The following is a 55,870-nucleotide window of genomic DNA, read 5'->3' on the forward strand; positions in this document are numbered from 1 at the left end:
AACCAGCTGGCGGGCCAGACCGCCGAGGGGCGCATTTTCGTTCATCGGGTGAGTTCTGTCGTAGGCGGAAGGACCGCCGCCTTATAACGCAGTTTCCGCACCAAGCCAAACCGGGACGAACGAGGTGGCATTTTTTGTCACATGAGGACGGAAAGGGCACTAGCCCCTCGGCGCAAACCAATCCACCCGAATGACCTGGGTTATATAAAAAGGGAAAACCTTTAAAGCACAGCCCAAAATCGCTCCACGCCACACAGCGTCAGGCCTCGACTACCAATGGAGCTTTCGAAAGGACCAATAATAAGGTGAGCCATATCACAACCCACAGCACAGCGCAGGTCTACCCTCATCAGCTGGCACAAAAGGTGCTGCTACCTCACCAGGTCCAACGACCTCACCAACAAAGGAGCTTTTCCATGAAGTCCATCAAAAAGCAAAAAGGTTTCACGCTGATCGAACTCATGATCGTGGTAGCGATCATCGGTATTCTAGCCGCTATCGCCATCCCACAATTCAACGAATATCGTGCCAAATCGAACGATACTGTCGCCACAGCTGACGCTAAAAACTCGATCAGCGTACTGGCAGCTGCCCAGCTTTAATTTGGAGCCTAAGAAATGAAAAAAATTCTGACCTGCTTGGCCCTAGCATCCACTCTTTTTGCCGCAAATAGTTACGCTGCAGAGATCAAATCCGGGACCCCAATTACTGCAGACGCTGCCGGGTGCGAACTCCTAGCCCAAGACGTAACCATCAATCTTTCCAGCAATGTTTTTGGCGCTTACTCATGCCAAAAAGCCAACAATGTAATCAAGGTAGCCACCTGCCATAAAGCAGGCAGCCGAAAGATAGAAACTATAAAATGCGCCGTCGTAGACAAAGACGAAGACGGAAATTCTGTATGGAACGACTCGAGCTGTAAAGACACCGATAGCACTTTCGAGTCTCAAAACTTTGGCAAGGCGGCATTCGCAACAACCGGCGGTGGCAGTGTCGCCGCAAAAAGCCTCGCAGCCTACTGCGATAGTGCAAGCCCTCTCGAAGCTGCGGTAAAGTAACTCGTATAGCTGCAAGAGCTTAAGGAACATTCCTATGGCTGCCTTTCGCTCTTCTTTAAGCGCACGACCGGAAAAGGGGGCTTACCCCTTTTCCCGTCAAATACATAAAACACATAGAACTTCTTATACACCGGGATTCACCTTAATAGAAACACTCATTGTCACAGGCATACTTTCCCTTCTCTTAAGCATCGCCATTCCAAAATACTATGACTTCAAAATCAGAGCCAATGATGCAACGGCGCTCGCGGATGCACGAAATGCGATAAACTTAATAGCATCCAGCAAAGGCAGATAGTTTGTTTTCTTATCTAGCTAAATTCCCTCCGACGGCATATTTGTCTTAACCCGAAAAAGCTAATGCAAATATTCTCTATCGCCCTAACGGGTCTCCGCCTCGCTTTTCGCTCCCACGTTATTTTGCTGGCAGCCTGTTGCTTGCTGATACTGGCCTTATCCGTGCTACTCTCCGCGCAATTCAGCGGCCGACAACCCTCCACAGTTGCAATGGATATTGGGCTATCGGTAATTCGCTTGCTGTTGCCATTAGCGCTCGCGCTGATCACTCAAGAGCTTCTTTCAAAAGAGTTTGAACGTCGCTATTTTCTCAACACCCTTTCTTACCCACACACACGGCACAAAATTTTGTTAGGTCGCTTACTCGCAGCAGCCCTACTTCTCCTCGTACTTCTGCTGGTGCTTGCCGGGACGCTGGCATTGTTGACCTGGCTAATCGAAAAAAGCTACTCGCAAGGCACGCCGGTTTTGCTAGGCGCCCCCTTTATAATAACTATCGGCTTTATTGGCCTTGACCTGCTAGTACTAACGGCCGTCGCAGCGCTGCTTGCTGTAGTTGCAACCACGTCAAGTTTCGTTTTGATTGGCACCTTCGGTTTCACACTCGTAGCCCGCTCGTTCGGCACAATCTTAGAACTTCTGACCCGTAATTCCGCTGTAGTAAGCGATGCCGAAAACTATCGCTCCAGCCTCGGCCTCCTTAGCTATCTGTTGCCGGATTTGAGCGTACTTGATGTGCGCATGATTGCGCTCTACGGTAGAATGGAATTCCTGCCAGCAGATTGGCCGTGGCTTGTGCTGGCGAACCTAACCTACACAGCTGGTTTTTTAGGTATCGCGGTTTGGGCCCTGCAACGCAAGCGTTTTTCATAATTATGTGCACGCGTCTCGCTCTACCGTTCGCCCTGCTGTGTTTTGTTCTTTTCGCTGCTATCGTCGCATGGCGCGCCCAGCAGCCGGTGCGGTTGATGTCACATGCCGTCGCCGATCGCGTAGTAATTCCCGCACCGCTGCTGGTCGCGCTGAGCGGCGGCGATCGCTACCTCGCCGCCGACTTGGAAACGATGCGTCTATCCGCCACAGGCATGGATGATCGTGGCGTGGACACCGATTACTTGGTTCGCGCCCAGCGCGAGGTGGCGCGTCTCAACCCCTGCCATGAAGACAATTACTATCTGGCCAACGGCCTCCTCACTTGGGGCGGCGCTGTGCAGCAGGGTAATGCGGTGCTGCGCGCGGCCGTCAAATGCCGATTCTGGGATGAATTCCCGCCGTTCTTTTATGGCATCAATCTCTCTTTTTTCCAGCACGACAATGAAGAGGCCGCGCGAGTGCTGGAGATTGGCGCCCAACGCTCGACACAGAACGCCGCCGCTATGCGGAAACTGGCGGTAATGCTGCGCGCCGAACAATTTGCCGACGAACGCTTGGCTTTGAATTACCTTGTCCAGCAGCGCGACAGCGCTACCGATCCGAAATTGCGCGACATGCTGGACAAGCGCGTCATCCGTTTGCAGGGTTTGATCTATCTACGCGAGGCGCAACGCCGATATGAGGCCGAGCAAGGCCCTCTGACCGACCTGCAGCAGTTGATCAGCCAGGGCATTATCACCGATCTGCCCATCGACCCTTTGCGACTCGGCTACGAGGTGCGCAATGGTCGCATCGAGTTGAAGAAACTGAAGATTGCCGGACTGGAGGAACAGCCTTGAGCGCTGCCGTTGAGTTTAAGGGTGTCAGCCATACCTTCAGGACGAAAGGCAAACAGGTACAGGCCGTTCGCGACGTGAGCTTTAGCTTGTGCGAAGGCGAAGTGTTCGGTTTTGTGGGCCCCAATGGTGCAGGCAAATCCACCACGATCAAGATCATGCTGGACATCATCAACGACTATCAGGGCCAGGTGAGGCTGTACGGGATCGACGCTCATCGTGCTGAAGCACGTCAGGGCTTGGCGTACGTACCCGAAGCACCAGCCCTGTACGATCAGTTCACCCCATTGGAAATTCTGCGCATGGGCTTGTCCATGTACGGCATCAAGCGCAGTGACGCCGATGCCTGGTGCATCCAATGGCTCGAGCGATTCTCCATTGCAGAGTACGCGAAGCGACGGATTCGCCAGCTCTCCAAAGGCAACGTACAGCGGACTGCCCTGGCCCACGCGATGGCTGTGGAGCCGCGACTGTTGATTCTCGACGAGCCACTGTCGGGATTGGATCCCGTGGGTCGCAAAGATGTGGTCGACATTCTCAACGAGTACAAAAAACAGGGCGGCGCGATTTTCTTTACGTCGCATGTACTGCACGACGTCGAGCGAATCGCTGATCGCTTCGGTTTCATAAATAAAGGCCAGTTACTGACGGTCCGCTCTCCTCGAGAGCTTGCTGCGGAGCGGGCTGGTCATTTCATCATCCGGTATCAAGCTGACCTCCCGCTCACTGCAGGCTGTACCGTTTTGCGCCCCGGGGAGTACGAATGCGAGATGGAGCAGTCCAGGCTGCCTGAATTTATCGCTCAGCTGAATAACACCAGCGGGCATTTGCTCGCCCTTCAGCCGGCCGTCTCCTTGGAAACGGTATTCTTCCGAATTCTCGAAGACGCTAACTAACCGCTCTGCAGCAAGCAGGTTTCTCTCGAACAAAAAGCCCCGCATCTGCGGGGCTTTCGCATCACCAAGCTAGCTTTAGATAACGCCTCGATCGCGCAACAGACCCATCACCTGCCTAACGCCCTCTTCCAGGGCCGTCATTTCGCTATCAACCACCAAGTCAGCACACAGCGGCACATCGTACGGGAACGACTCGCCCGGAATATTATCCCCACCGGCCGCATACAATCCCTGCGGATCGCGCTGGCGGCAGGCTTGCGGGGAGGCCTGGACGTAGACGGTGATCAGACGCTCAGCGCCGATCAATGCCTTGGCCTGTTCGCGACCCTCCGCGTCTGGTGCAACGAACGCGGCCAGGGTGATCAGCCCCGCCTCGTTGAACTGACGTGCGACGTGGGCGGCGCGGCGCCAGTTTTCGGTGCGGCCGGCGCGGTCCTGCGGTAGACCCTTGTTGAGGTCGTGGCGCAGGTTCTGGCCGTCGAGGACATAGACCGCACGCCCCATATCGAACAGCTTGCGCTCCACAGCATAGGCCAGGGTGCTCTTGCCAGCGCCGGACAGGCCGGTGAACAACACGGTCGCCGGCTGCTGGCCGAAGCGTGTGGCTCGCTCGTCGGTAGAGACGTGGGCCAGCGCGCCATGATGACCACCCGAACCATGGGTAACCGGGTCGGCGATGATCATGCCGGCGCCAACGGTGCCATTGGTGAGGCGGTCGATGACGATAAAGGCGCCAGTGGTGCGGTTCTGCTCGTAGCCATCCAGAGCGATCGGCGCGTCCAGGCTGACCTTGACCTTGCCGATCTCGTTGAGCTGCAGGCTGCTCGCCGCGCCCTTCTCCAGCGTGTTCACATCTACCGTGTGAGTGATGCTGGCAATCGAGCCCGGCACATAGCTGGTGGCGCGCTTGATGTCGTACTTCTTGCCCGGCAGCATCGGCTCTTCGCCCATCCACACCAGCATTGCCTCGAAACCATCGGCGATACGCGGGCGGCTGTCGGCATGTACCAGCATGTCACCGCGTGACACGTCGATCTCGTCTTCCAGAGTCAGAGTAATGGCTTCGCCTGGCGTGGCCTGCTCCAGCTCGCCGTCGAAGGTGACGATGGATTTCACTCGACTGGTCTTGCCGGACGGCAGCACGGCGATCTCGTCGCCCTTGCGCACGATGCCGCTGGCCAGGGTGCCGGCGAAACCACGGAAGTTCAGGTTCGGGCGGTTGACGTACTGCACAGGGAAACGCAGATCGTCGAAGTTACGGTCGCCGGCAATCTCGACGCTCTCGAGAATCTCCATCAGCGATTGCCCCAGGTACCAGGGTGCGCGCTCGCTGCGATTGACCACGTTGTCGCCCTTGAGCGCGGACATCGGCACGAAGTGCAGCGACGACGGCTTGAGCTCGATGCGCTCGGCAAACGCCAGGTAGTCGGCCTTGATCTTCTCGAAGACGTCCTGATCGAAGTTCATCAGGTCCATCTTGTTGATGGCAACGACGATATGCTTGATGCCCAGCAACGAGGTGATGAAGCTGTGGCGCTTGGTCTGGGTCTGCACCCCGTAGCGGGCATCGACCAGAATGATCGCCAGGTCGCAGGTGGACGCCCCGGTGGCCATGTTGCGGGTGTACTGCTCGTGGCCGGGGGTATCGGCAATGATGAACTTACGCTTCGCCGTGGAGAAATAACGGTAGGCCACATCGATGGTGATGCCCTGCTCACGCTCGGCCTGCAGGCCATCGACCAGCAACGCCAGATCGACGTCCTCGCCAGTGGTACCGACCTTCTTCGAATCGCGAGTAATGGCCTCCAGATGATCCTCATAGATCATCTTCGAGTCATGCAGCAGGCGGCCGATCAACGTGCTCTTGCCGTCGTCGACGTTGCCGCAGGTGAGGAAACGCAGGAGCTCCTTGCGCTCGTGCTGCGCCAGGTACGCGAGGATGTCCTGGCCGATCAAATCTGACTGATGAGACATGGTGCGCGATCCTTAGAAGTAACCCTGGCGTTTCTTTTCTTCCATCGACCCGGTGGCATCGTGGTCAATGACGCGGCCCTGACGCTCGGATGTCCGGGTCAGCAGCATTTCCTGAATGATCTCCGGCAAGGTGGTGGCGGTGGATTCCACCGCGCCGGTCAGCGGATAGCAACCGAGGGTACGGAAGCGCACCATCTTCTTGTGGATACCGGCCTTCTGCTCGGGTGTCAGGTGGTCGAGGATGCGCTCATCGTCGATCATCACCAGCGTGCCGTTAAGCTCCACCACTTCCCGCTCGGCCGCGAAATACAGCGGCACGATCGGGATCTGCTCCAAGTAGATGTACTGCCAGATATCCAGCTCGGTCCAGTTCGAGAGCGGGAACACGCGGATCGACTCGCCTTTCTTGACCTTGCCGTTATAGAGGTTCCATAGCTCGGGACGCTGGTTCTTCGGATCCCAGCGGTGCTTGCTGTCTCGGAAGGAATAGACGCGCTCCTTGGCCCGGGACTTCTCTTCGTCGCGGCGGGCGCCACCGAAGGCCGCATCGAAGCCGTACTTGTCCAGCGCCTGCTTGAGTCCTTCGGTTTTCATCACGTCGGTGTGCTTCGCACTGCCGTAGGTGAAGGGATTCATGTCCTGCGCCACACCCTCGGGGTTAATGTGGGTGATCAATTCAAGGCCCATTTCCTCGACCATCCGGGAGCGGAAGGCGTACATCTCCTGGAATTTCCAGCGTGTATCGACGTGCAGCACCGGAAATGGCAGCTTGCCCGGAAAGAAGGCTTTGCGCGCCAGATGCAGCATCACGGCCGAATCCTTGCCGATGGAATAGAGCATCACCGGGTTACCGAACTCGGCGGCGACCTCGCGGATGATATGGATGCTTTCCGCCTCCAGCTGTTTCAGATGCGTCAGTTTGTCGACCATGGCTACTCACGATTTGGCAGGTGGACGGCCGGCCGGCCGTTGATTGGGCGCAACTCTAACACGGCCTTAAATTCTAATCAGGCCGCGTTTTAGATCTAAAAGCTATAGATTTATATCGAGCAGGAGTACGAAGCGGCCGCATCAGGCCGCCGATTCGACGAGCGCCAACAAGACCTCGTCAGCCAGATAAGCTCACGCCGGATTGGGGCAGTCGATGAAGCGATGCTCGATTCCGAACTGCCGCGCCAGGTAATCGCCGAGCGCCTGGACCCCGTACCGCTCGGTGGCATGGTGCCCCGCCGCGAAGAAGCTCAAACCGTTTTCCCGGGCGATGTGCGCGGTAGGCTCGGAGATTTCGCCCGTGATGTAGGCGTCCACGCCGGCGGCGACGGCCTTGTCGATATAACCCTGGGCACCACCGGTGCACCAGGCGACGCGACGGATCGGACCCCGGCCTTCGACCATCAATGGCTGGCGCCCGAGCGCTTGCTGTATGCCGTGCATGAACTCGGCCGGCGCCAGCGGCTGCTCCAGCGACCCGACCAACCCGACCGAACGCGGATTCTCCGGCTCCAGTCCACCTTCGATGCATAGCCCCAGCAACCTGCCCAGCTGGACGTTATTGCCAACCTCGGGGTGCACATCGAGTGGCAGATGATAGGCGAGCAAGGAAATGTCGTGGCCCAGCAATGTCTTCAAACGACGCTGCTTCATTCCGACGATGCGTGCATCCTCGTTCTTCCAGAAGTAGCCGTGGTGCACCAGCACCACGTCGGCATCAGCCTCGACCGCAGCATCGAGCAGTGCCTGGCTGGCCGTCACACCACTGACGATACGGGCGACCCGAGGACGCCCTTCGACCTGAAGACCGTTGGGACAGTAATCGGCAATCCTGCCGGCCTCCAGATAGCGGTCCGCCTCCTGGACCAGCGTGGTAAGCGAAACAGTCACATCGACCTCTCCTTCGCTGCAGCGAGCCCGCGGCAATGACCAGTGCGCTGCTGCAAATCATGAATGCGAAGCTGCATTTCAGTTCGAGCTTCGTATAATGCCGCCACCTTAAGGCGCACTCCCCGCGCCCGCAACTCTGTCCGGATTCCCGCGCGATGTTCAATGCCCTGCGTTTCCTAGGCTGGCCGCTGCTGGTCGGCATACTCGTAGCACTGCTGATCATCCAGCGCTACCCGCAGCTGGTGGGGATCACCGAACCGGATATCGGTCTTCAGCAGGCGCCCCTAATAGCCGCCGGCTCCCAGCAGGGACCCTATTCGTATGCCAATGCCGTGGCTTCGGCGGCACCAGCCGTTGCCAATCTCTATACCACCAAGGTCATCGAGAAGACGGAGCAGCAACCGCCTTTGGCCAAAGACCCGCTGTTCCAGCGCTTTTTCAACGACAACCTGCCACGGCAGCGGCGCATGGAGTCGAGCCTCGGCTCGGCAGTCATCATGAGCCCCGAGGGCTACCTGCTGACCAACAATCACGTTACAGCCAATGCCGAGCAGATCGTCGTGGCGCTCAAGGATGGCCGCGAGACCCTGGCCAGGGTGATCGGCAGTGATCCGGAAACCGACCTCGCGGTCCTCAAGATCGACCTGGCTGAGCTTCCGGCGATAACCCTTGGCCACTCCGATCGCATCCGCGTCGGTGACGTCACGCTGGCAATCGGCAACCCATTCGGGGTCGGCCAGACCGTGACCATGGGCATCATCAGCGCCACCGGACGCAACCAGCTGGGCCTCAATACCTACGAAGACTTCATCCAGACCGACGCCGCGATCAATCGTGGCAACTCGGGCGGCGCACTGGTCGATGCCGGCGGCAACCTCATCGGTATCAACACCGCGATCATTTCCGAGTCCGGCGGCTCACAGGGCATCGGCTTCGCCATCCCGGTGAAGCTTGCGCTGGAGGTGATGAAATCGATCATCGAGCATGGTCAGGTGATTCGCGGCTGGCTCGGAGTGGAGGTGCAATCGCTGACCCAGGAGCTGGCCGAGTCTTTCGGCCAGGAGGGCCGCCCGGGCATCGTCGTAGCCGGCGTCTACCGCGACGGCCCTGCCGAACGAGCCGGCCTGCAGCCTGGCGATCTGATTCTCAGCATCGATGGTGTGCAGTCGGCCGACGGTCGCAGTTCGATGAATCAGGTTGCCCGCGCGCGGCCGGGCGAGAAGATCGACATCGATATCCTACGCAACGGCAAACCATTGACCCTCACCGCGGAAGTGGGCGTCCGCCCACCGGTGAACGCCGCCCCTCGGTAGCAACGCACTCAGCGAACCCGCCCGGGTTCGCTAGGCCTGCACTCTTAGCCGAGCGCCCCTAGCCGAGCGCCTCGAGTAACGCCTGATTCTGCTCGGGCGTGCCGATGGTAATGCGCAGAAACTGCTCGATACGAAGCTGCTTGAAGTGACGCACGATCACGCCCTGCTCGCGCAGTCCGGCGGCGATGCTCGCTGCATCGCGTTGCGGGTGGCGCGCAAAAATGAAGTTCGCCGCCGAAGGCAGAACCTCGAAGCCGCGCGCCTGCAACGCCGCGGTCACCTTTTCCCGGCTGTCGATAACCTGCCGGCAGGTCCGCTCGAAGTATTCGCGATCCTCGAAGGCAGCGGCCGCTCCGGCAATAGCGATGCGATCCAGTGGATAAGAGTTGAAGCTGTTCTTGATGCGTTCCAGCGCCTCGATCAGCTCCGGATGGCCGACCGCCAGACCAACCCGCAACCCGGCCAACGAGCGCGACTTGGAGAGCGTCTGGGTCACCAGCAGGTTCGGGTAACGATCGACCAGGGCAATTGCCGACTCGCCGCCAAAATCGACATAGGCCTCGTCGACCAACACGACGGACTCGGTATTGGCCTGCAACAGCCGCTCGATCGCGTCGAGCGGCAACAGGCAGCCGGTCGGCGCGTTCGGGTTGGGGAAGATGATGCCGCCGTTCGGTCGCTGGTAATCGGCGACGTCGATCTGGAATTGCTGGTTCAACGCGATAGTTTCGTAGGCGATGCCGTACAGCCCGCAGTAGACCGGATAGAAGCTGTAGCTGATATCAGGAAACAGCAACGGACGGCCATGCTGGAGCAGCCCATGAAACGCGTGCGCCAGCACTTCGTCGGAACCATTACCGACGAATACCTGGGTCGGCTGCACATTGTAGTAGTCGGCTACAGCCTGCTTGAGGCGCTCACCATTGGGGTCCGGATACAGGCGCAGGCCATCGTTGATTTCCGCCTGCATCGCAGCGATCGCCCGCGGCGACGGGCCGTAGGGGTTCTCGTTGGTGTTGAGCTTGACCAGCTTGTTCAGCTTGGGTTGCTCGCCTGGCACATAGGGCACCAGGTCCTTGACGAAGGGGCTCCAGAACTTGCTCATCCGCCCTTCTCTCCTCGAATGTGGTCGGTTTGCCGTAGGGTGGAAAACCGCGAAGCGTTTCCCACTTGCCACGTTGGCCAGCGGTGGGCAAGCAAAGCGTTGTCCACCCTACGATCTGACTTGTCGCTTGCAGCTTGAAGCTTGCCGCTAGCCTTTGATCCGGTACTCGGCGCTGCGCGCATGCGCAGTCAGCGATTCGCCGCGCGCCAGGACCGACGCCACCTTGCCCAAGGTCGAGGCCCCCTCGGCCGAGCAGTTGATGATCGACGAGCGTTTCTGGAAGTCGTATACGCCCAGCGGCGAAGAGAAACGTGCAGTCCCGGAGGTCGGCAGCACGTGGTTGGGGCCGGCGCAATAGTCGCCCAGCGCCTCGGCGGTGTAGCGCCCCATGAAGATCGCTCCGGCATGGCGAATCTGCGGCAGCCACTGCTCCGGATCGGCGACCGAAAGCTCCAGATGTTCAGGGGCGATGCGGTTGGCCACCTCGATGGCCTGCTGCATGTCGGCCACCTGGATCAGCGCGCCGCGACCTTCGATGGAGGTGCGGGCGATGTCGGCACGCTCCAGCGTCGGCAGCAGGCGGGCGATGCTCTCGGCGACGCGATCGAGGAACGCGGCATCCGGGCTGACCAGGATCGATTGCGCATCCTCATCGTGCTCGGCCTGGGAGAACAGATCCATGGCGATCCAGTCCGGATCGGTCTGGCCATCACAGACCACGAGGATTTCCGATGGCCCGGCAATCATGTCGATGCCAACCTTGCCGAACACGTGACGCTTAGCGGTAGCGACGTAGATGTTGCCCGGCCCAACGATCTTGTCCACCGGCGGCACGCTCTCGGTGCCGTAGGCCAACGCCGCGACGGCTTGCGCCCCGCCGATGGTGAAGACCCGGTCGACACCGGCAATGCAGGCCGCAGCCAACACCAGCTCGTTGACCTCGCCACGCGGCGTCGGCACCACCATGACCACCTCCGGCACGCCGGCGACCTTGGCCGGAATGGCGTTCATCAGCACCGAAGACGGATAGGAAGCCTTGCCGCCCGGCACGTAGAGGCCGGCGCGATCCAGCGGCGTGACCTTCTGACCGAGCACAGTGCCGTCGGCCTCGGTGTAGGTCCAGGAGTCCTGTTTCTGCCGCTCGTGATAGCTGCGCACGCGCTCGGCAGCGATTTCCAGCGCCTCGCGCTGCTCCCGGGTGATGCGCTCGAGCGCCTGTTCCAGACGCGCGCGCGGCAGGATCAGATCGGCCATGGAGGCGACTTCCAGCGCGTCGAAACGCTGGGTCAGCTCGACGACCGCTGCATCGCCGCGCTCGCGCACGGCCTTGATGATCTCCAGCACCCGCGCGTTAACGCCGTCGTCGGAGACGCTTTCCCAGCTCAGCAGATGGTCCAGATGACGAGCGAAGTCGGCATCGGCAGCGTTGAGTCGGCGAATGGCGGAGGGAGCGGTCATAGCGGGCCTCTTGGTTGGCTAGGCATCGGAAGCAGCCGGCTTCGTTGCAACCGCACGAAGCGCAGGCCGGGCTCTCAGGCGCCGCTAGAATATCAAGCCCACCGTGCGGGCACCTGAGAATTTCAGCTATGGCACGAATAGGCAGGCGCGGCCGCAGCCGCGTGAGATATCAATGCTGATGTTGCTCAACGGCCGCGTGCAGCGTATCGATCAGCGCCTGGATGCGCGCGTGCTGCATCTTCATCGAAGCCTTGTTCACCACCAGACGCGAGCTGATGGTGGCGATCAGTTCCTGGGGCTCCAGGCCATTGGCACGCAGCGTGTTGCCGGTGTCGACCACGTCGATGATCTTGTCGGCCAGCCCCACCAGTGGCGCGAGCTCCATGGAGCCGTACAGCTTGATGATGTCGACCTGACGACCCTGTTCGGCGTAATAGCGCTTGGCCACGTTGACGAACTTGGTCGCCACACGCAGACGCCCCTTTGGCTCCGGCGCGCCGACCTTGCCGGCGGTCATCAACTTGCAGTTGGCGATCTTCAGGTCGAGCGGCTCGTACAGCCCCTGGCCACCGTACTCCATCAGCACGTCCTTGCCGGCGACGCCAAGGTCGGCCGCACCATGCTCGACATAGGTCGGCACGTCGGTGGCACGGACGATGAGCAGACGCACGTCATCCTGGGTGGTCGGGATGATCAGCTTGCGGCTCTTGTCCGGATTCTCGGTAGGCTCGATGCCCGCGGCAGCGAGCAGTGGCAGCGTGTCATCGAGAATGCGGCCTTTGGACAGGGCGATGGTGAGCATGGAGCGTTTTCCTTGAACGGCAACGGCCAACCTTGAGCGGCGACCATGTGACCAACTGCGATCTCGCGTAGCAGATCGCTATCAGCCGGGAACGCGGCGAATCTTCGCCCCGAGCAACTGCAGCTTCTCCTCGATGCACTCGTAGCCACGGTCGATGTGGTAGATGCGATCGATCAGCGTATCGCCTTCGGCCACCAGACCGGCGATCACCAGGCTCGCCGAAGCGCGCAGGTCGGTCGCCATGACCGGAGCACCCTTGAGATGATCGACGCCGGTGACGATGGCAGTGTTGCCCTCGACGAGGATCTGCGCACCCATGCGATTCATCTCGTAGACGTGCATGAAGCGGTTCTCGAAGACCGTTTCGATGACCGTACCGGTGCCCTCGGCGATGGCATTGAGCGCGATGAACTGCGCCTGCATGTCGGTGGGAAACGCCGGGTACGGCGCGGTGCGGACGTTGACCGCCTTCGGCCGCTTGCCCTTCATGTCCAGTTCGATCCAGTCGCTGCCGGTATCGATGTGCGCGCCCGCCTCGACCAGCTTGTGCAGCACGGCTTCGAGCAGCGTCGCGTCGGTATCCTTCAGGCGCACGCGACCGCCAGTGGCTGCAGCGGCGACCAGATAGGTGCCGGTCTCGATACGGTCGGGCATCACGCTGTAACGACCACCACCGAGGCGCTTGACGCCGTCGATGGTGATGGTGTCGGTGCCGGCACCGGAGACCTTGGCGCCCATGGCATTGAGGAAGTTGGCCAAATCGACCACCTCCGGCTCACGCGCGGCGTTTTCCAGCACGCTGCGACCGTTGGCCAGCGCCGCGGCCATCATGATGTTCTCGGTACCGGTCACACTGACCGTATCGAAGAAGAAGTGTGCGCCGCGCAGGCCACCGGCCGGGGCCTTGGCCTTGATGTAGCCGCCTTCGACGTCGATCTGCGCGCCCATGGCCTCGAGACCGCGGATGTGCAGGTCGACTGGCCGCGAACCGATGGCACAACCACCGGGCAGCGCGACCTCAGCCTCGCCGAAACGCGCGACCATGGGGCCGAGCACGAGGATCGAGGCGCGCATGGTCTTCACCAGCTCGTACGGCGCGACCAGGGTCTTGATGCTGCTGGCGTCGACTTCGACACTGAGCTTTTCGTCGATGACAGGCTGCACGCCCATACGACCGAACAGCTCGATCATCGTGGTGATGTCGTGCAGGTGCGGGAGGTTGCACACCGTAACCGGAGTATCGGCCAGCAAGGTGGCGGCCAGAATCGGCAGAGCGGAGTTCTTTGCACCGGAAATGCGAATCTCGCCATCGAGGCGAATGCCGCCGGTAATGATCAGTTTGTCCATGGAGATTCCCGTAAGCCGCAGGCTCGAAGCACTGTCGAAGGGGGCGGCGCGGTCATCGAGACGCGCTCTGCCTGGAATGATTGGTTGCGCGGGCCTAAGCCGATCAGGCGCGCGCGGCCCAGTCTGTGCGACTGAAGAACTTCATGGTGACGGCGTGGATGCTGCCGTCGGCGATCCATGGGTTGAGGTGAGCGTAGATCTGTTGCTGACGCTTCACCGGGCTCAGGGCGGCCAGCTCATCACTGATCACGTTGAGCTGGAAGTTGCAGCCTTCGCCTTCCACTTCCACCTGGGCTCCTGGAATCTTCGCTTCCAGGAAATTCTTCACTTCTAGGGCCTGCATGTTCTACCTCAATCGGGCGCAGGACGCGCACGGGCCGGCCATCATACAAAAAAGCCCGAAGGCTGCGAACCCCGAACCTCGCGCGCAGATCTCAATCCAGCGTTTCGGCCCCCTGATCGCGCTCGCGCCGCTGCCGCGACAGCCCGCTGTCGCTCTGCACGGCCGGGAAGCGCGAGGAGGCAAAGCGCACCACCAGGATCGCCAGCGCCAGCAGCAGGATCGCGCCGGACACATAGACCACGCCCATGTCTGGACGGTGGTGATGGGAAATATCGGAAATCAGCAGGCGGGTCAGTGCGGTGATCGCCACATAGATAAGGAAGCGCACCGGCATGTGGTTGGTCTTGAAATAGATCCCGACCATCGCGCCCAGCTCGAGATAGATGAACAGCAGCAGGATGTCATCTATCGATATGTGGCCCTTCTCGACCATGCCGAGAAAGGCCATGACCGCAGCCCAAGCCGTCACTGCGCCGATGGCAAACAGCGCCAGGTAGTGGAAGCTCTCGACCAGCAAATTGCCAAGCGATTCAGCGAGCCCATGCACGCCATCGCGCAGGTTTTCCGCCCAGCGCAGTTTCATACGGCTGTCTCCTTGTCAGACCGGGGAAGCGTCCAGCGGCAGGATATCCATAAGGCCGGACACCCTGGCGATCTTCTGCATGTCGTCCGGCAAACCAGTGACACGCAGCTCGACGCCAGCCGCCCTGGCATCGCGCATGAAAGCCAGAAGCAGCGACAGCCCGACACTACTGGAGCGCTCCACGGCGGAGCAATCGAGCGTCAGCGGCGAGCGGCCGCCAGCGATCAGCGACCGGCCGGCTTCACGCAAGGCCGGTCCACTGCGGTAATCCAACACGCCGCGCAGGCGCAGTTCGGCCTCGCCAGAGCGCTCGATCTGCGCCTCACTCATCACCAGCCGCCTGCTGCCCGGCTTCGGTTCCCTTCGCCCGCGCCACCACTTCGGCCCAGCCATCGATGGTCTTGTCCAGATCGCCGCCGTTCTTCTGCATCGAGTCGGCGAACTGGTCACGGAACAGCTTGCCTATGTTGATGCCATTGATGATCACGTTGCGCACGCGCCACTCGCCATCGTTGACCATGGTGTAGGACACCGGATAGATCTCGCCCTGCCGCCCCACCACTTCCATGCCGACACTGGTGCGCTTGGGGTCCTGCTTGCCGCTGGGCGGCAGCACGCGAATCTGCTGGTTGTTGTACTCGAGCAAGGCATTGCCATAGAACTGCATCAGGCTGCGCTTGAAGTTTTCCTGAAAACGCTTCATTTGCTCGGGCGAGGCATTGCGCGAGTACTTGACGGTCATGATGCTGCGAGAGATGCCGTCCGCATCGACTACCGGACCGAGAATCTCATTGAGCGAATCGTAGAACGCCGACGGATCGTTACGGTACTGCTCCTTGTTGGCCTTCAGGTCGGCCAGCAGTTCGTCGGTGGTCTTCTGGATCACCTGATGCGCGCTCAGCGCGGCATGGGAGAACATGGGCAATACGGCCAGCAGAACCAGCAGGCCGCAACGCAGGGCAGTCATCATTCGCTTCTCCTTTACTCTTTATTAACCGAATTGAGCAGGAACTTGCCGATCAGGTCCTCGAGCACCAGCGACGACTGGGTGTCCTGGATGGTATCTCCGTCCTTCAGCACCTCTTCCTCCCCGCCCACGCTGATGCCGACATACTTCTCTCCGAGCAGGCCGGCCGTCAGGATCGAGGCCGTGGAATCGGCCGGCAGGATGTTCACATCCTCCTGGATTTCCAGGGTCACCCGTCCGGTGTAGCTGTCGCGGTCCAGATCGATCGCAGTGACCTTGCCGATGGTTACGCCAGCCATGGTCACCTTTGATCGGACCGTCAATCCGGCGATATTGTCGAAATAGGCATACAGCTTGTAGGTATCGGTGTCGGCCACGCTCAGTCCGCTGACTCGCAGCGACAGCAGCAGCAGGGCCAGCAGGCCGGCGAGCAGGAACAGGCCGACGCCCAACTCCAGAGTGCGGATACGCATCAGAAATCTCCAAACATCAATGCGGTCAAAATGAAATCGAGCCCAAGCACCGCCAGCGAGGCGTAGACCACGGTTCGGGTCGTGGCACGGCTGATCCCTTCGGAAGTCGGCTCGCAGTCGTAGCCCTGGAAGACAGCGATCCAGGTCACGACGAAGGCGAATACGACGCTCTTGATCACGCCGTTGAGCACATCCGAATGAAAGTCGACACTGTTCTGCATGTTGGCCCAGAACGAGCCTTCGTATACGCCGAGCCAGTCAACGGCGACCATCGCTCCGCCCCAGATGCCGACCACATTGAAGATCAGCGTCAGCAACGGCAGGGAAATGAAACCCGCCCACAGGCGCGGCGCGATGATGTATTTCAGCGGGTCGACACCGATCATCTCCAGGCTCGACAACTGCTCGGTTGACTTCATGTTGCCGATCTCGGCCGCCAAGGCCGACCCGGCGCGACCGGCGAACAGCAATGCAGTCACTACCGGCCCCAGCTCACGCAGGAGCGTCAACGCGACCATCTGACCGACAGCCTGCTCGGACCCGTAGCTGCTGAGGATGTTGTAGCCCTGCAGCGCCAGCACCATACCGATGAAGATACCGGACACCACCACGATAGCCAGCGACAGCACCCCCACCGAATAGAGCTGCTTGACCAGCAGGGAAAATCCGTTGCGCAGCCCGCTGCGACCGAACAGGGCGTGCATGAGAAAAAGCGTCGAGCGCCCCAACGCCGCCACGACATCAAGACCGGCACGCCCGAGCAGAGCAATCCGATCCAACAGCGAACGCTTACGCATCACCACCTCCCAGCAGATCATCAGCGTAGGCCGGCGCAGGGAAATGGAATGGAACCGGGCCATCCGCCGAACCTTTCATGAACTGCCGGATACGCGGATTATCCGATTCCATCAGCTCCGCCGGCGTACCCTGCCCCAGGACCTGGGCATCACCCACGACATAGATGTAATCGGCGATGGAGGCAGTCTCTGCCAAGTCGTGCGATACCACGATACTGGTTATTCCCAGCGCATCGTTGAGCAGCCTGATCAGGCGCACCAAGACCCCCATCGCGATCGGGTCCTGTCCGGCGAAAGGCTCGTCATACATCAGAATCTGCGGATCGAGGGCAATCGCCCGCGCCAGCGCAACACGTCGCTTCATGCCACCGGACAGCTCGTCCGGCATCAGCTCGATGGCACCACGCAAGCCGACGGCCTGCAGCTTCATCAGCACGATGTCGCGGATCATTTCGTCCGGCAGCCGGGTATGAACGCGCAGCGGGAATGCGACGTTCTCGAACACATCGAGATCGGTGAACAGCGCACCGCTCTGGAACAGCACGCCCATCTGCTTGCGCATGTCGAACAGCTCGCTGCGCGAGAGGCTCGGCAGGTTCTGCCCGGTCACCCAGACCTCACCGCGCGAAGGCATCAGCTGGGCGGCGATCAGCCGCAGTAGCGTCGTCTTTCCGCATCCCGACGGCCCCATGATGGCCGTTACCTTCCCTCGCGGAATGGCGATATCGACGTTATTGAAGATACTCCGCTCGCCGCGCATGAAGGTTACTCCCTTCAGCTCGACCGCGTAGTCGTTGCAGGCGCTCATCTGGTCTCCTTGCATGCAGTCTGCGAAACAGACGGCTCCCGATGACGCCGGGATACTTTCTGCCCTGACCGTTTTCGGCGGCGCACTATAGCACCGCGCCCGAAAGCGCCCAACCGAGGAGCGCTTCCAGCAGTGGCCTGGCGGCGACTCGTTCAGCTTCGGTTCAGTCAACAATGATCGAATCGACCGAACTTCGCCAAGCAGCACCGACATTTTCGATGAGCCACAAGCGGTTTCTCGCTATAATCCACGCCTTTTAATCGGACGACCCCGCCAGCCATGAGCCAGAGCAGCCAACTGATCGAAACAGCGCAACGCACCATTCGCCTGGAAATCGAGGCAGTAGAGCAGCTGAACGCACGGATCGATGCCTCTTTCGTCAAGGCATGCGACCTGATCCTTGCGTGCAAGGGCCGGGTCGTCGTGGTCGGCATGGGCAAATCCGGCCACATCGGCCGCAAGATCGCAGCCACCCTGGCTAGCACCGGCACCGCCGCATTCTTCGTGCATCCCGCCGAGGCCAGCCATGGCGACATGGGCATGATTACCCAGGACGATGTCGTTCTTGCCCTGTCCAACTCCGGCACCACCAGCGAGATCGTCACGCTGCTGCCATTGATCAAGCGCCTTGGCATTACCCTGATCAGCATGACCGGCAACTCCAACTCGGTATTGGCCAAGGCCGCCGCGGTGAACCTGGATGCCAGCGTGGCCATCGAGGCCTGCCCGCTGAACCTCGCACCGACCTCCTCCACCACCGCCAGCCTGGTGCTCGGCGATGCCCTGGCGATCGCCCTGCTCGAGGCCCGCGGCTTCACCGCCGAGGACTTCGCCTTCTCCCATCCCGGCGGCGCACTGGGCCGGCGCCTGCTACTCAAGGTCGAGCATGTGATGCACACCGGCGGTCGCCTGCCCAAAGTGCAACGCGGTACTTCACTGCGCGACGCACTGCTGGAGATGACTCAGAAGGGGCTGGGCATGACGGTGATCGTCGAGGCCGATGGCCGCCTGGCCGGGATCTTCACCGACGGCGACTTGCGCCGCGCACTGGACAAGGGCGTGGACGTGCGCGAGACGCGTATCGATGAAGTCATGACCGTCCACGGCAAGACCGCCAATGCCGAGATGCTGGCAGCCGAGGCATTGAAGATCATGGAAGACCACAAGATCAGCTCGCTCGTGGTGATCGATGAGCAGGAGCTGCCCATCGGCGCGCTGAACATGCATGACCTGCTGCGTGCGGGGGTCATGTAATGCACGAACATCTTCTGCAGCGCGCACGCGACATCCGCCTGGCCATCTTCGATGTGGATGGCGTGCTGACCGATGGCCGCCTGTACTTTCTCACCGACGGCAGCGAGTTCAAGACTTTCAATACGCTGGACGGCCACGGCATCAAGATGCTGATCAACTCGGGCGTACGCACCGCCATCATCAGTGGCCGCAAGACGCCAGTGGTGGAGCGACGGGCACAGAACCTGGGCATCCAGCACCTGTATCAGGGTCGCGAAGACAAGCTGGTGGTGCTTGACGAGCTGCTGGCCGAACTCGGGCTGAACTACTCTGAAGTGGCCTATCTGGGCGACGACCTGCCCGACCTGCCGGTGATTCGCCGGGTTGGCCTCGGCATGGCTGTGGCCAGCGCCGACAGCTTCGTCCGCGAGCATGCCCACGGCGTTACCCAGGCCCGCGGCGGCGAGGGTGCGGCGCGTGAGTTCTGCGAACTGATCATGCGCGCACAGGGCACTCTGGCCGCCGCTCAGAACGCATATCTGTAGAGGTCTGGATGCTCCGCAAAATGCGCTTCGCTGTCCTGCTTACACTGATCGCCGCCCTGCTGGTGGCGGTCGGCTACTGGAACATCCGCCCGGAAAGTTTCATGCAGGAGCCATCCGTCGCCAGCGGCGCAACGCCTGATGTCGACTTCTACGTGATCAATTCCCGCACGGTGCAATATCAGCCCGACGGCAAGCGTAACTACGAACTGACCGCAGACAAGCTCGAGCACATCAAGGCGAGCGACATCAGTCTGCTGACCAAGCCGGATCTGCTGTCCTATCGCGGCACCGAACTGCCGTGGCACGTGCGTAGTGAGCGCGGCGAAGTATCGGCCGAAGGCGACGAAGTGCTGCTGATCGATCAGGTCAAGGTCGAGCGCACCGATGCCAAGGGCCGCCCGACGATCCTTACCACCAGCCGCCTGACGGTGTGGCCGGAGAAGGATTATGCCGAGACAAAGCAAGCCGTTAGAATCGAGGCCGCCAATGGCGTGACCACGGCAACCGGCATGAAAGCGTACATGGATGACGGCAGGATGCTCCTGCTGTCCAACGTAAGAGGCCAGCATGAGCTGCGTTAAGACTCTCCCCCTCCTGCTCGGTTTGAGCGCATTCTGGCTAGGCGCCAGCGCGTGGGCGCTTCCCGAGGACCGTGAACAGCCAATCCGCGTTCAAGCCGACACCGCCGAGCTGGACGACCGACAGGGCGTGGCGGTCTACCGCGGCGACGTGGTCATCACCCAGGGCACGATGAAGATCACCGGCGACACGGTGACCATCACGCAGGACGAGAACGGCGACGTCGAAGTCTTCACCTCCATCGGCAAACCGGCCTACTACGAGCAGAAGCCTGCGGCGGACAAGGAAATCGTCAAAGCCTACGGCCTGACCATCCAGTACTTCGCCGCCAACGAGCGGATCGTGCTCATCGATCAGGCCAAGGTCGTTCAGGAAGGCAACACCTTCGAAGGCGAGAAGATCGTCTATGACACCCGTCGCCAGATCGTCAATGCTGGCCGCGCCACCAACGCCGATGTGACCACGCCGCGCCCACGTGTGGACATGGTCATCCAGCCGCGCAAGAACGGGCAGGCAGCGGAGCAGGCGGAGTAATGGCCGTCCTCAAAGCCCAGCATCTGGCCAAGAGCTACAAGAGCCGCCAGGTCGTCCGTGATGTCAGCCTGTCCATCGAAAGTGGGCAGATCGTCGGCCTGCTCGGCCCCAACGGGGCTGGCAAGACCACGTGTTTCTACATGATCGTCGGCCTGGTGAATGCCGACCAGGGCCGAGTGCTGATCGATCAGAACGACGTGACCCATCTGCCGATGCACGGTCGCGCGCGCGCCGGGATCGGCTATCTGCCGCAGGAGGCCTCGATCTTCCGCAAGCTCTCGGTCGCCGACAACATCATGGCGATTCTCGAGACCCGCAAGGATCTGGACCGTAGCGGCCGCCAGCAGGCGCTGGAAGGCCTGCTGCAGGAGTTCCACATCAACCATATCCGCAACAGCCTCGGCATGAGCCTGTCCGGCGGCGAACGTCGCCGCGTGGAGATCGCCCGTGCGCTGGCTACTGCTCCCAAATTCATCCTCCTCGACGAGCCCTTCGCTGGCGTCGATCCGATATCGGTGGGCGATATCAAACAGATCATCCACCACCTCAAGGCCAAGGGCATCGGCGTACTGATCACCGACCACAATGTCCGTGAAACTCTGGACATCTGCGAAACCGCCTACATCGTCAACGATGGCCAGCTGATCGCCGAGGGCGACGCCCAAACAATCCTGAGCAACCAACTGGTCAAGGAAGTCTATCTGGGCCACGAATTCCGTCTGTAGAGCCGTTTTTTTTGCGCAGCTCGGCAAATCGGCCCTAGGCAAAGGCTTCCTCGGCAGGCATATAATTTGCTTTCTGTTGGCGCCTGGCGCGCCACATGTCGGAACGGGCGCGGTTGCGCCGGCATAAAAGGTTTGAAGTCCTCTGCCATGAAACCATCGCTAGTCCTGAAGATGGGCCAGCAGCTGACGATGACACCGCAGCTGCAACAGGCCATACGCCTCCTCCAGCTATCCACCCTCGATCTGCAACAGGAGATCCAGGAAGCGCTGGATTCCAACCCCATGCTCGAGCGCGAGGAAGACGGCGACGACTTCGACAGCTCCGACCCGATGGCCGAAGCTGTCGACCGCCCAGGTGAGGCCACCAGCGAGAAAAGCGCCACACAGGACAGCACTTACGACGAGCCATCGCACGGCAGCGAAAGCCTCGACGATGCTGACTGGGGTGAACGCATTCCCAGCGAGCTGCCGGTCGACACCGCCTGGGAGGACATCTACCAGACCAGCGCCAGCAGCCTGCCCAGCAACGATGATGACGAGTGGGACTTCACCAGCCGCACGTCATCTGGCGTCAGCCTGCAGAGCCACCTGCTCTGGCAACTCAATCTCGCGCCGATGAGCGATACCGATCGACTGATCGCCACCACGCTGATCGACTGCATCAACGATCAGGGTTATCTCGAAGAATCGCTCGAGGAAATCACTGACTCGTTCGACCCAGAATTGGAGATCGAACTCGACGAAGTCGAAGTCGTGCTGCACCGCATTCAGCAGTTCGAACCCGCCGGGATCGGCGCGCGCGATCTGCGCGAATGCCTGCTACTGCAACTGCGTCAGCTGCCCGAGCGCACCCCCTGGTTGAGCGAAGCGCAGCGTTTGGCCAGCGATTACCTGGATGTCCTCGGCAGCCGCGACTACAACCTGCTGATGCGCCGGATGAAGCTCAAGGAGGACGAGCTACGCCAGGTGATCGAGCTGATCCAGACTCTCAACCCGCGCCCTGGCTCTCAGATCGAAGCGAGCGAGCCGGAATACGTGGTGCCTGACGTGATCGTCCGCAAGCACAACGACCGTTGGCTGGTAGAGCTGAACCAGGACGCCATGCCACGCCTGCGCGTCAATGCGCAGTACGCCAGCTTCGTCAAACGTGCCGACTCCAGTGCCGACAACACCTTCATGCGCAACCAGCTGCAGGAAGCGCGCTGGTTTATCAAGAGCCTGCTCAGCCGCAATGAAACGCTGATGAAGGTCGCCACGCAGATCGTCGAGCACCAGCGTGCATTTCTCGAGCATGGTGACGAGGCCATGAAACCGCTGGTGCTGCACGACATCGCCGAAGCGGTGGGCATGCACGAGTCGACCATTTCGCGCGTGACGACCCAGAAATACATGCACACTCCGCGCGGCATCTACGAACTCAAGTACTTCTTCTCCAGCCACGTCAGCACGGCCGAAGGCGGGGAATGCTCGTCCACCGCGATCCGCGCGATCATCAAGAAGCTGGTTGCGGCGGAAAACCAGAAAAAGCCGTTGAGCGACAGCAAGATCGCTGGTTTACTGGAAGCGCAGGGCATTCAGGTAGCCCGCCGCACAGTCGCCAAATACCGGGAGTCGCTCGGTATCGCGCCATCCAGCGAGCGCAAACGATTACTGTGATCGGCCAAGGCCGAAACGTCCCGGCGGCAGGGCTTCGGACCTGCTCTTCGCACAAGGCAAAGGAGATAGCAGTATGCAAGTCAATATCAGCGGTGTTCATCTGGAAGTAACCAATGCCCTGCGTGACTACATCGAGGAGAAATTCGATCGGCTTGCCCGTCATTTCGACCGCATCATCAGCGTCCAGGTGATCCTGCAGGTCGAGAAGCTCAAGCAGAAAGCCGAAGCGACGCTGCATGTGGCTGGCCGCGAAGTGGTCGCCAACTCGGAACACGAAGACATGTATGCTGCCGTCGACCTGCTGGTCGACAAGCTCGATCGCCAGCTGATCAAGCACAAGGAAAAGCAGCTCGACCATACCCAGGGCGCCATCTCCCGCTGACTCCCAGACATGATCCGACTCGAAAACATCCTGACCCCCGGACGTTCCCTGGTGAACGTCCCGGGCGGTAGCAAGAAACGCGTCCTGGAACAGATCGCCAAGGTCATCGCCCAGGACCTCACAGACCTCGACTCCCAGACCATATTCGAAAGCTTGATTGCCCGCGAGAAGCTGGGATCGACCGGATTTGGCAACGGCATCGCCATCCCTCACTGCCGCATGGTCGGCTGTAACGCCCCGCTGAGCGCCGTGCTGCGGCTCGAAACGCCGGTGGACTTCGACGCCATCGACGGCGCACCGGTAGACCTGCTGTTTGTCTTGCTGGTACCGGAAGCGGCCACCGACGAGCACCTCGAGCTGCTGCGCCAGATCGCCAGCATGCTTGACCGTGAAGAGGTGCGCCAGCGACTGCGCCAGGCACCCACCAATGAGAGCCTCTATCAGGTCGTCGTCGACGTCCAGAATGGCGCCTAGCGGAGTGGGAGCCAGATGCGGCTGATCATCGTCAGTGGCCGTTCGGGCTCGGGCAAGAGCACCGCGCTGAACGTGCTCGAAGACAACGGTTTCTACTGCATCGACAACCTGCCGGCGGGCCTGCTTCCCGAGCTTGCCGAGCGCGCGCTGCTGCACACCGAGCTGCTGCATCCGCAGGTCGCCGTTTCCATCGACGCGCGCAACCTGCCCAGTCAACTGAAGCGTTTTCCGGAACTGCTCGAAGAGGTTCGCGCCAGGCATATCCAGTGCGACGTGCTGTATCTGGACGCGGACGACGAAACCCTGCTCAAGCGGTTCTCAGAAACCCGCCGGCGTCATCCGCTGACCAACGAGAGCCGCTCCCTCGCCGAGGCAATCCGCGACGAGGAGCTGCTATTGGCAGCCATCATCGACCATGCCGACCTGAAGATCGACACCACGCACCTGAATCTCTACCAGCTGCGCGACGTCCTGAAGCTGCGCCTGCTGAACAAACCCGAACCCGGCACCGCATTCCTCATCGAGTCGTTCGGTTTCAAGCGCGGCATGCCGGTCGACGCCGACCTGGTGTTCGATGTGCGCTGCCTGCCCAACCCCTACTGGAAAGCCGAGCTACGCGACTTCTCCGGGCTCGATCAACCGGTCATCGACTATCTGACTGCCCAGCCCGACGTAGAGGAAATGTTTCAGGACATCCATGCCTACCTGAGCAAATGGCTGCCCCGCTTCGCCGCCAGCAACCGCGCATACGTAACCATCGCCATCGGCTGTACCGGCGGCCATCATCGCTCGGTTTATCTGGCTGAGCGCCTGGGCCAAGCGCTCAGGGAGCCGCTGAAGAATCTGCAGGTCCGTCACCGGGACCTCGCCTAGGAATACCTGCCCCATGCCTGCCCGCGAAGTCACCATCATCAACAAGCTCGGTCTGCATGCGCGCGCGGCGGCCAAGTTCGTCGGCGTTGCCAACCGCTATCCGTGTGCCGTCCGTGTCGGCCGCTGCCCGGCCACGCTGGTGGACGGCAAGAGCATCATGGCGGTCATGATGCTTGCCGCCAGCAAGGGCTCGACCCTGCACCTGCACACCGAGGGCGAGCAGGAACACGAAGCCCTGGCAGCCCTGGTCGCACTGATCGACGATTATTTTGAGGAAGGCGAATAAGGCCTCGAGCGGCCGGCGCGGATGATGACCACGCCGGCTGGGCGAGGCTACTTGCCCGCCACCGTCATCCGCTCGATCAGCACCGAGCCGGTGCGCACGTTGCCACGCGTCTCGATATCACAACCTACCGCGACGATCTGACGGAACATGTCACGCAGGTTGCCAGCGATAGTCACTTCCTGCACCGGGAACTGTATCTCGCCATTCTCGACCCAGTAGCCGCCTGCACCGCGCGAGTAGTCCCCGGTCACCAGATTCAGCCCCTGCCCCATCAGTTCCGTTACCAGCAGCCCGCGCCCCATCTGACGGATCAGTGCTGCCTGATCCTCGTCGCCGTGACTGACGAACAGGTTGTGCACGCCGCCGGCATTGGCCGTGCTCGGCATGCCCAGCTTGCGTCCCGAGTAGGTCGACAGCACGTAGGACAGCAGGCGGCCACCCTCAACGAAGGGTTTGGCATAGGTCGCCAAGCCATCGCCGTCGTAACCGGCGCTCCCCAGCGCCCGCGGGATGTGAGGGCGCTCGTCCAGGCTCAGCCACTCAGGGAACAGCGTCTGCCCCAGCGCGCCTTCAAGGTACGATGCCTTGCGGTAGAGATTGCCACCGGAAATCGCTGCGATGAAATGGCTGAACAGCCCGGTAGCCAGCTCCGGCGCGAACAGCACCGGCACCTCGCAAGTCGGGATCGGACGCGCGCCCAGCCGCCGAACTGCACGCTCAGCCGCTCGCTGACCGATGGTCAGCGGATCGATCAGCGCCTCGCCGATCCGGTTCACGTCATAGAAATAGTCCCGCTGCATCTGCCCATCGCTTTCAGCGATCATCACGCAGCTCAGACTGTGCCGGCTGCTGCAATAACCGCCGATGAAGCCGTTGCTGTTGCCGTAGGCCCGACAGCCCTGATGGGTGTTGAGGCTGGTGCCGTCGGCGTTGCGAATCCGCTGGTCGAAGGCGAAGGCCGCACCTTCGCAGCTCAGCGCCTGCTCGATCGCCTGTTCGGGGGTGATCGCCCACGGGTGGTAGAGGTCGAGTTCGGGTAGCTCGCGCGCCATCAGCGAGGCATCGGCCAGGCCGGCGAACTCGTCCTCCGACGCATGCCTGGCAATGGCCAGGGCGGCCGCCACGGTTTCCCGAATGGCGGCATCTCCGCTGCCGGTGGTGCTGGCCGAGCCCTTGCTCTGGCCGACATAGAGCGTGATACCGAAGCCCTGGTCGCGATTGTACTCGACCGTTTCCACCTCGCCTTGACGCACCGTGGTGGACAGGCCCTGCTCCATCGAAACCGAAACCTCACTGGCGCTGGCGCCCTGCCGACGCGCCTCTTCGATGATGCGCTCGACCTTATCGCGCAAGCCGGGCAGCGCATGCGGTCCGATGCCCTCTACTTCACTCATAAGCTCTCCCAAAACCACTGCAATCTATTCAAGTAGCAGCCCGACATCAGCTCCGCTGAGCCGGCTGCCGGGGCTGCTGTTATCATGGCGGCATTTCCTAGTGGACCATCCCCATGTCTGAACACTCCGACGTCGAGGGCTTCGACGAAAAAAGCAAATCCCAGGTCAAGCGCGAACTGCTGGCGCTGCAGGAACTCGGCGAGCGTCTGACCACGCTCAAGCCCGATCTCATTGCTCGCCTGCCGCTCAGCGACGCACTGCAAAAGGCACTTGCCGACGCGCCCAAACACAAGGCACACATCGCACGCAAACGGCATATCCAATACATCGGCAAACTGATGCGTGACCAGGACGTCGACGCGATCCTGGCTCTGGTCGACCAGCTCGACGCCTCGACCCGCCAGTACAACGAACGGTTCCATGCGCTGGAACGTTGGCGTGACCGCCTGATCGCTGGCGACGACAGTACCCTGGAAGCCTTCGTCGCCGAGTATCCGGAGACCGACCGCCAGCACCTGCGCGGCCTGATCCGCCATGCGCAGCATGAAGCGGCACGCAACAAGCCGCCGGCGGCGAGCCGGAAGATCTTCAAATACATCCGAGACCTGGACGAGACCAAGCGCGGCCTGCGCTGAAGTCAGCTCCAGGCCGCCGGTCAAGATCCGACGCGCGCCTGCTCAAGCGCCCGTCCCTCCCACGGTGATCTCGTCGATCTTCAGCGTCGGTTGGCCGACGCCCACCGGCACCGACTGGCCATCCTTGCCGCAGGTGCCGACACCGCTATCCAGCGCCAGGTCGTTGCCTACCATCGACACCCGGTTCATCACTTCCGGGCCGTTGCCGATCAGCGTCGCGCCCTTCACCGGCGCGGTGATCTTGCCATCCTCGATCAGATAGGCCTCGCTGGTGGAGAAGACGAACTTGCCACTGGTGATGTCGACCTGGCCGCCGCCGAGGCTGGCGCAGTAGATACCCTTTTTCACCGAGCGGATGATTTCCTGCGGATCGCTCTCGCCGGCCAGCATGTAGGTGTTGGTCATGCGCGGCATCGGCAGGTGCGCGTAGGACTCGCGACGGCCGTTGCCGGTTGGCGCGACGCCCATCAGCCGGGCGTTTAGCTTGTCCTGGATATAGCCCTTGAGAATGCCGTTCTCGATCAGTGTGGTGCACTGCGTCGGCGTGCCTTCGTCATCGACGCTGAGCGAACCTCGGCGATCCGCCAGGGTTCCGTCATCGACGATGGTGCACAGGCTGGACGCCACCTTCTGCCCGATCCGACCGCTGTAGGCCGAGCTGCCCTTGCGATTGAAATCACCCTCCAGCCCATGGCCGACCGCCTCGTGCAGCAGTACACCAGACCACCCGGGGCCGAGCACCACCGGCAGTGACCCAGCAGGCGCCGGCACTGCCTCGAGATTGACCAGCGCCTGCCGCAGCGCTTCGCGCGCATAGCCCATGGCGCGATCCTCATCGAGGAAATACTGGTAGCCGGTACGTCCGCCGCCACCCTGCCCACCGCGCTCGCGACGGCCGTTCTGCTCGACGATCACGCTGACGTTGAAACGCACCAGCGGGCGGATATCCGAAGCCATGCCGCCATCCAGCGCGGCAACCAGAACATGCTCCCAGACACCCGCCAGGCTCACCGTGACCTGCTTGATCCGCGGATCGAGCGCTCGCGTCGCGACATCGATGCGCTTGAGCAGCTCCACCTTTTCGCCCCGGCTCAGACCGTCGAGCGGATTATCGCGGCCGTAGAGCGGCTCGAATGCTGCCCGGGACAGCACACCGACCTGCCCCTGCTTGCCGCTGCGGGCAATCGACCGCGCGGCCTGGGCCGCCTGACGCAAGGCATCGGCCGTGATCGCGTTGCTGTAGGCGAACCCGGTCTTCTCACCGGAAAGCGCCCGAACGCCGACGCCCTGTTCGATGTGAAAACCGCCTTCCTTGACGATGCCATCTTCCAGTACCCAGGACTCGGATACCTGATCCTGAAAATACAGATCAGCAGCATCCACGCCAGGACCGGCGAGCTCGCCCAGCAGCGCTGGGAGATCGTCGATGGTCAGGCCACCCGGCGTCAGCAGACGCTCGGTTACGGGTAACAGCAGTTCACTCATATTCACTCCAGACAGTCCGTGATCAAGCACGGGACGGAAAAACGGCGGTGGCGCTGCACCGGCATGCGCTGGCGGATGGCCGCCTGCTCGGGCACATCTCGTTCGGCGAGCAGCGCTGTCTCAGCAGCCGCCTGCTCGCACAACAACCGACCCCAGGGGTCAACGATAGACGAATGCCCATAGGTGACGCGACCGCCGGGGTGTGTACCGACCTGAGCGGCAGCCAGTACGTAGCACTGCGTCTCTATGGCGCGGCAGCGGATCAGAGTCGTCCAGTGCGCCTCACCGGTCACTGTGGTGAAGGCAGAGGGCGCACTGATCAGCTCGGCCCCTGCGTCGCGCAGCGCCATGTACAACTCGGCAAAGCGCAAGTCGTAGCAGACGGTCATGCCCAGCCGTCCAACCGGCGTGTCGGCCACGACCAGCCGCTGCCCTGCCCCGTAGGTATCGGATTCGCGGTACTGCTGCCGACTGTCGGCCACATCGGCGTCGAACAGGTGCACCTTGTCATAACGCGCGACCCGCTGTCCGTGCTCGTCGATGAGCAGCGAACAGGCATTGGGCCGGTCCTGCGGACGGTCGTCGGGTGGCAGCGGCACGGTTCCAGCGACAATCCACAATCTGAGGTCGCGCGCGGTACGTTTCAACCAGGGCAGAACAGGCCCTTGGCCTTCCGCTTCGGCGCGCCCCAGCTGCTGTGGGTCACTGCAGCCCATGGCGGCGAAGTTCTCTGGCAGCACCGCCAAGCGGGCCCCGCCCGCGGCAGCCTGCTCGAGCAGGCGCCGGGCGGCAGCTAGATTGCCGGCGACATCGGCCTGGCTGGTCATCTGGATTACCGACAGCGACATGAATGCTCCCGTCGAATTGCGATGGCCGCGAGACACCGACCAGTCAATTGGGCTTCTCGAACGGCTTGTCGAAGCTGATCTTCGGCGATTGCCAAGGTCCCTTGACGTCATACTGTACGCTGGCGAAGCGCGCCACACGGTCGCCCAGTAACTTGTCGACAACGAAAAGTGCCCCGCCAATCGCCGGGGCGCCGACGATCAGCGCAGCCAGCGGCAGGTTGTTGCTGATCGGCAGCGTGACCAGCAGTTTCGCATCGATCTGGTCGCGAGCCATGTCCAGCGTGCCATCCAGCTCGAGGTTGGTCGACGGACCGCTGACGGTGATGGGCTCGCGGGTGTTGAACACGCCCTCCTTGGCCAGCAGCCGACCATCCAGCCGGTCATAACTGAGCCCCTTGCTGAACAGGTCGGAGAAATCCAGTCGCAGGCGACGCCCTATCGAATTGAAATTGAGCACGCCGAACACCCGTAGCGCCTGGGCGCTGCCGTCGATCTCGACGAACTGTCCCTTGCTCAGCCGGGGCTGCATGCTGCCGGAATAGCGCGCCATGGCGAACCAGGCTGGTGAGCCGGGCCACTGCCCATCCACATCCAGGCGAAAACTGTCGCTGGTCACCGAGGGCGCAAAGCCCCAGGCAAGCAGTACGTCGGCGAGGTTGCGCCCTTCGAGGCGGCCCTTGTACCAGGTCTGCGCGCCGTCCCAACCGCCACTTCCGGTGATCTTCAGGCCCTTGAGGTCCAGAGCGATGTCGCGGAACTCGATTCCGGCGCTGACCGGCCGCAGCTTCAACGTCCAGGCGCCAAGCACATCGTCGCCCAGGGATATCCGTTTGATGGCGACATCCATCGCCGGCAGGCTCTGCGGGTCGACATCGGCCAGCGGATCAGGCCGCGCCTTGGATGCTGCTTCGCCGGTTTGCGCCGGAGCCGGCAGACGCAGGTGCTGGAGATCAGCAACGATGGTGCCACCCTCGGCATCCGGCAGACGAACCGAGCCGCCGATGGTCGAACTGCGAAGGCCAAGGTCCCAGGCATCGCTCAGTCGCCGCAGGTCCAAGCCAAGGTCGTCGATCCGGGTGCCAAAACCGTCGAAGCGACCGATATCGACCTGCGCACGGCGCAGCAGTGAGCCAGTCGTCTGCTGCGCGTCCGCCTTGCCATGTTGCTCGAGCACAGCCTGCCAGGCTTTCAAGTCGAGTTCCGGCAGGCGGCCTCTGACGTAAAGCCCGGCACGGGCCGGAAGATTAGCCGCACCGGGGCCCAGACGCAGCTCACCGCGACCCTGCGCCCAGGCACCCGGCGGCGCGGCGAACGCCAGCGCGGCGAGCGCCCCATGCTGGACGCCGTAGTGACGCTCGGCCCCTTGCAGAGACATCCGCAACGAGGTATCGCGGCGCTCGCCGGCAGACTTGCCGAACGGCGCTGGCAGATCGATGCGCAGCCCCTGTAGCGACGAATCGATTTGCAGCTGACTATCCTCACCCGCCAGATCCAGACGCAACTGATAGCGCAGTTCACCGCTGGCGGGCAGCGATTGCCCGATAGCGAGCCACTCAACCAGACGCTGCAACCCCACGGTGCCCTGTGCCTCCAGGCGAGAGGCTGGCTTGCCGGGCGCGCCTGTCGCGACCGCCTTGCCCTTGACCGAAGAGCCGAATAGGCGCGCCTGCATGGCCTCTGCACTCAAGCCTCGCGCGGTGTCGTAGCGGAATTTTCCACTGAGCTGCTCGAAGGCGAGCGCCGGCTCGGGGATCTTCAGCCTCGCATCATCGCTGGCGAAATCCACGATGACTCGCGGAGTGCCCTTGCCCAGCGGGATCTGCAGGTCAAGCGTGCCGCTGAGCGCACCCTGCCCCTGCCAGCCGGCGAACAGCTCGGCAGTCCCGATCGGTGCCTCCTGCAGCAGCTTCAAGGCGTCCGCCAGGCTGCTGTCGACCTGTCCTTTCACCGCCAGCTGCGGCACGTTTCCGGCCCCGGCGCGAGGTATCTCCGCTGTCGCATCCCGCACCTGGCTGTCGAGGATCCGCCCTTCCGCGAGCCGGACACGCACCCCACTGTCTTCGATCAGCACCTCGCCGCGGCCCTGTAGCAGCAGGGGCCAGCCGGGCTGAAACGCCAGCTCCGCATCACGCACCTTGAAGTACAGGCTCAGGGCGCGCGCGCTATCGGAAGCGCCCTTGTTCAATGCGCCCTGGTACTGGAAATGACCTTGCTCGACCGTACCGCTGCGGATCGCCTCCCTGAGCCAGCTGACCAGCGCCGGGCTCAACGCCGGCGAGCGTGTCGGCAGGTATTTCTCGGTGAAGCGCGCATCGCCTTCGCTCAAGCCGACCCGCAGGTCCATGTAATCTTCTGCAGCGGGGTCCCGAGCCAGTCGGATGAGAAAATCTCCGGCGATCTTGCCTTCCTCGCCGTCGATGCGCAGATAGGGCGCCGCCAGCGTGAAGACCTGCTCATCCAGCGCCCAGGTCAGGCGCCCGCCGGCGTGTCGGTAGCGCCACGGCTCGGGATAAAGTGGCGCAAGCTGCAGGCTGAAGTCGTCGCTGTCCACGCGCAACTCGCCGCCGCCCAAGTCACCACGAATGCTGCCACTCGCGTTCCCCACCGCCGGTATCCAGTTCTGCGCAGCAATGCTGATGCGGTCCAGATTGGCAGCGAACTGCAGGCGCTGCGGCGACTCCATCTGCGGGTAGTAGTCGAGCTGCAGGTTGCGCAATGTTCCGTTGGGTTGCAGCGCCGTCAGCGTCTCGGCGGCAGTCGGCGGCAACGGCGCCAGTACACGAACGAGCGTGGCGATCGGCGCGATAGCCAGCCGATCCGCCTGCAGGCGCCAGTGCTGCTTGGCCTGATCCTGCTGAAGCTGGATTCGCGCATCGCCCCAGCGCTCGCCGTCGAGATCGAATGCCAGCCGGTCCAGCAGCAGCCGGTAGCCCTGCTCGTTACGATCGATATACGCCTCGCCCCCCAGGTCCTCGAGCTGAACGGGCTCACGATCGGCAAAGGACATGCTCAGCTGCGACGCGTTCAGCCGTAGAACAGCACGCTCCAGCGCCTGTTCGCGCCAGCTCACCCACAGCTCGCCACCCATCTTTAGCGTCTGCAGATGCCAATCGGCAGTCAGCCGGCGTGGCAACCAGGCGGCCCAGTCGCTTTGTGGCAGGCTGAGGTAAACCTGCGCCTCGGCTTGCTGCCAGCGTTGCGGCTGCACCCGCCCCTGAATGTTCAAGGCCAGCGGCTGACCATCTGGCAGGATACTGCGCCCGTCCAAGCGGAGCCGCTCGCCGTCGACGCGCAAGCTCAGATCGGTGTAGCTCAAGGTCAGCGGCGACTCACCGAATGGCTCCAGCGTGATCTGGCTGTTGCGCACCACCAACCCACGTACCCGCTGCAACGACTCGAGCATCTTCTGTGGCTCGGGCGGTTTCTGCTCGGCACGGGTCGGCAAGCCTTCCACCCGCCACTTGCCCTCGGCATCTTCAGCGACCGACAGCTGCACGCCGCTGAGTTCCAATTGGTTCAGCCGCCATGCTCGGGCCCAGAGGCTGCCCGCCAGGTCCGGCACGATAGCGATACGGTCCAGGCGCATCGCGCTGTCCCCTTCACCGAGCAGCACGTCATGCGCCAGCAAACGCGGCGCGAAGCCCTCCCAGCGACCTTCGAGCCTGCCCAGCGTGATTGGCATGCCCAGCGCCGCCTGCGCTTTCTCCTGCACCTCGGCGCGGTATTCGGCGACCAAGGGCACCAGCTGCCGCCCCAGGCTGACGTAGAACGCGGCCAGAATCAGGCCGAACGCGATTATCCAGAACAGCTGGCGCGACAGTGTCAGGAGGAAGGCAGCGAGACGGTTCATCTGGATGCGCTCCGGTCATCTTGGGCCTTGCGGCCCGGTCTACCTTTGTTCAGAGCAACACCACATCGTACTGTTCCTGGGAGTACATGCTTTCCACCTGGAACTTGATCGAGCGACCGATAAAGGCTTCCAGATCGGCGACATTGCCTGACTCCTCGTCGAGCAGACGATCGATCACCTTCTGATTGGCCAGCACCCGGTAGCCTTCGGCCTGATAGGCCCTCGCCTCCCGCAGGATCTCGCGGAAGATCTCGTAGCAGACGGTCTCCGGCGTCTTTAGCTTGCCACGCCCCTGACAGCACATGCAGGGTTCGCACAGCACCTGTTCGAGGCTTTCGCGGGTGCGCTTGCGGGTCATCTGCACCAGGCCAAGTTCAGTGATGCCGATGATGTTGGTCTTGGCGTGATCGCGCTCCAGCTGCTTTTCCAGCGTGCGCAGGACCTGGCGACGATGCTCCTCGTCCTCCATGTCGATGAAGTCGATGATGATGATGCCGCCCAGATTGCGCAGCCGGAGCTGGCGTGCGATGGCGGTGGCCGACTCGAGATTGGTCTTGAAGATGGTTTCTTCCAGCGTCCGGTGGCCGACGAAGGCGCCGGTGTTGACGTCGATGGTGGTCATCGCCTCGGCCGGATCGATGATCAGGTAACCGCCGGACTTGAGCATGACCTTGCGCTCCAGCGCCTTCTGGATCTCGTCCTCGACGCCATAAAGGTCGAAGATTGGGCGCTCGCCTGGGTAATGCTCGAGACGATCGCCCAGCTCGGGCATCAGCTCGCCGACGAACTGCCTGACCTTCTGGAAATTTTCCCGCGAGTCGATGCGGATCTTCTCGATCCGCGGATTGACCAGATCACGCAGCGTGCGCATGGCCAGAGAGAGGTCTTCGTAGATTACCGTCGGCGCCTCGACGGTCTTGATCTGGCTCGCTATCTGCTCCCACAGGCGGCGCAGATAGCGGATATCCATAAGGATCTCTTCGCTGCCGGCGCCTTCTGCCGCGGTACGCAGGATGAAACCACCGGCCTCCTGAATGCCTTCGGCCGCAACGCATTCGGCTACGACCTGCTTGAGTCGCTCGCGCTCGGCTTCATCCTCGATACGCAGGGAGATCCCAACATGGCTGGTGCGCGGCATGTAGACCAGGTAGCGAGAAGGGATCGACAGCTGCGTGGTCAGGCGTGCGCCCTTGGTGCCAATGGGATCCTTGGTGACCTGCACCACCAGGCTCTGGCCCTCATGCACCAGTGCATTGATCGGCTCGACGGCGTTGCCTTCGCGGCTGGATATCTCCGAGGCATGAATGAACGCCGCGCGATCCAGCCCGATGTCGACGAAGGCCGCCTGCATACCCGGCAGCACCCGCACCACCTTGCCCTTGTAGATGTTGCCAACGATGCCGCGGCGCTGGGTGCGCTCGACGTGCACCTCCTGCAAGACACCGTTCTCCACCACCGCCACCCGCGACTCCATGGGGGTGATGTTCATCAGGATTTCTTCGCTCATTGTTGTTCTCGGCGGTGGCTTGATGTGCAGCGCTAGCTGATGGTTCCGGTCGATTCTAACCGGCCGGCGCGTCGAAGCCACAGGCTCTAGCGTGAGCCTTTGGTCCAACGTGGGAGAGCGAACACATCGAGCAGCTGCGTGGTTTCGCACAGCGGCAGGCCGACCACCGCCGAATAGCTGCCATGCAGCTGGCTGACGAAGGCAGCGCCCCAACCCTGGATGGCATAGCCGCCCGCCTTGTCCAGCGGCTCGCCACTGTTCCAGTAGCGCTCGGCCTCCGCTTCATCGATGCTGCGAAAGGTCACTTCGCTGATGACCACACGCGCTTCGCAGGCCGAGCGACTGGCAAGCGCCACCGCGGTCATCACCCGGTGGGTACGGCCCGAAAGTGCCGCCAGCATTGCCAGGCCTTCATTGCGGTCGACCGGCTTGCCAAGGATGCGCTGATCGAGCACCACGCTGGTGTCGGCGCCCAGCACGCAGCCATCGCGCTCACCCAGCACTGCCAATCCGGCGAGGGCCTTGTCCCGCGCAACACGCTCGACATAGGCCTCTGGGGATTCGGTCGGTGAAGGCGTCTCGTCGACGGAGACGCTGATCAGGGAAAACGGAGCGCCTATCTGCGCGAGCAGTTCGCGACGGCGGGGTGATGCCGAGGCGAGAAACAGAGTGCCCATGGCAAGTCCTCAACGTGAATAAGCGACAGCGTCGCATATTCAGGGGGCGTCGAGAAAGGCGCGGAGGGCTTGGCGGCACACCGGCGCGGGGCTGTCAGAACCTGAAGTTGAGTACCTGATCGCCCTTCAGTGACAGGGTACGCTTCTGGGTGATACCGCCAGAGGTCACCTGGATGTCGTAGACACCGCTATCCAGCACCAGCGACACCGGCGTCGCGCCGTGGTCCTGGTCGTTGATACGAACCCGGTCGTCGTACTTGTTGCTGCGCACGATCAGGGAATGCGTCTGACTGTCGCATTGCTCGTAAGGCACATCGAGGATCGCGCAGGGCATCATCTTCTTCGCGGTGATGGTCGCCTCGATATTCATCCGTGCGTGAACGGTGCCGTCCAGGCTCATGCTTGCCTGCGCGAAGTCCGTACGTGTGCGATAGCGGTACCAGCCAGTATCCAACGCCAGCTCCGCCACCTGATCACGGATGTCCTCGGCCAGGACCCGCTGATAGTGGCCCAGCACCCACTGTGACATCTGGCTGTCGCCGCGGAACTCGGCCAGACAGGTGGCCAGGCTCTTGCTCGCCGAGCAGCGGAACGAGACGTCCTGATCGAAGCGGATGGTCTTGTCCAGTTTGCGTGCAATAGCCTGGATGTTCTTGCTGTTGCGTTCGCGAGCCTCGGCGGCGAGCTGGGACTTGAGGCGCTCCGCATCACGGCTCGCCAGGGAGAGCTTCAGATGTTGGCTGCCCAGATCCTTTTCCAGAGCCTCGACACGCTCACCAATAGCAGCCGCGGCATCGGCGCTACGCTTGTGCTCGTCGAGCAACTCGTCGAGTCGCTTGCGCTCGATGCCCTGACTGAGGAAATCGTCAACTTCGGCCTGGATCAGCTTCTTGGTGTTCGCCAGCTGCAACTGGATCGCGGCCAGTTCGCTCTTCTGCGCACGCAAGGCCTCTTCGAGCTTCTGCTTCTCCAGCACAATGGCGTCGAGCTCGGCGAGCTTGCTGGCCAGCTGCTCGCTGCGGGAGGAATCGATGGTGCCGGGCGCCGCGGCGGGCGCATCGGAAGCCGCAGATTGGGCCGGCCGGGGTGCCTGCGGCGCGCTGTCGGCCTGGGAATAGTCGCTGCTCGCGATCAGAGCCAGCAGCAGCGAGGCGGCTGCGCTCGCTACAAGCACGGTGCGCGCACCCCGCCCCCATCGCCGCGTGGAAAGAATCGAAACGCCAGCTTCCATACTCATCGCCCGTGCTGTTGTGCTTGTCGTTTGTCTGAAGCAGATCACAGTAATGGCTGAACGCCATGAGGGGCGCATGATTTCAGAATTGCCCCGGAGCAGCAAGGCATAGGCCGTGCCGCTCCGCGCAAATCCACACGAAACTCATGACTTTCGCTTTCTGCCGGCGCGGGAGTAGTGAAACAGCAGTATCAGTAGACGGCGAAGCGTTGCCGCAACCCTTGCAGTGCTACGAACAGCCACGGCCAGAGCAAGGCACTGATAGGCACCGGTACGAGGAACAGCAGCGTAGGAGGACGATTGCCCGTCAGCGTGTTGAGCCATAGCTGAACCAGCTGCGCGAGACCCAGCACCACCAGCAGCACCATGCTCTGTTGCCACAGCGGGAACATGCGCAGGCGTTGCTGGAGACTCAACACCAGGAAGGCAATCAGGATCAGTGGCAAGGCACTCTGACCGAACAGCGTGCCCGCCAGCACGTCCTGCGCCAGGCCGAAGCAGAATGCAACGCCAAGTCCCCCGCGATGCGGAAGCGTCAGCGACCAGAAAGCGATTACCAGACCGAGCCACAACGGGCGAGCCAGCTCCGCGCTGCCCGGCATGGGAGCGATGCTGAGCAACAGGGCGATCGTCAGGCTGCACCAGATCACCCACCCATTGTTCGGCCGTCCACTGATCATTGCGCCTCCTCGACTGGCGAGGGCGCCGGGGCATCACCCACCGCCGGGGCATTACCGGCTGCCTGCTCCGCGGCAGGAGGAGCCGTCTCAGCGTCGGCAGCCGCTTCTCGGTCGGCATCCACCTGCGCCTGCGCAGCTGCGGCGGCGCGCTCCTCGGGCGTACGCGAGTCGCTGAAGACCAGCATCAGATAGCGGCTGCGGTTGAGCATCGCCGTAGGCACCGCACGGACGATCGCGAATGGCTGACCGGAGCCATGCACCACCTCGGTCACCTGAGCCACCGGATAGCCGCTGGGAAAGCGCTGACCGAGGCCGGAGCTGACCAGCAGGTCACCTTCCTTGATATCAGCGGTTTCCGCCACGTGACGAAGTTCCAGGTAGTCTGGATTGCCAGTACCCACGGCGATTGCACGCAACCCGTTGCGGTTGACCTGCACCGGAATACTGTGGGTCACATCGGTGAGCAGCAATACCCGCGCCGCATAGGGCAGCACTTCGACGACCTGCCCCATCAGCCCACTGGCATCGAGCACCGGCTGCCCCATGAAGACGCCGTCCCTTTCGCCCTTGTCGATCAGGATGCGATGGGTGAACGGGTTTGGGTCGAGCCCGATCAGTTCGGCGACGATGACCTTGTCATCCACCAGCGCCGCAGAATTAAGCAATTCGCGCAGGCGCACATTCTGCTCGGTCAGCATCGCCAGCTTCTGCAGGCGCCGCTGCATCAGCAACGCCTCGGCCTTGAGCTTCTCGTTCTCGGCCATCAGGCTGCTACTGCTGGCGATCTGTTCGGTTGCACCCCTCCAGATACGCACCGGCATTTCGGCGACCCAGTAGAACGGGGTCAGCACCAGCGCCATCTGGCTGCGCACCATCTTCAGCGCATCGAAACGTGCATCCACCACCATCAGCGCGACGCAGAGCACGACGAACACCAGCAGGCGTCCACCGAGCAGAGGTCCCTTGGCAAATAGCGGCTTGATTGCGACTACCTCGCGGCTGAAGCTTCAGACTGAACGCGACAAGCCGAAAGCCGGCGTGACCGGATCTTTCGGCTTGTCATCAACGGCGCGCAGCGCCTCACTCGGTGGACAGCAGATCCATCGCGTGCCGATCCATCATCTCCAGCGCACGGCCGCCGCCACGGGCTACGCAGGTCAGCGGCTCTTCAGCGACGATTACCGGCAGGCCGGTTTCCTGCGCCAGCAGCTTGTCCAGATCACGCAGCAAGGCACCGCCCCCGGTGAGTACCAGGCCACGCTCGGCGATATCGGAAGCCAGCTCCGGCGGCGACTGCTCCAGCGCGCTCTTGACCGCCTGGACGATGGTTGCCAGCGACTCCTGCAGCGCCTCGAGCACCTCGTTGGAGTTCAGCGTGAAACTGCGCGGTACGCCTTCGGCCAGGTTGCGACCACGCACATCGACCTCGCGCAGCTCGCCACCCGGGAATGCGGTACCGATTTCCTGCTTGATGCGCTCGGCGGTGGATTCGCCGATCAGGCTGCCGTAGTTACGGCGTACATAGGTGACGATGGACTCATCGAAACGATCGCCACCGACTCGCACGGATTCGGCATAAACCACGCCATTGAGGGAGATCAGTGCGATCTCGGTGGTGCCACCACCGATGTCCACGACCATCGAGCCACGCGCCTCGTCGACCGGCAGGCCGGCACCGATCGCCGCAGCCATCGGCTCCTCGATCAGAAAGACTTCCCGTGCACCGGCGCCCAGTGCAGATTCGCGAATCGCCCGGCGCTCGACTTGGGTCGACTTGCAGGGCACGCAGATCAGCACGCGCGGGCTGGGCTGCAGGAAGCTGTTCTCGTGCACCTTGTTGATGAAGTACTGCAGCATCTTCTCGCAGACGCTGAAATCGGCGATCACACCGTCCTTCATCGGACGGATCGCATTGATGTTGCCCGGGGTGCGGCCCAGCATGCGCTTGGCCTCGGTACCAACGGCGACGACGCTCTTCTGGTTACCGTGGCTGCGAATGGCAACTACAGAGGGTTCGTCGAGAACGATGCCGCGATCGCGCACATAAATAAGGGTATTGGCAGTGCCCAGGTCGATCGACAGATCACTGGAAAACATGCCACGCAGTTTCTTGAACATGGGAAAAGGGCCCTGGGGCAAACGCGTGGGGAAAAAAGTGCCGCAAACTCTAACAATGGTGCGAACTTAGGGCAAGGCGCGAGTCTGCCTGCATCGCGCCAGACGTGAGCCACTGCGCGCATCGCCTGCAAGCCAGGGCTCAAGCGCAATCAGGCGCGTCTCGCCGCGCCCCGCGCTACCGGTCGACGCCCCGGGCATGTAAGATTGACGGCTTTTCCGGGCCCGAAAGCCCTTGCCGCGGCGCGCCCTGTGCCGCCATGCGCCCCGTCCAGTCGACGGAAGGCGCAGCCCGATTCGCTTTCCGCTGGAGATATCCGATGGCGCTTGAACGCACCGAGGTGGAAAAGATCGCTCATCTGGCCCGCCTGGGCCTGTCTGAAGCCGACCTGCCTCGCACCACCGAAACCCTCAACAACATTCTCGGCCTGATCGACCGCATGCAGGCAGTGGACACCACCGGCATCGAGCCGCTGGCCCACCCGCTGGAAACCACGCAGCGCCTGCGTGCCGACGAGGTCACCGAGCGCAACCAGCGCGACGCCTATCAGGCCATCGCCCCGGCGGTGGAAAACGGACTTTATCTGGTCCCGCGGGTGATCGAGTGATGAAGGACACCGACATGCACAACCTGACACTTGCCGAGATCGCCCGCAACCTCAGCGAAAAGCGCTTCTCGGCCGAAGAGCTGACGCGCACCCTGCTCACCCGTATCGAGCAGCTCGATCCGCAGCTGAACAGCTTCATCAGCGTCACCAGTGAGCTCGCCATCGCCCAGGCCCAGGCTGCCGATGCACGACGCGCCGCCGGCGAGAGCGGCGCGCTGCTCGGTGCGCCGATCGGCCACAAGGACCTGTTCTGCACCCAGGGCATCCGCACCAGCTGCGGCTCGAAGATCCTCGACAGTTTCAAGGCGCCCTATGACGCCACCGTGGTGGAACGACTGGCAGCGGCCGGCACGGTCACCCTCGGCAAGCTGAACATGGACGAATTCGCCATGGGCTCGGCCAACGAGTCGAGCTATTACGGCCCGGTGAAGAACCCTTGGGACCTGACCCGGGTACCGGGCGGCTCTTCCGGCGGTTCCGCCGCGGCCATTGCGGCGCGCCTGCTGCCCGCCGCGACCGGCACCGACACCGGCGGCTCGATCCGCCAGCCGGCCGCGCTGACCAACCTCACCGGTCTCAAGCCGACCTACGGCCGCGTCTCGCGCTGGGGCATGGTGGCCTATGCCTCGAGTCTCGATCAGGGCGGTCCGATGGCGCGCACCGCCGAAGACTGCGCGCTGCTACTCTCGGCAATGGCCGGCTTCGACCCGAAAGACTCGACCAGCGTCGACCAGCCACTGGACGACTACCTCGCAACACTGAGCCAGCCGCTCGCCGGCCTGCGCATCGGCCTGCCGAAGGAATACTTCGGTGCCGGCCTCGACCCGAAGATCGCCGACGCGGTGATGGCGGTCGTCGAGGAACTGAAGAAACTCGGCGCCACGGTCAAGGACATCAGCCTGCCGAACATGCAGCACGCGATCCCTTCCTATTACGTGATCGCGCCGGCCGAGGCCAGCTCCAACCTGTCGCGCTTCGACGGTGTGCGCTTCGGCTATCGCTGCGAGAACCCGGCCGACCTCACCGACCTCTACAAGCGCTCGCGCGCCGAAGGCTTCGGTGACGAGGTCAAGCGGCGCATCATGGTCGGCACCTATGCGCTGTCGGCCGGCTACTACGATGCCTACTACCTCAAGGCGCAGAAGATTCGCCGACTGGTCAAGAACGACTTCGTCAGCGCGTTCGATGAGGTCGATGTGATTCTCGGCCCGACCACGCCGAACCTGGCCTGGAAGCTGGGCGAGAAGAACGCCGATCCGGTTTCCGCCTATCTGGAAGACATCTACACCATCACCGCCAACCTGGCGGGCATCCCCGGTCTGTCGATGCCGGCCGGCTTCATCGATGGCCTGCCGGTGGGTGTGCAACTGCTGGCGCCGTACTTCCAGGAAGCGCGCCTGCTCAACGTGGCGCACCAGTATCAACAAGTCACCGATTGGCACATGCGCGCCCCGGCCGGATTCTGAGGAGATTGAAGATGCAATGGGAAACCGTGATCGGGCTGGAGATTCACGCGCAGCTCGCGACCCAGTCGAAGATCTTTTCCGGCAGCGCCACCACCTTTGGCGCCGAGCCCAACACCCAGGCCAGCCTGGTCGACCTCGGCATGCCCGGCACCCTGCCGGTGCTCAATGCCGAAGCCGTGCGCATGGCCTGCAAGTTCGGCCTGGCCATCGACGCCGAGATCGCGCCGAAGAACGTCTTCGCGCGCAAGAACTACTTCTACCCTGATCTTCCCAAGGGCTACCAGACCAGCCAGATGGATCACCCCATCGTCGGCAAGGGCCACCTGGACATCACTCTGGAAGATGGCAGCACGCGGCGCATCGGTATCACCCGTGCACACCTGGAAGAGGACGCCGGCAAGAGCCTGCACGAAGACTTCCACGGCATGAGCGGTATCGACCTGAATCGCGCCGGCACGCCGCTGCTGGAGATCGTCTCCGAGCCGGACATCCGCAGCGCCAAGGAAGCGGTCGCCTACGTCAAGGCGATCCACGCGCTGGTGCGCTACCTGGGTATCTGCGACGGCAACATGGCCGAAGGTTCGCTGCGCTGCGATTGCAACGTCTCGGTACGGCCCAAGGGCCAGGCCGAGTTCGGCACCCGCGCCGAGATCAAGAACGTCAACTCCTTCCGCTTCATCGAAAAGGCGATCAACCACGAGGTGCAGCGGCAGATCGAACTGATCGAGGACGGCGGCAAGGTGGTGCAGGAAACCCGCCTGTACGACCCGAACAAGGACGAGACGCGCTCCATGCGCAGCAAGGAAGAAGCCAACGACTACCGCTACTTCCCCTGCCCCGACCTGCTGCCGGTGGTGATCGAGCAAAGCTTCCTCGACGAGGTGCGCGCCAGCCTGCCGGAGCTGCCGGTGCAGAAGCGCGAACGCTTCGAGCGCGAGTTCGGCCTGTCGGCCTATGACGCCACGGTGCTGGCCGCCAGTCGCGAGATGGCCGACTACTTCGAACAGGTCAATGCCACCTGTGGCGATGCCAAGCTGGCCGCCAACTGGGTAATGGGCGAGCTGTCCAGCCTGCTCAACAAGGAAGGCCTGGAGATCGAGCAGTCGCCGGTAACCGCCGAGCAGTTGGGCGGCATGATCCTGCGCATCAAGGACAACACCATCAGCGGCAAGATCGCCAAAATGGTCTTCGAGGCCATGGCCGCCGGCGAAGGTTCGGCCGACGAGATCATCGAGAGCAAGGGCCTCAAGCAGGTCACCGACTCCGGCGCCATCGAAGCCATGCTGGATGAAATGCTGGCGGCCAACGCCGAGCAGGTCGAACAGTACCGCGCCAGCGACGAAGCCAAGCGCGGCAAGATGTTCGGCTTCTTCGTCGGCCAGGCGATGAAGGCTTCCAAGGGCAAGGCCAACCCCGGCCAGGTGAACCAACTGCTGAAGAAGAAACTCGAAGGCTAAGCTGAGCCATGGCACCGCGCGGTCGAGCCGCGCAGTGCCCCATGATCGCTTCCGGCACCGCCAGAACTTCGCCATGCCTGCCGCGGGTTGTCGTCCAAGCGATTGCCCAACGGAAGGACATTTCATGCGAATGCCTCGCCTCGTAACCCTGCTGACACTGATTCTGCTGGCCGCGGGCTGTGCCGAACGCCAGCCAACGCAGCCACCGCAAGCACCAGCCACCACCCAGGAACGCTTCACCCAGAGCGGCAAGGCGTCCTATTACGCGCGCATGCACCACGGGCAGCGCACGGCCAATGGCGAAACGCACGACCAGAACGCACTGGTCGCAGCCCATCGCAGCCTGCCGTTCGGCACGCGCGTGCGGGTGACCAACCAGCAGAACGGCAAGCAAGTGATCGTGCGCATCAACGACCGCGGACCATTTCGTCGTGGCCGCATCATCGATGTGTCCCGCGCCGCGGCTGCGCAACTGGACATGCTGGAGCGTGGCGTGGTCCGCGTCCGCATCGAAACCCTCCCATGAACCAAGCCAATACCGAGGCTGCATGACGCCTGCGAACAACCTTATTGCGACTGGAGCGGCAGCATGTCGCTGATGACCTTCGCCTATCTCATCGGCGGCTTGGTGCTGCTCGTCGTCGGCGCCGAAGCCCTGGTCCGCGGCGCCGCCCGGCTGGCCAGCCGCTTTGGCATTCCACCGCTGATCATCGGCCTGACCGTGGTCGCCTTCGGCACCAGCGCACCGGAAACGGCGGTCAGCGTGCAGGCCTCCCTGAGCGGCAGCGGCGACATCGCGGTGGGCAACGTGATCGGCAGCAATATCGCCAACATCCTGTTGATCCTCGGCCTCTCGGCGCTCATCGCACCGCTGCTGGTGTCTCGCCAGCTGATCCGCCTGGACGTGCCGGTGATGATCGGTGCCGGCCTGCTCTGCTACGCACTGGCCTGGAACGGCAGCATCAGTCGGCTGGATGGCGCCGTGCTGCTGGCCGCCCTGGTGGGCTATACGGTGTTTCTGGTCATCGCCAGTCAAAAGGAAAAAGCCGTGGCGGGGGTGGATGAGTTCGCCACCGAGTTCGGCCCCGGCGATAGCGACAAGCCCTTCGCCTGGGTGTGGCAGCTTCTACTGATCCTGCTCGGCCTCGGCCTGCTGGTCGGCGGTTCGAACCTACTCATCGAAGGGGCGGTCGATCTGGCGCGGGCATTGGGCCTGTCGGAACTGATCATCGGCCTGACCGTGGTCGCTGTCGGAACCTCGATGCCGGAGCTGGCCACCTCGGTGCTCGCGGTAATCAAGGGCGAGCGCGACATCGCGGTGGGCAACGTGGTCGGCAGCTGCATATTCAACCTGTTGCTGGTGCTCGGCGCTGGCGCCGCGGTATCGGCCGAGGGCCTGTCGATATCGCCGAACGCGCAATCGTTCGACTTCCCGGTGATGCTGGCGGTGTTCGTCGCCTGCCTGCCGATTTTCTTTTCCGGATATTGCATCCGCCGCTGGGAAGGCCTGCTGTTCTTCACCTATTACCTGGCCTACACCCTCTATCTGGTGATGTTCGCGACCGGCCTCGGCGCCATTGACCTGCTCCGCGATGCGATGCTCTGGTTCGCCTTCCCCTTGACGGCCGTGACGCTTTTGGTGATCTTCCTGCGCGCCTGGCAACGCCAGCGTTGACCTCTCGTTTCTTCAGCCTTTTGCGGAGCCCTCTATCGTGACCCTGATGACCTTTGTCTACCTCATTGCCGGCCTGGTGCTGCTCGTTGCCGGCGCCGAGGTGCTGGTTCGCGGCGCCGCCAAGCTCGCCGCCCAGTTCGGCATTTCGCCGCTGGTCATCGGCCTGACCGTGGTCGCCTTCGGCACCAGCGCCCCGGAAACCGCGGTAAGTGTGCAGGCTTCGCTCAACGGCAGCGGCGACATCGCCATCGGCAACGTGGTCGGCAGCAATATCGCCAACGTGCTGCTGATCCTCGGCATGACCGCACTGGTCGCCCCGCTGGTGGTGTCGCGCCAGCTGATCCGCCTCGACGTACCGATCATGATCGGCGCCAGCCTGGTCACCTTCGGCCTGGCCTGGGATGGCCAGCTCAGCCGTATCGACGGCGCCATCCTGTTCAGCGCCGTGGTGATCTACACCCTCTTTCTGGTCATCAGCAGTCGCCGCGAAAATGCAGCCGGTGCCGACGACGAGTTCGCCAAGGAGTTCGGCCTGGACGAGCCGGCCAAGCCTCATGCCGGCCTGATCAATGCCGGGCTGGTTCTTGGCGGATTGGTGCTGCTGGTTGTTGGGTCCAATTTTCTGGTCGAGGGCGCGGTGGCCCTGGCTCGCGCCCTCGGCCTGTCGGAACTGGTAATCGGCCTCACTGTGATCGCCATCGGCACCTCGCTGCCGGAACTGGCCACCTCGATCATGGCAGCCTTCCGCGGCGAGCGTGACATCGCTGTGGGCAACATCGTCGGCAGCAACATCTTCAACCTGCTCTGCGTGCTCGGCCTGGCCTCGCTGGTTTCGCCGCAGGCGATCGGGGTGTCGTCGAACGCACTGGCCTTCGACTTCCCGGTAATGATCGCAGTCGCTGTGGCCTGCCTGCCGATCTTCTTCGCCGGCTACTGCATCAAGCGCTGGGAAGGCGCGCTGTTTCTGGCCTACTACGTGTCGTACACGCTGTACCTGGTGCTGACCAGCACCGGTCGGCCATTCGCCGAAACCTTTGGTGATGCGATGATCGGCTATGCCCTGCCGTTGACCGCCATCACCCTGCTGGTCATCGCGGGCCGCGCCTGGAAAACCCAGCGCTAAGCGGCGAGGCGACGGGCGCGCAGATCCGCGCGCTCATCGCTCAGCCTTCACGCTGCTGCGGGCGCGGCAGCTCGAAGACCTGCGCCGATTCTTCCTCGTCCCCCATCCGACTCAGCGTTCCATCGACCACCGCGCCATTTTCCATGCTCAACTGGCGATAGCGAATGTTGCCCTGCACCCGGGCGTTGGAGTGCAGTTCAAGTAGATGCTCCACGGTCAGATCGCCGACGATGGTACCGTCGATCAACGCATCATGGCTGCTGACATTACCCTCGATCCGCCCTTCGGCACTGAGCGCGAGCAGACTGTGCGAGCCCGGCTTGTGACGGACATTGCCGCGCACTTCGCCACTCACCTTCAGGCCGTCTTCGAACGTCACGTCCCCCGCCACTGTCAGGTTGCCGGAGATCAGGCTGGAAAACTGGTCGATGGTGACGCGAGCCACCGGTTTCTTCTTGCTGAACATCGCTTGCTCCAAAGGGTTAACGAGCCTTTTTCTGCTGCCGGAAGAAGGCCAGCTCGGTGTGCAGGCGCTCGACCTGCGCTGACAGCGTGGCAATACGCTTTAGCAACTGCTCTTCGGTGGCCTGGGTTTCCTGGCGCTGCAACCGGCTGCGCTCGAGCGCAGCGTTGAGCGCTTCGCTCTGCTGCCGCAATTCAGCGATTCGCTGTGCATGGACCGCGTGCTCGTGGCCACGCAGATAAACCAGGGCACCGATCACGCATAGCAGTGCGAGCATGCACCAGCGACCGACGCCGCCGGCCGCCGCAGCCCGTGGCCGGTGCTCGGCGCGGACCAGCTCGCGAGTCGTGGGTCGTCTAGTCGTCAGCCAGACCATCGCCGACGCGCTCCAGATCGTTCAAGGCCAGGAAGCGTTGCGGGTCGACGAAGCGCCCCTTGTGCAGCACTTCGAAATGCAGGTGCGGGCCGGTGGAGCGGCCGGTGGAGCCGACCGCTCCGATGCGTTGCGCCGGGGTGACCACCTCGCCCTGTTGCACGTCGAGCCGCGACAGATGCGCATAGCGACTCACCAAGCGGTTGCCATGATCGATTTCCACCAGCTTGCCGTAGGCGCCGCGATAACCCGCGAAGCGCACCCGGCCGCCCGCCGCCGCGACGACATCGGAACCGGACTTCAGGGCGAAGTCCACACCGGAATGGAACGCCAGCGTCTTGCGGAAGGGATCGATGCGATTGCCGAAGGCGGAGCCCAGGCGAGCTTCTCCTACCGGGCGGCGAGAGGGAATGGCCATCAACGCGGCGTTGCGCTCGGCCGCACGCTGCAACAGCGCATCGAGCATGATCCGCATGCAGCGCGCCGAGGCCTCAGTGTTCTCCAGGTCGCTCAGCGTCACGCCGGGGCGCTCTAGCCTGGTTGCCGAGCAGCCGAGCGGGGGAAGCAACACACCACCCTGCCCTGTATTGCGCGGTTGCTTCTCGCGTTCCGGCACAAGCACCGGTAGCAGCGCAGGATCGAGCGCAGACAGCTGGGCCTGCAGCGTGCGCTGCTCGTCCATCAATCGCTGCAGGGCAAGCAGATCGGACTCCAGCGACTTCAGCCGCCCGACGACCTCGCCGACGCGGGCAATGGCGAACTGTCCTTCGTTGCCAAGCACAGCTTCATCCGCCACCTGCACGGCTGGATGTGCCCTCAGCTCTGCGCCTACCCAGACGCCGCTGGCGAATCCACCAGCACTCAGACTCAGCAGCAATGCGAGCCCAGGGGTCAGTAGTCGGCGTGGACTGACAATACGTATACCGTCCCGCGTCAACGAGCGGTTCGAAGGTTTGAAGAAGAAGGACATGGCAGTTTCCGAAGCGCTGAACGGCCCCTGTTAGGCAAGCCGTTGATCGATCGGCGCAATTTGACGCAAACGGGCTTTTTTTTCTGAGGCCTGATGACCGATTACGGCGATCACCGCGCCACCCACACGCGAAAAGCCGATATCCGTCACATTAGCGACGGATGGCAGCACCGTGGTGCAGGACGTCCGGCGCCATGCTAGATCCAGCCCAGCCAGCGCAGCAGAAACAGCCCGAGGTTGATGCTCAGGGCTGCCATCAACGTGGTGATGACGATGATGGCCGCCGCCAGCTGATGATTGGAATTGACCGCGCGCGCCATGACGAAGCTCGCGGCAGCGGTCGGGCTGGCGAAATAGAGAAACAGAATGCCCAGCTCGGCCCCGCGAAAGCCGAAGGCCCAGGCGCCGAGTGTCGCGACCGCCGGCAGCCAGACCATCTTCATCAGGCTCGAACTGAGCGCGCTGCCGCTGCTCTGGCGCAACACGTCCAGGGTCAGCGTCGCGCCGATGCAGATCAACGCAAGCGGAAGCGTCATCTGCGCGAAGTATTGCCCGGATGTCATCAGCCAGCCTGGCAACGCGACCTGCCAGTAGGCGAACGGTACCGCGGACAGGACACCTATGATCAGGGGATTACGCAGGATGCTGAGCAGGATGTCCCTTGCTCCGACCCGCCCGCCCGGACTGTAGATGGCCAGCACCACCGCGGACAGGCTGTTGTAGACGAGGATCACCACTCCGGCCAGCACGCCGCCGAGGGACAGCCCGTAGTCACCGTACAGGCTGCTGGCTAGCGCGAGCCCGACGATTCCATTGTTACCGCGGAACGCGCCCTGCACGTATACACCCCGGTCGGCTGCCGGGCAGCGCCAGAGAGCCCAGCTCCAGGCCAGGCCGAAGGTGACGATCGTGGCCCCGACGAAATAGAGCAGCAGTGCGGGCTGCAGCGCCGCGTTCAGATCGGCCTTGATGATGGAGATGAACAGCAGCGTCGGCATGGTGCCCCTGAACACCAGTGCCGAGGCGGTATGCACGAAAGCGGCGTCGATCCAGCCCAGGCGATTGAGCGCAACGCCGAGAAAGAGCATCGCGAACACCGGAGCGGTGACGCTCAGGGTCTGCAGAATGAGGGGGAGCATGAAGGCGCCTGCAACAACGAAAGCGCAAGCATAAAGCAAGCACACCGCGAGGGCTCGACCGGCGTATCCCCCAAGCCTCTACCAACGGCCGGGCGGCCACGCCCGGCTCGCGCTATCGGCTCCGGCTCAGCGCCGAACCGGTCTTTTTTGCAGTTTGCGCTGCAGGGTCCGACGGTGCATGCCCAGCGCACGCGCGGTCGCGGAGATGTTGCCGTCGTGCTCACTGAGTACGCGCTGAATGTGCTCCCATTGCAGGCGGTCGACCGACATCGGGTTTTCCGGAACCAGGCTGTCCAGGTCAGCATGCTGGGAAAGCAGCGCGGCCAGCACATCGTCTGCGTCGGCTGGCTTGCACAGGTAGTTGCAGGCGCCGCGCTTGATCGCCTCCACCGCGGTGGCGATGCTGGAGTAGCCGGTAAGGATCAGTACCCGCATCTCGGGGTCCAGTTCGAGCAACTTGGGCAGCAGCACCAGGCCCGAATCGCCCTCCATTTTCAGGTCGAGCACCGCATAGTCGGGGATGTCCTGCTTGGCCAGGGCCAGCCCTTCCTCGGCCGAACCGGCGATGCTGACCTGCAGTCCGCGGCGGCTCATGGCGCGAGCCATTACCCGGGTGAAGGTGGGGTCATCATCCACCAACAGCAGATGAGGTTGTTCTTCGCCCTCTTGCTGCAATTCGTCGGTCATCTGTGCATTTCCTCGCATTGGACACGATCAGGATCAGGCGCGCACCGAACCATGCGGCAGGCGCAACTCGGTCAGTGTGCCACCTTCTTCGTGATTGTAGAGCTTCACTGTGCCGCCAGCGCGCGTCACGCTGGCCTGACTGAGAAACAGGCCTAGGCCGAAGCCCTTGCCCTTGGTGGTGATGAACGGCCGACCGATCTGTTCGGCGATGGCCAGGGGAACGCCTGCGCCATGGTCGCGGATGGTCAGCTTGATCCACTGCGCGTCCCAGTCCAGGCGGATATCCAGGTCCTCGGGGCTGGCGTCGGTGGCATTGTTCAACAGGTTGAGCAACGACTGACTGAGGTCTGCCGGCGGCATCAGGCGTGGCGGGCTGCCCAGCCCCACGCACTGGAAACGATAGGTCGCCTCCGGGCGCATCAGGTGCCAGCGCTGCAGGACCGAATCGACCCATTCGCGCGCCGTCTGCTCGACGATTGCCTGACGACGGTCCGCCTCGGCTGCACGGACCAGCTGGCGCAGGCTTTCCTTACAGAGCTGAACCTGCGACTGCAACAGGCCGAGGTCCTCGTTCAGCTGCGGATCCTTGTACTCCTGGCGCAACTCCTTGAGCAGCACGCTCATGGTCGCCAGCGGCGTACCCAGCTCGTGGGCGGCACCGGCAGCCTGTGTCGCCACGGCCAGCAGCTGCTGGTCACGCATGCTCTCTTCGCGGCGCTGGGCTTGCTGCTGTTCCTGACGGCGCAGCTGCTCGGCCATGCGCGCGACAAAGAAGGTGATCAGCGCCGCTGCCAGGGCGAAGCTCAGCCACATGCCGTAGACCTGCAGTGTGGCGCGCTCGAACGGCGGCAGCGCCAGCGGGTCGTACCAGACCAGCATCAGCGTGTAGCCCAATAGCGCAAGGCCGGAGAGCACGATGGAATAGAGCCAGGGCAGCGTGGCGGCGGCGATGGTCAGCGGGACCAGGTAATAGGAGACGAAGGGGTTGGTCGAGCCACCGGAGTAGTACAGCAGGGCGCTGTGAATCAGCAGGTCGCAGCCCAGATGCACCGCATACTCGAGTTCGGTGACCGGCCACGGGCCGCGCAGTCGCAGCGCCGTGCCCAGGCAGAGCACGGCCGAAACGGCAAGCGTGATCCCCAGGGCCAGCCAAGGCAGGCTCAGCAGCTGAGTGGCATAAGCGACGCCGACCGCACCGGACTGTGCAGCCAGTACGACGATGCGGATAAGGGTAAGAAGCCGAAGATTCTGCCGGCTGGCCGACAGCAGCGGGACGGATGCGTACATGGGCTCTCCAACGATTCGGCGGAGTATAACCAAGGCGCCTCCCGCCCAGCCGAAATGCGGCAACGCGCCGCATGGACGGCTGCACGCTTTCGCCAGCGCAGGTAGAGTCGAGGCTATCGCACCGTTCGGGTGCTCCAGCGAGGAACCGTCATGTCCCATTACTCACTGCGCAGTGCCGCACTGCTGGCGCTGGTCACAAGCTTTACCAGCCTGAACGCCACGGCCGAAGAGCCGCGCTACAACCAGGTTGCCCTGCGCGCAGAGGTCAGCAGCGAAGTCGCTCATGACCGCATGCACGTCACGCTGTACAGCGAGGCACAGCACAGTGATCCCGCCCAGCTCGCGGCACAGACGACCCGCACACTGAACCAGGCCATACAGACGGCTCGCCAGAACAAGGATGTGATCGTCAGCCAGGGCAGTCGCAACAGCTATCCGGTCTATGACGACAAGGGGCAGCAGATCACCGGCTGGCGCGAGCGTGCGGAGATTCGCCTGGAGAGCGGCGATTTCGCCAGCCTGTCGAAGCTGACCGCCGAATTGCTGAAGAATCTGAAGATGGGCGGCATGCATTTCAGCGTGTCGGATCCGATCCGCAAGCAGAACGAGGATGCTCTGCTCAAGGACGCCGTAGCGGCTTTCCAGGCGCGCGCCCAGCTCGCCACCGAAGCGCTCGGCGGCAGCGGTTACAAGTTGGTGAGCCTGAACCTCAACGGCGGCGGATTCCAGCCGGTCATGCGTAGCAGCGCGATGAAGATGGACATGATGGAGTCGGCTCCAGTACCAGAGATCGAAGCCGGCACTCGTCAGGTCACGATCAACGCTGACGGCGTCATCGAAGTTCAGATGCCGTGATCGAAACTGACCATTCGGACCACTTTTTAATATCTGCTTACAAATGGCCAGCCCGCGCCATGCAAGGGCTGGCGATCGATTTGACACCTCAAATGAGAAACCAATGCAGTAAAGCGTAAATTCTCTTTTACGAATGATTATCATGCGGGCGCCAACGAGACGGCTACAAGGAGCCCGTATGTCTATCCCCTTCGCACGTACCGCCCTGTCCTGCGCCCTGATCGGCTGCAGCTGGACGGCCCTGGCCCAGAACGCGCCCGTCACGCTCAACGACACGGTCGTCAGTGCCGCAGGCTTCGAACAGAAGATCACCGAAGCGCCGGCCAGCATCAGCGTCATCAGCCGTGAAGATCTGCAGCAGAAGCGCTATGCCAACCTTGCGCAGGCGCTGGATGAAATCGAAGGGGTGGATATTCGCCAGGGCACTGGCAAGACTGGCGGTCTGGACATCAGCATGCGCGGCATGCCCAGTGACTACACGCTTATCCTGATCGATGGTCGCCGCCAGAACACGGCTGGCAACGTCACTCCCAACGGTTTCAACGAAACCCGTACCAGCTTCATGCCGCCATTGTCAGCTATCGAACGCATCGAAGTGATTCGCGGCCCGATGTCCACGCTATACGGTTCGGATGCCATGGGGGGTGTAGTCAATATCATCACCAAAAAGGTGGCAGACACCTGGGGTGCCGCGGTCACGCTGGACCACACCTTTCAGGAAGACAGCGATTACGGCGACACCAGCAGCACCAGCCTCTATGCCAGCGGCCCGCTCGCCGAAGGCTTGCTCGGGTTGGCCGTTCGCGGAAGTTTCTATGACCGTGAAGAGTCGAACCTGACCTTCGAAAACGACTCCGCCGTCAGCAAACGCGGCGCCTCTCCTGTTGGGGGTCGCAACTACAACATCGGCACCCGCCTTACCTTTACACCCCATGAAGACCACGATTTCACTCTGGATTTTGAGCGCGGCCGCCAGGTTTATGAGAATGACAACTGTCAGTTGGGCACCCTCGACGGCAAGGCATCCAGCGGAAGCAACGCCGTGGCTGGCTGCTCCAGAAACGATCCGACCAACATCAGCGGCTACGAGGATCAATTGCGCTTCGAGCGTGACCAGTTCGCCCTCAGCCACACCGGTCGGCTGAGCTTCGGCACACTGGACAGCAGCATCACCTACAACCAGACCGAAACGCTCGGACGCACCATTCCCGGCACCCTAGGTGTGCCCTACGACGCGCCCTACCAGGCCATAGTAGGCGGTGATGACCGCGAGTTGGAATCCACCGACCTGGTGTTCGATACCAAACTCGTCGCCCCACTAAGCGACAGTCATATCCTCACCGTGGGCGGTCAGTACTGGGATGCCGAAGTCACCGACGGCATTGCCGGAGAAGATTTCGAGCAAATGTCTTGGGCGCTGTTCATCGAAGATGAGTGGCGTCTGCGCCACGACCTGGCGCTCACCCTCGGCGCTCGTTATGAAGACCACGAGGCCTTTGGCGGCCACATCAGCCCGCGGGCCTATCTGGTATGGAACACGTCCGACAGCTGGACCCTGAAAGGTGGCATCAGCAAGGGCTACAAGACGCCGACATTGAACCAGCTGCATGACGGCATCAGCTCGGTCGGGGGGCAAGGTCAGAACATCTCCTTCGGCAACCCGGATCTGGACCCGGAAGAATCGACCAATACCGAATTCGGCGTGTACTACGACAACCTGTCGAATTTCAACGCCAACCTCACACTCTTCCATACCAAATTCGAGGACAAGATTGATACAGGGCCGAACCAGCCCAACTGCTTCTTCGCCGCCTCGCCCAACCAGCCGGGCTGTGTCAGCTATGGACCGAGCTTCCGCCAGGAGTTCTTCTCGCAGGAAGTCAACATCGGCGAGGCTCGCGTCCGCGGCCTCGAACTGGCCGGCAAGTGGGCTTTCGCACCGGCCTGGAGCGTGAGCGCCAACTACACCTATACCGATAGCGAGCAGACCACTGGTGCAGACAAAGGTGCGCGGCTGACCAATACACCAATGCACATGGCTTTTGCTCGCCTGAGCTGGCAAGCAACCGATCGGCTGAACCTCTGGTTCAAGGGTGAATACCGCGGCGAACGCGCACGCTTCAACCAGCGCTACGCGACCTTGACAGCGGCTAACAAGCAGGTAATGGACGCGGCAGGTGATCTTGAAGACTACGAGGTCTTCCACCTAGGTGGTTCGTACAAGGCCACTGAAAACCTCACCTTCAATGCCACGATCTACAACCTGTTCGACAAGGACTTCACTACCGGCACCTACTACAACAATGGCGCCAATTGGGTTTCCGACTACGCACAGATCGGTCGCAGTACGGATGGTGTACTTGAAGAAGGCCGCCGCCTCTGGCTGTCAGCCAACCTGACCTTCTGACCTGAAGGCAATACGATGAGCCGGGATTATCCCGGCTCTGTTGTTTCTCGTCCCACCGGAACGGAAAAGACGCGAATGTATGCTGTTTGTAAATCTTTAGCATTACCGCGTCAGTGGCCCTAGAATTCGCCCACGTTCCCGCACGACAAGGCCCCCCATGTATTTCTGGCTCGGCACCCTGCGCCAATGGCACTGGATCAGCTCCGCGCTATGCCTGGTTGGCATGCTGCTGTTCGCGGTCACTGGCATCACCCTCAACCACGCCGGCCAGATCGAAAGCAAACCGCAGGTGCAAAGCCGCGCAGCGCAGCTTCCTGCCCCTCTGCTCGCCACCCTGCAGGCCGAAGTGCCTGAGTCGGGCCTTCCCACCGAACTGCGCGAGTGGCTGGAGCAGACCCTGGAAATCCGCCTGGCCGGACGTGAAGCCGAATGGAGCGATGGAGAGCTCTACGTCGCCCTGCCCCGCCCCGGCGGCGACGCCTGGCTGAGCCTGAGTAGCGAAACCGGCGAACTGGAATACGAGTCGACCGACCGCGGCTGGATCGCCTACTTCAACGACCTGCACAAGGGCCGTCACACCGGCGAGGCCTGGAGCTGGTTCATCGACTTCTTCGCCGTGGCCTGTGTGGTGTTCAGCCTCACCGGCCTGCTGCTCCTGCAACGTCACGCCGGCAACCGGCCCAGCACCTGGCCGCTGGTAGGCCTGGGGCTGGTGATACCGCTGCTGCTGGCGCTGCTCTTCATTCATTAAGGACTGCCCATGCGTAAACGCCTGTTGTTGCCCCTCGCCCTGCTCAGCGCCCCGCTGCACGCGGCGGATCTGCAGCTGGACGTGGAAATCCCGCGTCTGGATGTCGCCGAGTACCACCGCCCGTACGTGGCCATCTGGCTGGAACGCCCGGACCAGAGCCATGTCGCCAATCTGGCGGTGTGGTACGACACCAAGCTCAAGGACAAGGAAGGCGAGAAATGGCTCAAGGACCTGCGCCAGTGGTGGCGCCGTAGCGGCCGCAGCCTGGAAATGCCGGTCGATGGCGTCAGCGGTGCGACCCGTGCCGTGGGCAGTCACAGCCTTAAGTTCTCTGACGAGCAGGCGCCGTTCAAGACGCTGGAGGCCGGCGAGTACCGCGTGGTGGTCGAAGCCGCTCGAGAGGTCGGCGGCCGCGAGCTGCTGCGCGTGCCGTTCAGCTGGCCGCCCCAGCAGAACGCCGAACACCAAGCCCAGGGCAAGAGCGAGCTGGGCGCCATCACCCTCAAGCTGACCCCATGAACAGGAAGCACGCCATGAAACCCGTCATCAAATGGACCACCCTGGCGCTCGCCATCTGCCTGCCGCTGTCGGCGCAGGCCCACCGCGCCTGGATGCTGCCTTCGGCCACCGTGCTCTCCGGCGAAGAGCCGTGGATCACCGTCGACGCTGCCGTTTCCAACGATCTGTTCTACTTCGAACACGTACCGATGCGCCTCAAGGGCATCGGCGAGGCAGCCCAGGCCCCGGCAGGCGGCCCGCCGGGCATGCGCGGGCGACCGGTGCCGGAACTGCAGATCATTGCGCCGGATGGTTCCAAGGTCGCGGCACAGAACGGCGCCATCGGCCGCTACCGCAGCACCTTCGATGTGCAGCTGAGCCAGAAGGGCACCTACAAGCTGGCCGTGGCCAACAATGGCCTGTTCGCCAGCTGGAAGGAAAACGGTCAGCCGCGCCGTTGGATGGGCACCGCGGAAAGCTTCGCCAAGGACGTCCCGGCGAAGGCCGAAGGGCTCAAGGTCAGCCAGACCAGCAACCGCATGGAAGTGTTCGTCACCTCCGGTGCGCCTTCCACCGACGCGCTCTCCCCGA

General features: G+C 62.5%; 60 protein-coding genes (2 of these 60 cut by a window edge). 29 read left to right on the top strand and 31 right to left on the bottom strand.

What is annotated here, in order from left to right; all coding sequences use genetic code 11:
- On the bottom strand, window positions 1-45 hold the beginning of the coding sequence (gene pilB / locus NAO55_RS13615; protein ID WP_102840585.1) for a type IV-A pilus assembly ATPase PilB. 1,659 nt of this gene lie to the left of the window's left edge; only the first 45 of its 1,704 coding nucleotides appear in the window; its start codon is at window positions 43-45; the stop codon falls past the left edge of the window.
- A gap of 371 nt (window positions 46-416) precedes the next feature.
- Here pilB and NAO55_RS20915 point away from each other — a divergent pair, with 371 nt between their 5' ends.
- The 6 genes from NAO55_RS20915 (at window position 417) to NAO55_RS13640 (ending at window position 3,960) form a co-directional block, all read left to right on the top strand.
- Window positions 417-602, top strand: coding sequence for a type IV pilin protein (locus NAO55_RS20915; protein WP_054093589.1), 186 nt, complete (start codon window positions 417-419; stop codon window positions 600-602).
- Between the two features lie 15 nt (window positions 603-617).
- Entirely contained in the window at window positions 618-1,058 is a 441-nt protein-coding gene (locus tag NAO55_RS13625; protein WP_146030732.1) for a hypothetical protein, read from the top strand.
- 34 nt (window positions 1,059-1,092) lie between these two features.
- Window positions 1,093-1,356: a type II secretion system protein gene (locus tag NAO55_RS20985; RefSeq protein ID WP_102840583.1), complete on the top strand. Its 264-nt coding sequence runs from the start codon at window positions 1,093-1,095 to the stop codon at window positions 1,354-1,356.
- Window positions 1,357-1,418: 62 nt separating this feature from the next.
- Window positions 1,419-2,228, top strand: coding sequence for an ABC transporter permease subunit (locus NAO55_RS13630; RefSeq protein ID WP_146030731.1), 810 nt, complete (start codon window positions 1,419-1,421; stop codon window positions 2,226-2,228).
- A gap of 95 nt (window positions 2,229-2,323) precedes the next feature.
- Window positions 2,324-3,067 (top strand): hypothetical protein, encoded by a 744-nt coding sequence (locus NAO55_RS13635; RefSeq protein ID WP_232244584.1) that lies wholly within the window; start codon window positions 2,324-2,326, stop codon window positions 3,065-3,067.
- On the top strand, window positions 3,064-3,960 hold the full coding sequence (locus NAO55_RS13640) for an ABC transporter ATP-binding protein (protein WP_102840582.1): 897 nt from the start codon (window positions 3,064-3,066) through the stop codon (window positions 3,958-3,960). Before NAO55_RS13635 ends, NAO55_RS13640 begins: the two co-directional genes overlap by 4 nt.
- A 75-nt stretch (window positions 3,961-4,035) precedes the next feature.
- Here the strand turns inward: NAO55_RS13640 and cysN are convergent, their stop codons facing one another.
- From cysN to NAO55_RS13655, 3 genes are all read right to left on the bottom strand, one after another.
- Window positions 4,036-5,934: a sulfate adenylyltransferase subunit CysN gene (gene cysN / locus NAO55_RS13645; RefSeq protein ID WP_102840581.1), complete on the bottom strand. Its 1,899-nt coding sequence runs from the start codon at window positions 5,932-5,934 to the stop codon at window positions 4,036-4,038.
- A gap of 12 nt (window positions 5,935-5,946) precedes the next feature.
- Window positions 5,947-6,864, bottom strand: a complete 918-nt coding sequence (gene cysD, locus NAO55_RS13650; protein ID WP_102840580.1) for a sulfate adenylyltransferase subunit CysD — start codon at window positions 6,862-6,864, stop codon at window positions 5,947-5,949.
- Between the two features lie 192 nt (window positions 6,865-7,056).
- Window positions 7,057-7,815, bottom strand: a complete 759-nt coding sequence (locus NAO55_RS13655) for a Nif3-like dinuclear metal center hexameric protein (RefSeq protein WP_102840579.1) — start codon at window positions 7,813-7,815, stop codon at window positions 7,057-7,059.
- Window positions 7,816-7,970: 155 nt separating this feature from the next.
- Here NAO55_RS13655 and algW point away from each other — a divergent pair, with 155 nt between their 5' ends.
- On the top strand, window positions 7,971-9,128 hold the full coding sequence (algW, locus tag NAO55_RS13660) for a Do family serine endopeptidase AlgW (RefSeq protein WP_063544441.1): 1,158 nt from the start codon (window positions 7,971-7,973) through the stop codon (window positions 9,126-9,128).
- A gap of 58 nt (window positions 9,129-9,186) precedes the next feature.
- Here the strand turns inward: algW and hisC are convergent, their stop codons facing one another.
- From hisC to NAO55_RS13715, 11 genes are all read right to left on the bottom strand, one after another.
- Window positions 9,187-10,233, bottom strand: a complete 1,047-nt coding sequence (gene hisC / locus NAO55_RS13665) for a histidinol-phosphate transaminase (RefSeq protein WP_102840578.1) — start codon at window positions 10,231-10,233, stop codon at window positions 9,187-9,189.
- Between the two features lie 147 nt (window positions 10,234-10,380).
- Window positions 10,381-11,691, bottom strand: coding sequence for a histidinol dehydrogenase (gene hisD / locus NAO55_RS13670; RefSeq protein WP_102840577.1), 1,311 nt, complete (start codon window positions 11,689-11,691; stop codon window positions 10,381-10,383).
- Between the two features lie 169 nt (window positions 11,692-11,860).
- Window positions 11,861-12,493, bottom strand: coding sequence for an ATP phosphoribosyltransferase (gene hisG, locus NAO55_RS13675; RefSeq protein WP_079328445.1), 633 nt, complete (start codon window positions 12,491-12,493; stop codon window positions 11,861-11,863).
- 81 nt (window positions 12,494-12,574) lie between these two features.
- Entirely contained in the window at window positions 12,575-13,840 is a 1,266-nt protein-coding gene (gene murA / locus NAO55_RS13680; RefSeq protein WP_063544432.1) for a UDP-N-acetylglucosamine 1-carboxyvinyltransferase, read from the bottom strand.
- 103 nt (window positions 13,841-13,943) lie between these two features.
- Window positions 13,944-14,183 carry a BolA family protein gene (locus NAO55_RS13685; protein ID WP_011912231.1) on the bottom strand — a complete coding sequence of 80 codons (240 nt, stop codon included), beginning with the start codon at window positions 14,181-14,183 and terminating at the stop codon, window positions 13,944-13,946.
- 91 nt (window positions 14,184-14,274) lie between these two features.
- Window positions 14,275-14,766 carry a phosphate-starvation-inducible protein PsiE gene (locus NAO55_RS13690; protein WP_102840576.1) on the bottom strand — a complete coding sequence of 164 codons (492 nt, stop codon included), beginning with the start codon at window positions 14,764-14,766 and terminating at the stop codon, window positions 14,275-14,277.
- Between the two features lie 15 nt (window positions 14,767-14,781).
- Window positions 14,782-15,096, bottom strand: coding sequence for an STAS domain-containing protein (locus NAO55_RS13695; RefSeq protein WP_102840575.1), 315 nt, complete (start codon window positions 15,094-15,096; stop codon window positions 14,782-14,784).
- A complete protein-coding gene (locus NAO55_RS13700) occupies window positions 15,089-15,736 on the bottom strand; it encodes an MlaC/ttg2D family ABC transporter substrate-binding protein (protein WP_102840574.1) in 648 nt (215 codons plus the stop codon). The genes NAO55_RS13695 and NAO55_RS13700 overlap by 8 nt, the downstream gene beginning before the upstream one ends.
- Before the next feature lie 11 nt (window positions 15,737-15,747).
- Window positions 15,748-16,206, bottom strand: a complete 459-nt coding sequence (mlaD, locus tag NAO55_RS13705) for an outer membrane lipid asymmetry maintenance protein MlaD (protein WP_102840573.1) — start codon at window positions 16,204-16,206, stop codon at window positions 15,748-15,750.
- Entirely contained in the window at window positions 16,206-17,003 is a 798-nt protein-coding gene (gene mlaE, locus NAO55_RS13710; RefSeq protein WP_102840572.1) for a lipid asymmetry maintenance ABC transporter permease subunit MlaE, read from the bottom strand. The genes mlaD and mlaE overlap by 1 nt, the downstream gene beginning before the upstream one ends.
- Complete coding sequence (locus NAO55_RS13715; protein ID WP_063544419.1) at window positions 16,996-17,811, bottom strand: ATP-binding cassette domain-containing protein; 816 nt, start codon at window positions 17,809-17,811, stop codon at window positions 16,996-16,998. The genes mlaE and NAO55_RS13715 overlap by 8 nt, the downstream gene beginning before the upstream one ends.
- 279 nt (window positions 17,812-18,090) lie before the next feature.
- Here NAO55_RS13715 and NAO55_RS13720 point away from each other — a divergent pair, with 279 nt between their 5' ends.
- The 10 genes from NAO55_RS13720 (at window position 18,091) to NAO55_RS13765 (ending at window position 25,098) form a co-directional block, all read left to right on the top strand.
- Window positions 18,091-19,065, top strand: a complete 975-nt coding sequence (locus NAO55_RS13720; RefSeq protein WP_102840571.1) for a KpsF/GutQ family sugar-phosphate isomerase — start codon at window positions 18,091-18,093, stop codon at window positions 19,063-19,065.
- On the top strand, window positions 19,065-19,589 hold the full coding sequence (locus tag NAO55_RS13725) for a KdsC family phosphatase (protein ID WP_063544415.1): 525 nt from the start codon (window positions 19,065-19,067) through the stop codon (window positions 19,587-19,589). The genes NAO55_RS13720 and NAO55_RS13725 overlap by 1 nt, the downstream gene beginning before the upstream one ends.
- A gap of 8 nt (window positions 19,590-19,597) precedes the next feature.
- On the top strand, window positions 19,598-20,170 hold the full coding sequence (gene lptC / locus NAO55_RS13730) for an LPS export ABC transporter periplasmic protein LptC (protein ID WP_063544413.1): 573 nt from the start codon (window positions 19,598-19,600) through the stop codon (window positions 20,168-20,170).
- Window positions 20,157-20,702 (top strand): lipopolysaccharide transport periplasmic protein LptA, encoded by a 546-nt coding sequence (gene lptA / locus NAO55_RS13735; protein ID WP_063544412.1) that lies wholly within the window; start codon window positions 20,157-20,159, stop codon window positions 20,700-20,702. Before lptC ends, lptA begins: the two co-directional genes overlap by 14 nt.
- Window positions 20,702-21,427, top strand: a complete 726-nt coding sequence (lptB, locus tag NAO55_RS13740) for an LPS export ABC transporter ATP-binding protein (protein WP_063544410.1) — start codon at window positions 20,702-20,704, stop codon at window positions 21,425-21,427. Before lptA ends, lptB begins: the two co-directional genes overlap by 1 nt.
- 147 nt (window positions 21,428-21,574) lie before the next feature.
- Window positions 21,575-23,083, top strand: a complete 1,509-nt coding sequence (locus tag NAO55_RS13745) for an RNA polymerase factor sigma-54 (RefSeq protein ID WP_102840570.1) — start codon at window positions 21,575-21,577, stop codon at window positions 23,081-23,083.
- A gap of 73 nt (window positions 23,084-23,156) precedes the next feature.
- On the top strand, window positions 23,157-23,465 hold the full coding sequence (hpf, locus tag NAO55_RS13750) for a ribosome hibernation-promoting factor, HPF/YfiA family (RefSeq protein WP_063544406.1): 309 nt from the start codon (window positions 23,157-23,159) through the stop codon (window positions 23,463-23,465).
- Between the two features lie 9 nt (window positions 23,466-23,474).
- Window positions 23,475-23,939 (top strand): PTS IIA-like nitrogen regulatory protein PtsN, encoded by a 465-nt coding sequence (gene ptsN / locus NAO55_RS13755; protein WP_063544404.1) that lies wholly within the window; start codon window positions 23,475-23,477, stop codon window positions 23,937-23,939.
- Between the two features lie 15 nt (window positions 23,940-23,954).
- A complete protein-coding gene (gene rapZ, locus NAO55_RS13760) occupies window positions 23,955-24,812 on the top strand; it encodes an RNase adapter RapZ (protein WP_102840569.1) in 858 nt (285 codons plus the stop codon).
- Between the two features lie 13 nt (window positions 24,813-24,825).
- A complete protein-coding gene (locus NAO55_RS13765) occupies window positions 24,826-25,098 on the top strand; it encodes an HPr family phosphocarrier protein (protein ID WP_063544400.1) in 273 nt (90 codons plus the stop codon).
- A 47-nt stretch (window positions 25,099-25,145) separates the two neighbouring features.
- Here the strand turns inward: NAO55_RS13765 and pmbA are convergent, their stop codons facing one another.
- Complete coding sequence (gene pmbA, locus NAO55_RS13770; RefSeq protein WP_063544398.1) at window positions 25,146-26,492, bottom strand: metalloprotease PmbA; 1,347 nt, start codon at window positions 26,490-26,492, stop codon at window positions 25,146-25,148.
- A gap of 113 nt (window positions 26,493-26,605) precedes the next feature.
- Between pmbA and yjgA the strand changes: the two genes are divergently transcribed.
- Entirely contained in the window at window positions 26,606-27,127 is a 522-nt protein-coding gene (gene yjgA / locus NAO55_RS13775) for a ribosome biogenesis factor YjgA (RefSeq protein ID WP_102840568.1), read from the top strand.
- 42 nt (window positions 27,128-27,169) lie between these two features.
- Here the strand turns inward: yjgA and tldD are convergent, their stop codons facing one another.
- The 9 genes from tldD to mreB form a co-directional block, all read right to left on the bottom strand.
- Window positions 27,170-28,612, bottom strand: coding sequence for a metalloprotease TldD (gene tldD / locus NAO55_RS13780; RefSeq protein ID WP_102840567.1), 1,443 nt, complete (start codon window positions 28,610-28,612; stop codon window positions 27,170-27,172).
- A 2-nt stretch (window positions 28,613-28,614) separates the two neighbouring features.
- Entirely contained in the window at window positions 28,615-29,460 is an 846-nt protein-coding gene (locus tag NAO55_RS13785) for a carbon-nitrogen hydrolase family protein (protein WP_102840566.1), read from the bottom strand.
- Window positions 29,461-29,503: 43 nt separating this feature from the next.
- Window positions 29,504-33,310 carry a YhdP family protein gene (locus tag NAO55_RS13790; protein ID WP_102840565.1) on the bottom strand — a complete coding sequence of 1,269 codons (3,807 nt, stop codon included), beginning with the start codon at window positions 33,308-33,310 and terminating at the stop codon, window positions 29,504-29,506.
- Window positions 33,311-33,359: 49 nt separating this feature from the next.
- Window positions 33,360-34,817, bottom strand: coding sequence for a ribonuclease G (gene rng, locus NAO55_RS13795; protein ID WP_063544389.1), 1,458 nt, complete (start codon window positions 34,815-34,817; stop codon window positions 33,360-33,362).
- Window positions 34,818-34,903: 86 nt separating this feature from the next.
- Entirely contained in the window at window positions 34,904-35,494 is a 591-nt protein-coding gene (locus NAO55_RS13800) for a Maf family protein (RefSeq protein WP_102840564.1), read from the bottom strand.
- A 94-nt stretch (window positions 35,495-35,588) separates the two neighbouring features.
- Complete coding sequence (locus tag NAO55_RS13805) at window positions 35,589-36,725, bottom strand: PEGA domain-containing protein (protein WP_102840563.1); 1,137 nt, start codon at window positions 36,723-36,725, stop codon at window positions 35,589-35,591.
- A gap of 191 nt (window positions 36,726-36,916) precedes the next feature.
- A complete protein-coding gene (gene mreD / locus NAO55_RS13810; RefSeq protein ID WP_063544382.1) occupies window positions 36,917-37,405 on the bottom strand; it encodes a rod shape-determining protein MreD in 489 nt (162 codons plus the stop codon).
- Entirely contained in the window at window positions 37,402-38,388 is a 987-nt protein-coding gene (gene mreC, locus NAO55_RS13815; RefSeq protein WP_102840562.1) for a rod shape-determining protein MreC, read from the bottom strand. The genes mreD and mreC overlap by 4 nt, the downstream gene beginning before the upstream one ends.
- Window positions 38,389-38,485: 97 nt before the next feature.
- Window positions 38,486-39,523, bottom strand: a complete 1,038-nt coding sequence (gene mreB / locus NAO55_RS13820) for a rod shape-determining protein MreB (protein WP_003292433.1) — start codon at window positions 39,521-39,523, stop codon at window positions 38,486-38,488.
- Between the two features lie 317 nt (window positions 39,524-39,840).
- Here mreB and gatC point away from each other — a divergent pair, with 317 nt between their 5' ends.
- The 6 genes from gatC (at window position 39,841) to NAO55_RS13850 (ending at window position 45,849) form a co-directional block, all read left to right on the top strand.
- Window positions 39,841-40,128: an Asp-tRNA(Asn)/Glu-tRNA(Gln) amidotransferase subunit GatC gene (gene gatC / locus NAO55_RS13825; RefSeq protein WP_063544381.1), complete on the top strand. Its 288-nt coding sequence runs from the start codon at window positions 39,841-39,843 to the stop codon at window positions 40,126-40,128.
- 14 nt (window positions 40,129-40,142) lie between these two features.
- Window positions 40,143-41,594: an Asp-tRNA(Asn)/Glu-tRNA(Gln) amidotransferase subunit GatA gene (gene gatA, locus NAO55_RS13830; RefSeq protein ID WP_102840946.1), complete on the top strand. Its 1,452-nt coding sequence runs from the start codon at window positions 40,143-40,145 to the stop codon at window positions 41,592-41,594.
- Between the two features lie 11 nt (window positions 41,595-41,605).
- Window positions 41,606-43,051, top strand: coding sequence for an Asp-tRNA(Asn)/Glu-tRNA(Gln) amidotransferase subunit GatB (gatB, locus tag NAO55_RS13835; protein ID WP_102840561.1), 1,446 nt, complete (start codon window positions 41,606-41,608; stop codon window positions 43,049-43,051).
- A 124-nt stretch (window positions 43,052-43,175) separates the two neighbouring features.
- Complete coding sequence (locus NAO55_RS13840) at window positions 43,176-43,577, top strand: septal ring lytic transglycosylase RlpA family protein (protein WP_102840560.1); 402 nt, start codon at window positions 43,176-43,178, stop codon at window positions 43,575-43,577.
- Between the two features lie 63 nt (window positions 43,578-43,640).
- The gene (locus NAO55_RS13845) at window positions 43,641-44,726 is read left to right on the top strand and encodes a calcium/sodium antiporter (RefSeq protein ID WP_102840559.1); all 1,086 of its coding nucleotides are present in this window, start codon (window positions 43,641-43,643) and stop codon (window positions 44,724-44,726) included.
- Window positions 44,727-44,763: 37 nt separating this feature from the next.
- The gene (locus NAO55_RS13850; protein WP_102840558.1) at window positions 44,764-45,849 is read left to right on the top strand and encodes a calcium/sodium antiporter; all 1,086 of its coding nucleotides are present in this window, start codon (window positions 44,764-44,766) and stop codon (window positions 45,847-45,849) included.
- A 40-nt stretch (window positions 45,850-45,889) separates the two neighbouring features.
- Here NAO55_RS13850 and NAO55_RS13855 read toward each other — a convergent pair whose 3' ends face one another.
- From NAO55_RS13855 to NAO55_RS13880, 6 genes are all read right to left on the bottom strand, one after another.
- Window positions 45,890-46,315 (bottom strand): bactofilin family protein, encoded by a 426-nt coding sequence (locus NAO55_RS13855; protein ID WP_063544365.1) that lies wholly within the window; start codon window positions 46,313-46,315, stop codon window positions 45,890-45,892.
- A gap of 16 nt (window positions 46,316-46,331) precedes the next feature.
- Entirely contained in the window at window positions 46,332-46,688 is a 357-nt protein-coding gene (locus NAO55_RS13860; RefSeq protein WP_102840557.1) for a hypothetical protein, read from the bottom strand.
- The gene (locus NAO55_RS13865) at window positions 46,669-47,655 is read right to left on the bottom strand and encodes a M23 family metallopeptidase (protein ID WP_102840556.1); all 987 of its coding nucleotides are present in this window, start codon (window positions 47,653-47,655) and stop codon (window positions 46,669-46,671) included. The genes NAO55_RS13860 and NAO55_RS13865 overlap by 20 nt, the downstream gene beginning before the upstream one ends.
- Window positions 47,656-47,852: 197 nt before the next feature.
- The gene (locus NAO55_RS13870; RefSeq protein ID WP_102840555.1) at window positions 47,853-48,794 is read right to left on the bottom strand and encodes an AEC family transporter; all 942 of its coding nucleotides are present in this window, start codon (window positions 48,792-48,794) and stop codon (window positions 47,853-47,855) included.
- A 126-nt stretch (window positions 48,795-48,920) separates the two neighbouring features.
- Entirely contained in the window at window positions 48,921-49,481 is a 561-nt protein-coding gene (locus tag NAO55_RS13875; protein WP_014821408.1) for a response regulator transcription factor, read from the bottom strand.
- A gap of 33 nt (window positions 49,482-49,514) precedes the next feature.
- Window positions 49,515-50,768: an ATP-binding protein gene (locus NAO55_RS13880; RefSeq protein WP_102840554.1), complete on the bottom strand. Its 1,254-nt coding sequence runs from the start codon at window positions 50,766-50,768 to the stop codon at window positions 49,515-49,517.
- A 150-nt stretch (window positions 50,769-50,918) separates the two neighbouring features.
- Between NAO55_RS13880 and NAO55_RS13885 the strand changes: the two genes are divergently transcribed.
- The 5 genes from NAO55_RS13885 to NAO55_RS13905 form a co-directional block, all read left to right on the top strand.
- Window positions 50,919-51,623 (top strand): SIMPL domain-containing protein, encoded by a 705-nt coding sequence (locus NAO55_RS13885; protein ID WP_102840553.1) that lies wholly within the window; start codon window positions 50,919-50,921, stop codon window positions 51,621-51,623.
- Window positions 51,624-51,801: 178 nt separating this feature from the next.
- The gene (locus tag NAO55_RS13890) at window positions 51,802-54,030 is read left to right on the top strand and encodes a TonB-dependent receptor domain-containing protein (RefSeq protein WP_102840552.1); all 2,229 of its coding nucleotides are present in this window, start codon (window positions 51,802-51,804) and stop codon (window positions 54,028-54,030) included.
- A gap of 157 nt (window positions 54,031-54,187) precedes the next feature.
- Window positions 54,188-54,781 carry a PepSY-associated TM helix domain-containing protein gene (locus NAO55_RS13895; protein WP_102840551.1) on the top strand — a complete coding sequence of 198 codons (594 nt, stop codon included), beginning with the start codon at window positions 54,188-54,190 and terminating at the stop codon, window positions 54,779-54,781.
- Window positions 54,782-54,790: 9 nt separating this feature from the next.
- Window positions 54,791-55,300 carry a DUF2271 domain-containing protein gene (locus NAO55_RS13900; protein ID WP_102840550.1) on the top strand — a complete coding sequence of 170 codons (510 nt, stop codon included), beginning with the start codon at window positions 54,791-54,793 and terminating at the stop codon, window positions 55,298-55,300.
- A 14-nt stretch (window positions 55,301-55,314) separates the two neighbouring features.
- Window positions 55,315-55,870, top strand: partial view of a DUF4198 domain-containing protein gene (locus tag NAO55_RS13905; protein WP_102840549.1) — the 5' portion only. It continues 320 nt past the right edge of the window; 556 of the gene's 876 nt are visible here — the first part of the coding sequence; its start codon is at window positions 55,315-55,317; its stop codon lies off the right edge, out of view.

Source organism: Stutzerimonas frequens, from assembly GCF_024448335.1.
GTDB classification, from domain to species: Bacteria; Pseudomonadota; Gammaproteobacteria; order Pseudomonadales; family Pseudomonadaceae; genus Stutzerimonas; species Stutzerimonas frequens.

Coding starts and splice junctions, on each gene's coding strand:
- NAO55_RS13880 (WP_102840554.1), bottom strand. CDS start 50,768: ATGTACGCATCCGTCCCGCTGCTGTCGGCCAGCCGGCAGAATCTTCGG.
- rapZ (WP_102840569.1), top strand. CDS start 23,955: ATGCGGCTGATCATCGTCAGTGGCCGTTCGGGCTCGGGCAAGAGCACC.
- hpf (WP_063544406.1), top strand. CDS start 23,157: ATGCAAGTCAATATCAGCGGTGTTCATCTGGAAGTAACCAATGCCCTG.
- NAO55_RS13720 (WP_102840571.1), top strand. CDS start 18,091: ATGAGCCAGAGCAGCCAACTGATCGAAACAGCGCAACGCACCATTCGC.
- hisD (WP_102840577.1), bottom strand. CDS start 11,691: ATGACCGCTCCCTCCGCCATTCGCCGACTCAACGCTGCCGATGCCGAC.
- NAO55_RS13855 (WP_063544365.1), bottom strand. CDS start 46,315: ATGTTCAGCAAGAAGAAACCGGTGGCTCGCGTCACCATCGACCAGTTT.
- cysD (WP_102840580.1), bottom strand. CDS start 6,864: ATGGTCGACAAACTGACGCATCTGAAACAGCTGGAGGCGGAAAGCATC.
- NAO55_RS13860 (WP_102840557.1), bottom strand. CDS start 46,688: ATGGTCTGGCTGACGACTAGACGACCCACGACTCGCGAGCTGGTCCGC.
- rng (WP_063544389.1), bottom strand. CDS start 34,817: ATGAGCGAAGAAATCCTGATGAACATCACCCCCATGGAGTCGCGGGTG.
- NAO55_RS13700 (WP_102840574.1), bottom strand. CDS start 15,736: ATGATGACTGCCCTGCGTTGCGGCCTGCTGGTTCTGCTGGCCGTATTG.
- gatA (WP_102840946.1), top strand. CDS start 40,143: ATGCACAACCTGACACTTGCCGAGATCGCCCGCAACCTCAGCGAAAAG.
- NAO55_RS13875 (WP_014821408.1), bottom strand. CDS start 49,481: ATGACCGACGAATTGCAGCAAGAGGGCGAAGAACAACCTCATCTGCTG.
- NAO55_RS13630 (WP_146030731.1), top strand. CDS start 1,419: ATGCAAATATTCTCTATCGCCCTAACGGGTCTCCGCCTCGCTTTTCGC.
- cysN (WP_102840581.1), bottom strand. CDS start 5,934: ATGTCTCATCAGTCAGATTTGATCGGCCAGGACATCCTCGCGTACCTG.
- algW (WP_063544441.1), top strand. CDS start 7,971: ATGTTCAATGCCCTGCGTTTCCTAGGCTGGCCGCTGCTGGTCGGCATA.
- yjgA (WP_102840568.1), top strand. CDS start 26,606: ATGTCTGAACACTCCGACGTCGAGGGCTTCGACGAAAAAAGCAAATCC.
- pmbA (WP_063544398.1), bottom strand. CDS start 26,492: ATGAGTGAAGTAGAGGGCATCGGACCGCATGCGCTGCCCGGCTTGCGC.
- hisG (WP_079328445.1), bottom strand. CDS start 12,493: ATGCTCACCATCGCCCTGTCCAAAGGCCGCATTCTCGATGACACGCTG.
- NAO55_RS13870 (WP_102840555.1), bottom strand. CDS start 48,794: ATGCTCCCCCTCATTCTGCAGACCCTGAGCGTCACCGCTCCGGTGTTC.
- NAO55_RS13625 (WP_146030732.1), top strand. CDS start 618: ATGAAAAAAATTCTGACCTGCTTGGCCCTAGCATCCACTCTTTTTGCC.
- gatB (WP_102840561.1), top strand. CDS start 41,606: ATGCAATGGGAAACCGTGATCGGGCTGGAGATTCACGCGCAGCTCGCG.
- NAO55_RS13840 (WP_102840560.1), top strand. CDS start 43,176: ATGCGAATGCCTCGCCTCGTAACCCTGCTGACACTGATTCTGCTGGCC.
- mlaE (WP_102840572.1), bottom strand. CDS start 17,003: ATGCGTAAGCGTTCGCTGTTGGATCGGATTGCTCTGCTCGGGCGTGCC.
- NAO55_RS13695 (WP_102840575.1), bottom strand. CDS start 15,096: ATGAGTGAGGCGCAGATCGAGCGCTCTGGCGAGGCCGAACTGCGCCTG.
- NAO55_RS13635 (WP_232244584.1), top strand. CDS start 2,324: ATGTCACATGCCGTCGCCGATCGCGTAGTAATTCCCGCACCGCTGCTG.
- mlaD (WP_102840573.1), bottom strand. CDS start 16,206: ATGCGTATCCGCACTCTGGAGTTGGGCGTCGGCCTGTTCCTGCTCGCC.
- NAO55_RS13845 (WP_102840559.1), top strand. CDS start 43,641: ATGTCGCTGATGACCTTCGCCTATCTCATCGGCGGCTTGGTGCTGCTC.
- NAO55_RS13865 (WP_102840556.1), bottom strand. CDS start 47,655: ATGTCCTTCTTCTTCAAACCTTCGAACCGCTCGTTGACGCGGGACGGT.
- tldD (WP_102840567.1), bottom strand. CDS start 28,612: ATGAGTGAACTGCTGTTACCCGTAACCGAGCGTCTGCTGACGCCGGGT.
- hisC (WP_102840578.1), bottom strand. CDS start 10,233: ATGAGCAAGTTCTGGAGCCCCTTCGTCAAGGACCTGGTGCCCTATGTG.
- NAO55_RS13685 (WP_011912231.1), bottom strand. CDS start 14,183: ATGCAGGCCCTAGAAGTGAAGAATTTCCTGGAAGCGAAGATTCCAGGA.
- lptB (WP_063544410.1), top strand. CDS start 20,702: ATGGCCGTCCTCAAAGCCCAGCATCTGGCCAAGAGCTACAAGAGCCGC.
- NAO55_RS13725 (WP_063544415.1), top strand. CDS start 19,065: ATGCACGAACATCTTCTGCAGCGCGCACGCGACATCCGCCTGGCCATC.
- NAO55_RS13800 (WP_102840564.1), bottom strand. CDS start 35,494: ATGGGCACTCTGTTTCTCGCCTCGGCATCACCCCGCCGTCGCGAACTG.
- mreB (WP_003292433.1), bottom strand. CDS start 39,523: ATGTTCAAGAAACTGCGTGGCATGTTTTCCAGTGATCTGTCGATCGAC.
- ptsN (WP_063544404.1), top strand. CDS start 23,475: ATGATCCGACTCGAAAACATCCTGACCCCCGGACGTTCCCTGGTGAAC.
- lptC (WP_063544413.1), top strand. CDS start 19,598: ATGCTCCGCAAAATGCGCTTCGCTGTCCTGCTTACACTGATCGCCGCC.
- gatC (WP_063544381.1), top strand. CDS start 39,841: ATGGCGCTTGAACGCACCGAGGTGGAAAAGATCGCTCATCTGGCCCGC.
- mreD (WP_063544382.1), bottom strand. CDS start 37,405: ATGATCAGTGGACGGCCGAACAATGGGTGGGTGATCTGGTGCAGCCTG.
- lptA (WP_063544412.1), top strand. CDS start 20,157: ATGAGCTGCGTTAAGACTCTCCCCCTCCTGCTCGGTTTGAGCGCATTC.
- NAO55_RS13895 (WP_102840551.1), top strand. CDS start 54,188: ATGTATTTCTGGCTCGGCACCCTGCGCCAATGGCACTGGATCAGCTCC.
- NAO55_RS20985 (WP_102840583.1), top strand. CDS start 1,093: ATGGCTGCCTTTCGCTCTTCTTTAAGCGCACGACCGGAAAAGGGGGCT.
- murA (WP_063544432.1), bottom strand. CDS start 13,840: ATGGACAAACTGATCATTACCGGCGGCATTCGCCTCGATGGCGAGATT.
- NAO55_RS13715 (WP_063544419.1), bottom strand. CDS start 17,811: ATGAGCGCCTGCAACGACTACGCGGTCGAGCTGAAGGGAGTAACCTTC.
- NAO55_RS13790 (WP_102840565.1), bottom strand. CDS start 33,310: ATGAACCGTCTCGCTGCCTTCCTCCTGACACTGTCGCGCCAGCTGTTC.
- NAO55_RS13785 (WP_102840566.1), bottom strand. CDS start 29,460: ATGTCGCTGTCGGTAATCCAGATGACCAGCCAGGCCGATGTCGCCGGC.
- NAO55_RS13765 (WP_063544400.1), top strand. CDS start 24,826: ATGCCTGCCCGCGAAGTCACCATCATCAACAAGCTCGGTCTGCATGCG.
- NAO55_RS13690 (WP_102840576.1), bottom strand. CDS start 14,766: ATGAAACTGCGCTGGGCGGAAAACCTGCGCGATGGCGTGCATGGGCTC.
- NAO55_RS13885 (WP_102840553.1), top strand. CDS start 50,919: ATGTCCCATTACTCACTGCGCAGTGCCGCACTGCTGGCGCTGGTCACA.
- NAO55_RS13805 (WP_102840563.1), bottom strand. CDS start 36,725: ATGGAAGCTGGCGTTTCGATTCTTTCCACGCGGCGATGGGGGCGGGGT.
- NAO55_RS13900 (WP_102840550.1), top strand. CDS start 54,791: ATGCGTAAACGCCTGTTGTTGCCCCTCGCCCTGCTCAGCGCCCCGCTG.
- NAO55_RS20915 (WP_054093589.1), top strand. CDS start 417: ATGAAGTCCATCAAAAAGCAAAAAGGTTTCACGCTGATCGAACTCATG.
- NAO55_RS13745 (WP_102840570.1), top strand. CDS start 21,575: ATGAAACCATCGCTAGTCCTGAAGATGGGCCAGCAGCTGACGATGACA.
- NAO55_RS13890 (WP_102840552.1), top strand. CDS start 51,802: ATGTCTATCCCCTTCGCACGTACCGCCCTGTCCTGCGCCCTGATCGGC.